General features: G+C 53.3%; 50 protein-coding genes and 2 tRNA genes (2 of these 52 running past the window's edge). 23 read left to right on the top strand and 29 right to left on the bottom strand.

Annotated features, from left to right (window positions below):
• The 10 genes from ACMGG3_RS03785 to tssB all read right to left on the bottom strand — a co-directional run.
• On the bottom strand, window positions 1-232 hold the beginning of the coding sequence (locus ACMGG3_RS03785; RefSeq protein WP_414149591.1) for a hypothetical protein. It extends 554 nt beyond the left edge of the window; only the first 232 of its 786 coding nucleotides appear in the window; the start codon lies at window positions 230-232; the stop codon falls past the left edge of the window.
• Window positions 229-2658 (bottom strand): glucosaminidase domain-containing protein, encoded by a 2430-nt coding sequence (locus ACMGG3_RS03780; protein WP_414149590.1) that lies wholly within the window; start codon window positions 2656-2658, stop codon window positions 229-231. Before ACMGG3_RS03780 ends, ACMGG3_RS03785 begins: the two co-directional genes overlap by 4 nt.
• A gap of 15 nt (window positions 2659-2673) precedes the next feature.
• A complete protein-coding gene (locus ACMGG3_RS03775) occupies window positions 2674-5031 on the bottom strand; it encodes a type VI secretion system Vgr family protein (protein ID WP_414149589.1) in 2358 nt (785 codons plus the stop codon).
• Window positions 5028-7697, bottom strand: a complete 2670-nt coding sequence (tssH, locus tag ACMGG3_RS03770; RefSeq protein WP_414149588.1) for a type VI secretion system ATPase TssH — start codon at window positions 7695-7697, stop codon at window positions 5028-5030. The genes ACMGG3_RS03775 and tssH overlap by 4 nt, the downstream gene beginning before the upstream one ends.
• A gap of 162 nt (window positions 7698-7859) precedes the next feature.
• Window positions 7860-8351 carry an Hcp family type VI secretion system effector gene (locus ACMGG3_RS03765; RefSeq protein WP_001007312.1) on the bottom strand — a complete coding sequence of 164 codons (492 nt, stop codon included), beginning with the start codon at window positions 8349-8351 and terminating at the stop codon, window positions 7860-7862.
• A gap of 2 nt (window positions 8352-8353) precedes the next feature.
• Window positions 8354-10033, bottom strand: a complete 1680-nt coding sequence (locus ACMGG3_RS03760) for an OmpA family protein (RefSeq protein ID WP_032681315.1) — start codon at window positions 10031-10033, stop codon at window positions 8354-8356.
• Entirely contained in the window at window positions 10033-10722 is a 690-nt protein-coding gene (gene tssL / locus ACMGG3_RS03755; protein ID WP_279259105.1) for a type VI secretion system protein TssL, short form, read from the bottom strand. Before tssL ends, ACMGG3_RS03760 begins: the two co-directional genes overlap by 1 nt.
• Window positions 10719-12068, bottom strand: a complete 1350-nt coding sequence (gene tssK / locus ACMGG3_RS03750; RefSeq protein ID WP_025204525.1) for a type VI secretion system baseplate subunit TssK — start codon at window positions 12066-12068, stop codon at window positions 10719-10721. The genes tssL and tssK overlap by 4 nt, the downstream gene beginning before the upstream one ends.
• 13 nt (window positions 12069-12081) lie before the next feature.
• A complete protein-coding gene (tssC, locus tag ACMGG3_RS03745; RefSeq protein ID WP_025204526.1) occupies window positions 12082-13629 on the bottom strand; it encodes a type VI secretion system contractile sheath large subunit in 1548 nt (515 codons plus the stop codon).
• A gap of 33 nt (window positions 13630-13662) precedes the next feature.
• Window positions 13663-14163, bottom strand: a complete 501-nt coding sequence (tssB, locus tag ACMGG3_RS03740) for a type VI secretion system contractile sheath small subunit (RefSeq protein WP_025204527.1) — start codon at window positions 14161-14163, stop codon at window positions 13663-13665.
• 728 nt (window positions 14164-14891) lie between these two features.
• Here tssB and ACMGG3_RS03735 point away from each other — a divergent pair.
• Complete coding sequence (locus ACMGG3_RS03735; RefSeq protein ID WP_305963117.1) at window positions 14892-15143, top strand: DUF4942 domain-containing protein; 252 nt, start codon at window positions 14892-14894, stop codon at window positions 15141-15143.
• A gap of 109 nt (window positions 15144-15252) precedes the next feature.
• On the opposite strand, the gene ACMGG3_RS03730 is transcribed toward ACMGG3_RS03735, so the two are convergent.
• From ACMGG3_RS03730 to ACMGG3_RS03720, 3 genes are all read right to left on the bottom strand, one after another.
• Window positions 15253-15340: transfer RNA gene (locus tag ACMGG3_RS03730), tRNA-Ser, on the bottom strand.
• Between the two features lie 133 nt (window positions 15341-15473).
• Window positions 15474-15561, bottom strand: a tRNA-Ser gene (locus tag ACMGG3_RS03725).
• 144 nt (window positions 15562-15705) lie between these two features.
• Window positions 15706-17334, bottom strand: coding sequence for an ABC transporter substrate-binding protein (locus ACMGG3_RS03720; RefSeq protein WP_020884781.1), 1629 nt, complete (start codon window positions 17332-17334; stop codon window positions 15706-15708).
• 269 nt (window positions 17335-17603) lie between these two features.
• Between ACMGG3_RS03720 and yccA the strand changes: the two genes are divergently transcribed.
• Both yccA and tusE read left to right on the top strand, forming a co-directional pair.
• Complete coding sequence (gene yccA, locus ACMGG3_RS03715; protein WP_014169445.1) at window positions 17604-18263, top strand: FtsH protease modulator YccA; 660 nt, start codon at window positions 17604-17606, stop codon at window positions 18261-18263.
• Between the two features lie 88 nt (window positions 18264-18351).
• Window positions 18352-18681, top strand: a complete 330-nt coding sequence (tusE, locus tag ACMGG3_RS03710; RefSeq protein WP_020884782.1) for a sulfurtransferase TusE — start codon at window positions 18352-18354, stop codon at window positions 18679-18681.
• Here tusE and yccX read toward each other — a convergent pair.
• The 3 genes from yccX to ACMGG3_RS03695 are packed head-to-tail and all read right to left on the bottom strand — an operon-like array spanning window position 18678 to window position 20327.
• On the bottom strand, window positions 18678-18959 hold the full coding sequence (gene yccX / locus ACMGG3_RS03705) for an acylphosphatase (RefSeq protein ID WP_020884783.1): 282 nt from the start codon (window positions 18957-18959) through the stop codon (window positions 18678-18680). The genes tusE and yccX overlap by 4 nt on opposite strands.
• Window positions 18960-18970: 11 nt before the next feature.
• Entirely contained in the window at window positions 18971-19762 is a 792-nt protein-coding gene (locus tag ACMGG3_RS03700) for a helix-turn-helix transcriptional regulator (protein ID WP_047742509.1), read from the bottom strand.
• 7 nt (window positions 19763-19769) lie between these two features.
• Window positions 19770-20327, bottom strand: a complete 558-nt coding sequence (locus tag ACMGG3_RS03695; RefSeq protein WP_414149587.1) for a kinase inhibitor — start codon at window positions 20325-20327, stop codon at window positions 19770-19772.
• A 175-nt stretch (window positions 20328-20502) separates the two neighbouring features.
• Between ACMGG3_RS03695 and rlmI the strand changes: the two genes are divergently transcribed.
• On the top strand, window positions 20503-21693 hold the full coding sequence (gene rlmI / locus ACMGG3_RS03690) for a 23S rRNA (cytosine(1962)-C(5))-methyltransferase RlmI (protein WP_032677819.1): 1191 nt from the start codon (window positions 20503-20505) through the stop codon (window positions 21691-21693).
• A gap of 60 nt (window positions 21694-21753) precedes the next feature.
• A complete protein-coding gene (gene hspQ / locus ACMGG3_RS03685; RefSeq protein WP_013097248.1) occupies window positions 21754-22071 on the top strand; it encodes a heat shock protein HspQ in 318 nt (105 codons plus the stop codon).
• A gap of 34 nt (window positions 22072-22105) precedes the next feature.
• Here hspQ and ACMGG3_RS03680 read toward each other — a convergent pair whose 3' ends face one another.
• Window positions 22106-22522 carry a CoA-binding protein gene (locus ACMGG3_RS03680; RefSeq protein ID WP_025204532.1) on the bottom strand — a complete coding sequence of 139 codons (417 nt, stop codon included), beginning with the start codon at window positions 22520-22522 and terminating at the stop codon, window positions 22106-22108.
• A gap of 172 nt (window positions 22523-22694) precedes the next feature.
• Here ACMGG3_RS03680 and csgI point away from each other — a divergent pair, with 172 nt between their 5' ends.
• Together csgI and mgsA are read left to right on the top strand one after the other, a co-directional pair.
• Complete coding sequence (gene csgI / locus ACMGG3_RS03675; protein WP_041162938.1) at window positions 22695-23357, top strand: curli synthesis inhibitor; 663 nt, start codon at window positions 22695-22697, stop codon at window positions 23355-23357.
• 80 nt (window positions 23358-23437) lie between these two features.
• The gene (gene mgsA / locus ACMGG3_RS03670) at window positions 23438-23896 is read left to right on the top strand and encodes a methylglyoxal synthase (RefSeq protein WP_020884788.1); all 459 of its coding nucleotides are present in this window, start codon (window positions 23438-23440) and stop codon (window positions 23894-23896) included.
• A gap of 59 nt (window positions 23897-23955) precedes the next feature.
• Here the strand turns inward: mgsA and helD are convergent, their stop codons facing one another.
• On the bottom strand, window positions 23956-26010 hold the full coding sequence (gene helD, locus ACMGG3_RS03665) for a DNA helicase IV (RefSeq protein WP_047955312.1): 2055 nt from the start codon (window positions 26008-26010) through the stop codon (window positions 23956-23958).
• Window positions 26011-26133: 123 nt separating this feature from the next.
• Between helD and ACMGG3_RS03660 the strand changes: the two genes are divergently transcribed.
• Window positions 26134-26580 (top strand): YccF domain-containing protein, encoded by a 447-nt coding sequence (locus ACMGG3_RS03660; protein ID WP_025204535.1) that lies wholly within the window; start codon window positions 26134-26136, stop codon window positions 26578-26580.
• 19 nt (window positions 26581-26599) lie between these two features.
• The gene (gene yccS / locus ACMGG3_RS03655) at window positions 26600-28762 is read left to right on the top strand and encodes a YccS family putative transporter (protein ID WP_020884791.1); all 2163 of its coding nucleotides are present in this window, start codon (window positions 26600-26602) and stop codon (window positions 28760-28762) included.
• Here the strand turns inward: yccS and ACMGG3_RS03650 are convergent.
• On the bottom strand, window positions 28719-29345 hold the full coding sequence (locus ACMGG3_RS03650; protein WP_020884792.1) for a TfoX/Sxy family DNA transformation protein: 627 nt from the start codon (window positions 29343-29345) through the stop codon (window positions 28719-28721). The two genes, yccS and ACMGG3_RS03650, sit on opposite strands and share 44 nt — an antisense overlap.
• 217 nt (window positions 29346-29562) lie before the next feature.
• Here ACMGG3_RS03650 and sulA point away from each other — a divergent pair, with 217 nt between their 5' ends.
• Together sulA and ompA are read left to right on the top strand one after the other, a co-directional pair.
• The gene (gene sulA / locus ACMGG3_RS03645) at window positions 29563-30072 is read left to right on the top strand and encodes an SOS-induced cell division inhibitor SulA (protein WP_078774793.1); all 510 of its coding nucleotides are present in this window, start codon (window positions 29563-29565) and stop codon (window positions 30070-30072) included.
• A gap of 354 nt (window positions 30073-30426) precedes the next feature.
• The gene (ompA, locus tag ACMGG3_RS03640; RefSeq protein ID WP_020884794.1) at window positions 30427-31482 is read left to right on the top strand and encodes a porin OmpA; all 1056 of its coding nucleotides are present in this window, start codon (window positions 30427-30429) and stop codon (window positions 31480-31482) included.
• 69 nt (window positions 31483-31551) lie between these two features.
• On the opposite strand, the gene matP is transcribed toward ompA, so the two are convergent.
• Window positions 31552-32004, bottom strand: a complete 453-nt coding sequence (gene matP / locus ACMGG3_RS03635) for a macrodomain Ter protein MatP (RefSeq protein ID WP_014169429.1) — start codon at window positions 32002-32004, stop codon at window positions 31552-31554.
• A gap of 186 nt (window positions 32005-32190) precedes the next feature.
• Here matP and ACMGG3_RS03630 point away from each other — a divergent pair, with 186 nt between their 5' ends.
• Together ACMGG3_RS03630 and fabA are read left to right on the top strand one after the other, a co-directional pair.
• The gene (locus tag ACMGG3_RS03630; RefSeq protein WP_025204537.1) at window positions 32191-33951 is read left to right on the top strand and encodes an AAA family ATPase; all 1761 of its coding nucleotides are present in this window, start codon (window positions 32191-32193) and stop codon (window positions 33949-33951) included.
• Window positions 33952-34019: 68 nt separating this feature from the next.
• Window positions 34020-34538 (top strand): bifunctional 3-hydroxydecanoyl-ACP dehydratase/trans-2-decenoyl-ACP isomerase, encoded by a 519-nt coding sequence (fabA, locus tag ACMGG3_RS03625; protein ID WP_014169427.1) that lies wholly within the window; start codon window positions 34020-34022, stop codon window positions 34536-34538.
• Between the two features lie 72 nt (window positions 34539-34610).
• Here the strand turns inward: fabA and rmf are convergent, their stop codons facing one another.
• From rmf to rlmKL, 6 genes are all read right to left on the bottom strand, one after another.
• Window positions 34611-34778 (bottom strand): ribosome modulation factor, encoded by a 168-nt coding sequence (gene rmf, locus ACMGG3_RS03620; RefSeq protein WP_013097261.1) that lies wholly within the window; start codon window positions 34776-34778, stop codon window positions 34611-34613.
• Between the two features lie 257 nt (window positions 34779-35035).
• Window positions 35036-35602, bottom strand: a complete 567-nt coding sequence (gene pqiC / locus ACMGG3_RS03615) for a membrane integrity-associated transporter subunit PqiC (protein WP_414149586.1) — start codon at window positions 35600-35602, stop codon at window positions 35036-35038.
• A complete protein-coding gene (gene pqiB, locus ACMGG3_RS03610; RefSeq protein ID WP_020884796.1) occupies window positions 35599-37239 on the bottom strand; it encodes an intermembrane transport protein PqiB in 1641 nt (546 codons plus the stop codon). The genes pqiC and pqiB overlap by 4 nt, the downstream gene beginning before the upstream one ends.
• A 4-nt stretch (window positions 37240-37243) precedes the next feature.
• A complete protein-coding gene (pqiA, locus tag ACMGG3_RS03605; RefSeq protein ID WP_279258156.1) occupies window positions 37244-38497 on the bottom strand; it encodes a membrane integrity-associated transporter subunit PqiA in 1254 nt (417 codons plus the stop codon).
• A gap of 13 nt (window positions 38498-38510) precedes the next feature.
• Window positions 38511-40418: an ABC transporter ATP-binding protein gene (locus tag ACMGG3_RS03600; protein WP_014169423.1), complete on the bottom strand. Its 1908-nt coding sequence runs from the start codon at window positions 40416-40418 to the stop codon at window positions 38511-38513.
• Between the two features lie 12 nt (window positions 40419-40430).
• A complete protein-coding gene (rlmKL, locus tag ACMGG3_RS03595; protein WP_414149585.1) occupies window positions 40431-42539 on the bottom strand; it encodes a bifunctional 23S rRNA (guanine(2069)-N(7))-methyltransferase RlmK/23S rRNA (guanine(2445)-N(2))-methyltransferase RlmL in 2109 nt (702 codons plus the stop codon).
• A gap of 98 nt (window positions 42540-42637) precedes the next feature.
• On the opposite strand from rlmKL, the gene ACMGG3_RS03590 reads away from it, so the two are divergent.
• Complete coding sequence (locus ACMGG3_RS03590) at window positions 42638-43747, top strand: YcbX family protein (protein WP_025204540.1); 1110 nt, start codon at window positions 42638-42640, stop codon at window positions 43745-43747.
• On the opposite strand, the gene zapC is transcribed toward ACMGG3_RS03590, so the two are convergent.
• Entirely contained in the window at window positions 43744-44286 is a 543-nt protein-coding gene (gene zapC / locus ACMGG3_RS03585) for a cell division protein ZapC (protein ID WP_025204541.1), read from the bottom strand. The genes ACMGG3_RS03590 and zapC overlap by 4 nt on opposite strands.
• 165 nt (window positions 44287-44451) lie before the next feature.
• Window positions 44452-45462 carry a quinone-dependent dihydroorotate dehydrogenase gene (pyrD, locus tag ACMGG3_RS03580; RefSeq protein ID WP_020884800.1) on the bottom strand — a complete coding sequence of 337 codons (1011 nt, stop codon included), beginning with the start codon at window positions 45460-45462 and terminating at the stop codon, window positions 44452-44454.
• A 249-nt stretch (window positions 45463-45711) separates the two neighbouring features.
• On the opposite strand from pyrD, the gene ssuE reads away from it, so the two are divergent.
• From ssuE to ssuB, 5 genes are read left to right on the top strand one after another with little or no spacing between them, the layout of a single operon-like run.
• Window positions 45712-46287 (top strand): NADPH-dependent FMN reductase, encoded by a 576-nt coding sequence (ssuE, locus tag ACMGG3_RS03575; protein ID WP_032681324.1) that lies wholly within the window; start codon window positions 45712-45714, stop codon window positions 46285-46287.
• Window positions 46280-47242 (top strand): sulfonate ABC transporter substrate-binding protein, encoded by a 963-nt coding sequence (locus tag ACMGG3_RS03570; protein ID WP_020884802.1) that lies wholly within the window; start codon window positions 46280-46282, stop codon window positions 47240-47242. Before ssuE ends, ACMGG3_RS03570 begins: the two co-directional genes overlap by 8 nt.
• Window positions 47239-48384 (top strand): FMNH2-dependent alkanesulfonate monooxygenase, encoded by a 1146-nt coding sequence (gene ssuD, locus ACMGG3_RS03565; RefSeq protein ID WP_063156192.1) that lies wholly within the window; start codon window positions 47239-47241, stop codon window positions 48382-48384. The genes ACMGG3_RS03570 and ssuD overlap by 4 nt, the downstream gene beginning before the upstream one ends.
• Before the next feature lie 9 nt (window positions 48385-48393).
• A complete protein-coding gene (gene ssuC / locus ACMGG3_RS03560) occupies window positions 48394-49185 on the top strand; it encodes an aliphatic sulfonate ABC transporter permease SsuC (protein WP_063156193.1) in 792 nt (263 codons plus the stop codon).
• On the top strand, window positions 49182-49952 hold the full coding sequence (ssuB, locus tag ACMGG3_RS03555; protein WP_032681326.1) for an aliphatic sulfonates ABC transporter ATP-binding protein: 771 nt from the start codon (window positions 49182-49184) through the stop codon (window positions 49950-49952). Before ssuC ends, ssuB begins: the two co-directional genes overlap by 4 nt.
• A gap of 43 nt (window positions 49953-49995) precedes the next feature.
• Here the strand turns inward: ssuB and pepN are convergent, their stop codons facing one another.
• A complete protein-coding gene (gene pepN, locus ACMGG3_RS03550; RefSeq protein ID WP_014169413.1) occupies window positions 49996-52608 on the bottom strand; it encodes an aminopeptidase N in 2613 nt (870 codons plus the stop codon).
• A 255-nt stretch (window positions 52609-52863) separates the two neighbouring features.
• Here pepN and pncB point away from each other — a divergent pair, with 255 nt between their 5' ends.
• The 4 genes from pncB to aspC form a co-directional block, all read left to right on the top strand.
• Window positions 52864-54066, top strand: a complete 1203-nt coding sequence (gene pncB, locus ACMGG3_RS03545) for a nicotinate phosphoribosyltransferase (protein ID WP_414149584.1) — start codon at window positions 52864-52866, stop codon at window positions 54064-54066.
• A gap of 169 nt (window positions 54067-54235) precedes the next feature.
• Window positions 54236-55636, top strand: a complete 1401-nt coding sequence (asnS, locus tag ACMGG3_RS03540; RefSeq protein WP_032677806.1) for an asparagine--tRNA ligase — start codon at window positions 54236-54238, stop codon at window positions 55634-55636.
• A gap of 606 nt (window positions 55637-56242) precedes the next feature.
• Entirely contained in the window at window positions 56243-57331 is a 1089-nt protein-coding gene (locus ACMGG3_RS03535; protein ID WP_020884808.1) for a porin, read from the top strand.
• Window positions 57332-57516: 185 nt separating this feature from the next.
• Window positions 57517-57671, top strand: the start of a protein-coding gene (gene aspC / locus ACMGG3_RS03530; RefSeq protein WP_414149583.1) for an aspartate transaminase. The gene runs 1036 nt beyond the window's last position; 155 of the gene's 1191 nt are visible here — the first part of the coding sequence; it begins with the start codon at window positions 57517-57519; its stop codon lies off the right edge, out of view.

Here is a 57671-nt window from a genome sequence, read left to right as displayed (position 1 = left end):
TTCCAAATGTGTAACCATTACTTTTTAAATAAGAGTTAAAATCATCCCCTTTAATCAAAAAGAGATCTGGTAACTTATGTTTTTCGGATGGCGCAGAATAATAGAAAGATTTATATTGAACGATGTTTTTATTTATGAACTGTGTCTGAGAAAATGTTTCCCAATGTTCGTCGCAATTTGCAAGTGCAGAACCTGACAATAAAAAAAGAAGCATTAAAGAATTGATTTTCACAATGAAGAGTCCTTGTAAACTGGTATGTCAAAGGTAATATTCGCATCAGGGAATAAATCAAACATTTTTTTCATGTCATTTTTTTGGGCTAGTGCCCAGTTAATATCCGTAGCATACTGTCCTGTTGCAGGTGCTGCGGGGTTCCACCTCATCTTATATAAAGTATTTTTTGAGATTCCTTTTTTGTTGATGAAATTTTCGGATATCCATCTTGCTCCGCCATCAATGGCTTCATCAACAGAAAACCAACCCTTATTGTAGGCTAATTTTACGCCATTCTGAGGGTTGCTATTGAAAACACCAATCCCATACATGTTGTATACAGTTCGTCCATTGTATTCCTTGCTGCCATTCGCAAATGGGGCTCTACCATTATTGGTTTCAAGTAAAGAATGGGATACAAGATACACTTCACTAACGTGATATTTTGCAGCTGCTTCCAAATATATGGATGCTTTTCCGGAGAGAACTCCTTTACCGTCTAAAATTTTCGCAAGGTCATTTTCAGTCAAGCCAGAAGGTGCTGAAAGGTCAACGAATTGATAAATATCAGCGCCATTTATATGTTGCTCAGGGTTCATGTAATTACGAACCTGAGCTCTGGTAACAGCCCCCGTGTTACCGTAAACCGGACGATTGCCTCCAGTCAACGCCATTTGCTTACTTAGAGCTTCATCCAATGTACAATCATAATTGGTATAAATATAAGTAAAGCGGCTAATTTGTTTCAAACACCCTAAAAATTGTAATGGATGCATATGCCACAACGAAGGTCCCATTTTCTCAGTGGTCACATCCTGCATCCAGGCCATTTTATCAAGAAAATCTTCGCTATATTTCTTCCATTCTGGGGCTTCTTTTTTCAGCGCATTGAGGAAAGGTTGCCAGATAGCATCACCTTTTTTGAAGTACCAGTCGCTTGGATGTTTTACGATTGTTTTCTGAATAACGTCACGATAGTCGGGATTGTGAAGTGCTCTCCAGTACTCCATTGGCGAATATCGGCCACTTCCGCTGTCAATTTTATCCAGCAGACGCTGATAATTATGCTTCACGAGAGCATGACTGGTTCGCGTATCATCTATCGCGGCCTGGTAGAGCGAATCGATGAGGTTACGGAAGAATCCAGTAGGCTGGTTTTTCCCATCCAGGTAATCAAAACTGGTAGGCTCTGAGGTTTCAGTTCTGAAGTCTAGTTTCGCCAGATCATACTGTGACAGAAGTTGAGGCTCCGCCTGGCCTTTGGGCACATAGGCATTTTCCAGCCGTAGCTGCCAGTATTCTTGCTTTGTTGAGTTATCAGTTTCAGTTGTGACCTTACTCAACGGTAGAATGCCTGTCCGAGTTGTCGACGCCGAGCCCTTTGCGAAGGTGCCCTTCGCAACATCTTTTGTGAAAAGAGCAAGGCCAGGAGAATACTTCAACCAGAGCGGGTTTTTCTCCCCCACTTTTTCCGGGTTGGTCAGGAACTTCTCCAGATTATCATCCATGCTCGTGCATTCGATATGTACCTGGTATCGTGCCTCATAACCACCGTCTTTTGGTGCCTGATAGTAGCCCATGTGGCCAATCGGGTCACCGGCCTTAATAGCAAATGGAGAACTGAGGCTTACTGTCTTATCGAATACCATGACTTCCTTTGCGGGAGGAAGCAAATGCCGCCACCAGCCTGGACCGGCCCCCGGCGCTGGCTTAATATTGTTGTTATCCACAACAACCCAATAGCGCTGACCAGGTGTGAGGGTACTGCTGGTTTCTTCTGGTAATCCTTTCAGTGTTACAAGGCCATATTGTCGCTTGTTATTTCCTGTGGCGTTAAGATTGCTGTCTACTGGGCCCCACTCCACTCTAGCCCCTTTAGGCATGTGCCCTGCAATTTGTGGAGAAGTTTTATCTGAAGTCAGTTTTGCCGTCAGCCAGTCCATTTCAGAATATGCTCTTAGTGTATCCTGAGTGACCCACTGATTTTCTGCGTTGGCCTCATAAGCTGAGTAAGGCGCAAGGTGCATATACAGGGTGTAGAAATGCAGCCCGCTGGATTCCTTCTCTCCCGGTTGAATAAAGTGTCTAACCAGAACAAACGAACCGGAAAAGCTAAGCGGACCTGATTCCCATGCAATCGTCAGATAATCCTTGCAGACACGGTAAGCAACCACTTCCCCGTCAGCCATGCATCGCACAGCCTGCTCACCTTTAAAGGGGACCGGGAAATCTATCGCTTCAAGTGGGGACTTACCACTATGCGCACACCATGGCGTTGTGGCTTCGGTGATATGGATCCCACCATGCCACATGCCGCTGCGGCCTATCATGTACAGACCGGTAGATTCTCCGCCCAAATGAGAGAGGATCTCTTCCTGATTTTTGAACTCACTTCCCCGGTTATTGGAGGGGATCGGCCAGACAATTTTGGGTAAAACAGACACGATTCACACTCCCTGTCAGTCGTTAAATGACTTGCTGCTGATTTTGCTTTCCTGAGTGATATCCGTCAGGCTGAAATTGGGTGTTTCGTTGGGAAGATTTGCGCCTGCACCTGGCACCAGATAGTTAGACGTTTTCATAATGAACTCACCAGAGGAGCCGTGTTCAATGCCGTTCTTACTCAGCCTCAGGTAAGACCCACCACCGTTAAGCGTCAGTGTTTCAGGCGTGCTGATAATAATTTCGTCTTCACTACTGGTCACCGTCAGCTGCTTTTCAGAAAACAGGGCCATCGTGTTGTGCTGAGCCTGAATCTCGATGTCACCCTGGTTGGCAACCAACTTCGCCCCGTTTTTATGCACAAACAGACCAAGCGCTTTTTCAACGCTCACGGACAAATTTTTCATCGCACCGACATCAAGATGCTGCCCTGCATTGATCATGGTATTGCGGGTACTGCTGAGCTGAAGGTGTTCACCTGAGGTAAATGCCACGCCCTGTGGAGCACTCCCCAGCAGGACCGCAGACTGAAGGTCTTTGATTTTGTCGGTCACGAGACTAATCTGGGTATTGATGTCGCAGACCAGTGCTCCGGCGGCTTCAGCAGCGCTGTTCAGCGCCTGCATCTGGCTGTTGGCCTGGTTAATCTGGTTAATCGCAGGCGCCATTTCCAGTACCGGTCCCTGGGCTTTGGCCTGGGCATCCGCCGTCAGGAACAGCCCTTTTGCCGCACGTACAGCGCCATGTTCATCCGTTCGCAGTTCAAAACCGGCCCCGCGCTTTTCACGCTGGCTGTTGACCAGGTATCCCATGTTCAGCTGCGTTTTGCCATATTCCGTTGCGAGCTTGATATGCTCTTCCTGGCGCTTATCCTCCATCCGCAACTTATTGTTCGCCGGAGTGCGCCAGACGTTCCGCGTATGATTGTCACTGGTGACATGGTCCGGATGTTCTGAATCATGCAGGGCATAAGCGATGTAGGGACGATCCGGGTCTCCGCCGTCAAATACGATGGCCACTTCCGTTCCGTCGATAAGCGGGGAGTGGAATCCGTAGGTATCACCGGCATAGGGTTTTGCCAGCCGAAGCCACAAATAGGCATAGCCCTGTTCCGGACTGTTGCGGTCGAAGTCCAGTTTCACCCGGTAGCGCCCTTCCGGGTCGAGCCAGGAGTAGGTATCGCCTTTCTGAGTGCTTTCCACCCGGGCCGGAAGCGAGCCGGATATGACCGGGCGATTAAGTAATGCCGGACGCCAGCAGACGGTTTCGCTATAGGGGATGCCCTCAAACGTCAGCGTAAAGCTACTTTTGCGTGAACCGCTGGTGCGTACCGTGGTGATGACGATACCGCCTTTTACGGCATCGGGTAATGAGCCGTCCGTTTCCAGTACCTGACCCGGTGCCAGATGAGGGCTGGAGGAATGACCTTTGACGTGATACTGCGCGTTCAGAATGCGTTCGTGACGCAGACGGGCGAAGTATGCCCCGGTCTCTGTACTTTCAGCGTCACCTGCTGTCAGGAAAGGCTCCGCATAATGGTACGTTTCCCCGGTGGTGATCCCCTCTTTGCTGAAAATACTTTCGGTGCTGTCCTGAGGCGTCAGTGCATCACGGTAGTTGTAGTCACGGGTGGCCACACTTCCGCTTACCACGTTATATGCAGTCTGAATATCCCAAATGCTCTCCTGCCCGCTGTCACTCATCCCGGCCTGGTTGCGTAATGGCAGCGTGACACCAAATTCATATTGCTGCTGGCTGTCCTGAAAAATCACCACGTCCTGCTCAAGACGGCTGTCCATTTCATAGCGCCAGTAAATGCCCACCTCCGCCAGCAGGCGCTGGATAAATGCCAGATCGGTTTCCCGCCACTGGGTAATGAGTTCGCGGGCCGGATAGTCACGAGACAGATGGAACTCAAAATCAGGACCTTCAAGTCCGTGCTTACGCAATACCCGTTCAACCACTTCTGTAACTGACTGATTGAGGTAGATTTCGCTCCCTTTCGTATAGTCCAGAAGGGCGATACGTGGAACGATCGTCAGAGCGTAACGGGTCTCATCATTCGAGGTGGACACGCGCCGAAATGACTTAACCACGCCGAATATCGTCCGGACCGGCAGCGCTGGTGTCCCGTCAAACACGGGTGTCTGGAAAGTAAATGACGCCGGTTTCAGCAGTAACGTGTCGCAGGCGATATCCGCAGAGGTGCAGGTCACCGCCACGTCATACCGCCAGGGCTGGCTGAGTGACTCCACCGCACTGAAGCACAGCACATCCAGAAACTCAGTGCAGCCATGCACGTCTACGCGATAGCGTGACTGGCCCAGCAGTTGTTGTATCTGGCTGTTTGCCTTGCTTATTAAAGAATCAGTCATGACGCCACCACTTCTGTATTTTCATCGAAGGCCAGCACAATCCCTTCATCATCCCAGGTCAGCTGTAGCGAGGACGGTTTTTGTTTTGCCGCCATATGGCTTAATAACTGCTGGCTCAGAACCGGCAGGATCTGCTGATTAAGCAGGCTGTCCACGTTGCGGGCTCCGGTGTCCGGCAGCAGACACGCTGTCGTCAGCGTGTCGATGAGGCTTTCATCAATGTGAGTGGAAATACCGTAGTGGCGTTGCAGGCGTGTGCTCACCTGTGCCAGCTTCATACCGACGATGGTACGCATGGCATCCGTTGCCAGCGGGCGGTATATCACCGTCTGGAAGCGAGCCAGCAGCGCTGGCTGGAAGTGATCGCGCAGGATCGGACGTAACAACTCGTGCAGATCGCTCTCAGTGGCTTCTGGTTGTTCTTCCAGCAACTGCATCAGCGGGTCACTGCCCAGGTTGGACGTCATCAGGATCACGGTATTGCGGAAATCAATTTCACGCCCTTCCCCGTCGCGCATAAAGCCCCGGTCAAACACCTGATAGAACAGGTTCATCACATCCCGGTGTGCTTTCTCCACTTCATCCAGCAGCACCACGCTGTAGGGCCGCTTACGCACAGCCTCGGTGAGAATGCCGCCCTGGCCGTATCCTACATACCCCGGTGGAGAGCCTTTCAGTTGCGAAACGGTGTGCGACTCCTGGTATTCCGACAGGTTGATAGTAATGAGCGATTTTTCACCGCCATACATAACGTCAGCCAGCGCCAGTGCGGTTTCTGTTTTACCCACTCCGCTTGGACCCACCAGTAAAAACACACCCTGCGGACCGTTTTCCGGCGTCAGTCCGGTTTTTGACGCTCTCAGGCGCTGGGCAATGGCATTCAGTGCAGGACTCTGGCCAACTACACGGGTTGCCAGCTGTTCTTCAAGCGTCAGTAATTCGGTTTGCTCGTCCTTCATCAGCGACGAGAGAGGAACCCCTGTCCAGTCGGCGATCACGATCGCGACGGTGCGGACATCAACATCCAGACCCAGCAGTGGACTGTTATTCTGAATCTGAGAAAGCTCGTGCTGAAGGGCGGAGAGTTCCTCCTGGCGGCTAATGTCTTCACGGCAGGCTTTCAGCGAGTCGGTGAGCTGCTTCTCGGTCTCATACTGTGACTGAAGGGCCATTTTTTGCTGACTGAGCGCCTGGGTCCGTTGTTCAATCTGCGGCAGACGACTGGCATCAACACTGTTACCCAGCGAAATATCTTCCAGTAACTCCTGCTGCTCCATGCCAAGCGCAGTCAGTTCAGCCTGCAACCGGGTAAGCTGTTCCGGCAGCGTGTCCAGGCTCATCCGCACCCGGGCCGCTGCGGTATCCAGCAGGTCCACTGCTTTATCTGGCAACTGGCGTCCGGTCAGATAACGACGGGACAACGTCACCGCTGCGCGGACGGCATCGCCGGTAATATGTACACCGTGGTGTTCGGCATAGCGTGATTTCAGGCCACGCAGCATCAGGCAGGCGGTGTCATCATCGGGCTCATCAACCTTGACCATCTGGAAGCGGCGCTCCAGGGCTGCGTCACGTTCGAAATACTGCTTGTACTCACTCCAGGTGGTGGCCGCAATGGTTCGCAGTTCGCCGCGAGCCAGAGCCGGTTTCAGCAGGTTGGCTGCATCTGCCCCGCCCGCCTGATTACCGGCACCAATGATGGTGTGTGCTTCATCGATAAAGAGCAGCACCGGCACCGGGGAGTGCTGGACGGCGTCGATGATATTCTTCAGTCGCTGCTCAAATTCACCCTTTACACCTGCTCCCGCCTGAAGCAAGCCCAGATCCAGGGTCCTGACGATGACAGGCTTAAGACTTTCGGGCACATTACCTTCAGCGATACGCAGCGCCAGTCCTTCAACCAGGGCCGTTTTACCCACGCCGGGTTCACCGACCAGGATCGGGTTGTTCTTACGGCGTCTGGAGAGAATGTCCACCATCTGACGGATTTCGTTATCGCGTCCAAAGACCGGGTCAATCTTTCCTTCCCGGGCACGGGCGGTCACATCGACCGTAAAGCGATTAAGAACGGACTCTTCCTGTGAAACGGCAGGCTGCGCACTTCCTCCTTCAGCCTGGTGTTGTGCTTCATGCTGTAACGGTGCGGCCCGCCCAATAATGCTGACATTGCAAAGCTTCTCACTGAGCGCAACGTCATGCCGCTCATCCGACTGGGCTTCCAGCAAGGGACGTAACCTTTCCAGCTGGCTGGTGGTCAGCGTCATCAAAGGCCAGAGGCCATCACAGCGTATCAGCCCGGACGTTTCAACCATGGCCGTAAGCAAATGAATGCTGCGGATCTGCTCATCTCCGGCAAGCGTGGCGGCAAGCCAGGCCTGTTTCAGCAGGGTCTGGAGAGACGCTGAGAGCTCCGGTCGGGTGCGGACAGAACGTGGCTGTGCATCCAGCCAGCTCAGGAGTGACTGCCAGACGGTATCCATATCCCATTCATAACGGCGGGCGAGAACGGTCAGATCACCTTCGCCCTGCTCCAGTAATTTTAACAACCAGTGCTCAGGTGTGATTTCTGCATGCGCACGGGTCTGGCATAAAGAGGCTGCACCTTCCAGCGCTCTGGCGCAGTAAGGGTTAAGTCGTCGTAACAGGACTGCTGAATGATGTTCCATGTCGTTCCCTCGTGTTCAGGCACGCTACCGCCCCTGGCCGTCAACCGATGCCCATAAGGTTCATGCCGATAAATGGTGAAACTGCTCTGTAAAGCGTCCGTCTGGCAGGCGCTGTGCGGAACAAAATAAAAGGCGGACAGAGGGAAACTGTCCGCCTGGTTTTTACGCGGTGGTTCGTTCGTTCCAGGAATCGGAATGAATGATGTTGCCGTCTTTGTAGGTCCAGGTGATTTTTTCGTAGCGCAGCTCGATCTGCTCAAGGTGGTTATGCTTCTCGAAGGAAGCATCCTTGATGTCGTGCATTTTTGGTGCAACTTTCACCAGCTTGACGTTTTCCAGTTTGGTGTTGAAATACTCAACTTCCTGACCGGCATCGTTGATCTTGTACCACTTGAACTCAGCAGACTTCAGGGTCTGGCCCGTGGTCACGGCTTTGTACAGATACGGGCTGGAAGAGTCGATTTCCTTGGTAAACAGGAACGGCGTGTGAATGCGGGTTCCAGTCAGCTTTCCAGTGTTGTTATCAGTCGGGATATACAGTGTGTGTTCCTGAGCAACAACTTCGATGCTTCCTTCGCGATCTTTCACATCTACAGAGCCCTTGATGTCAGCGCCGCCATCGTCTTTCAGCCACAGATAAACTGGGATTGCCATGTTTACTTCTCCATTTCTTGAGTTGAAACGTCACGTACATCCTGTGACGCATGTTTTGAGCCTGGCAGACGACAGGCGTCAGCCTGCGGTACCAGACTGATCTCGACACGCCGGTTATGCGCACGGCCATCAGGCGTATCGTTTGAAGCAATCGGTCGGCTGTTGCCGTAGCCCTGAACGGCAAAGCAACTCTCCGGGACGTCCCCGGTATCACGCATCCAGTTACGGACGGCTTCAGCGCGTTGTAAAGACAAGGTCTGATTGAGCTGTATGCTACCGGTATTGTCTGTGTGGCCGCTGACCACGATCAGCCAGCCCGGTTTGGCTTTGATCCCCACCAGCGCGTTGACGAGTATTTTGGTTGACCCCTCTTTGAGCGCTGATTTGCCGGAATCGAAAAGCGACATGCTATCGAGACGAACTATTTTCGGGACCGGTTTTGGTTCAGGGGCAGGTGGAGGTGTCCAGGTATCTATGGCCTGCTGCAAGGCCAGCCACAGGCGTTGTCCCGGGTAATAGCCCAGGCTGTAACGTAAAGGCTCTCCCTGCCGTTGCCAGCGTTCAAGCAGGAGTGCATCCTGTTTCAGAGCAGCCAGCGAGTCCGCTTTAGGACGGTAGTGATTCATCGGGATCGCGTTCCAGCGCTGTAAATCGGCACTCACCTGACGGATGAGGTCACGATTATTGAGCGCGGAAATACCCAATGCGGTCAGCGCGCACAGCCACATCAGCAGCACCAGGCGGCGGGTACGCTGCCCCCCCTGAACGGTTGATGCAAAAGGTGCCAGAAGTGGCAGAACGGCATCCGGGAAAAGGGTTGCCAGAACTGACTGACCGGGCTGGAGGGAAAACTGCAAGCAGGTCCGGGCACAAAGCCAGGTGGACCAGACTGACTGAGCCTCAGGATTGACCACGCCGAGGCGCATGGCCACGGAAAAAACACGTACAGGCGGCGTTAGCCGGTCCGGTTTCTCCAGCTCATCAGTCAGCGTATTACGGATAAAGGAAAATGCCTGGCTGACAGTTGGCAGTAGCAGGATATTGTCTTCCGCCTGCTGCCAGTCAATAAACGCCTGAGGCGAATCATTAACCGGACAGACTATCGGCTTGTCACCGCGAACGATGATCCACGGCGTTTCGGGCCCGGAAAATTCGGCATTCACCACCACCGGCAGTGTGAAACCCGTCAGGGATTTAATTTGTTTACACTGCTGGCGGAGCGTTTTCAGTGTGGAGCGCAGTACCGCTTCATCCTGATGTTCATCTGGCAGGCAGCGATACATCACCGAAAGCTGACCAACCTGCCGAGGGAATTGTTTCTGTATGCTGCGGACAACGTCAGTTAACCGGCTGACGTCACCGGCCCGAAGCCACCATCCCTGGGCTGTTTTACGCAGAGGGCCTCCCTGGAACAACGCTTCCAGCATGTCACCACACACCAGTACAACGGGGCTCTGGGTGTCGAGTAATGGCAGTTCAGCAGCCGGGAGGGTAACGTCAGATGTGTGCTCTTCACTCAGACAGTTTTTAAAAACAGTCCAGCCTGCCAGAAGGAGGATCAGCAGAGTGGCCAGGCCTTTAAAAACGGTGCCTGTCGGGATGAAATACCACAGCAACCACAGCAACGTGGCAACGGCTACCAGGGCGTGGAGGACGACCGGAATGATGACTGTTCTACGCATTAGCCATGCAGCTCCGGTATTTGTGCCGACAACAGTGACTGGAGCCAGAGGTGACCACCCCACCAGATAACGCCGGTAAGAATGACGGCGAGCGCTATCCAGAACCAGACTGAGCGCATCAGACTCCAACGATGTTTCCCCATCCGGTTAACAATCAGAGACAGGTCTGCATCAGGCGGAGAAACCCGTTCAGAAAGGGCTTTCACTACCTCATCACGCTCCGACTGGCTGACCGTTTTCAGGCTGTATAACCCCTGAAAACCCAGCGCTATCACCCGGTGATAGCAGGTTAAAACGGCCGGGTTAGGTGAGGGCTGACGCAGAACCTCTGCAATCCGATCCCACAACGCTTCGCCTGCCCGGAATGAGCCAAAAAAACGGGCCTGAAGCGGCGCTTTACGCCAGGCCACCTGGCCTTCATCAACTTTCGGCTCCTCTCCTTCCTCGCCTTTTTCAGACTTACGGCTCATCACCGTTTCGTCCAGCAAGGCACATTGTGCGTAGGAAATATGCTCCACACTGGCTTCGTCATAGCCGGCACGCTCCAGCGCTTCCCGCACACTTTGAACCTGTTTAACGCATTTGTTGTAAAGCGCAGTGCCATTAAGCGTAACGGCACCTTTTTTAAGCATAGTGACGGTAAGCCAGGTCTCCGCCATCAGTTGGTCGATGTCGATATCCTGTCTCATGAGCGCAATACCGCGAACAGTTCAAGTTCAAGAGCACCAAGCAACTCAGGCACATAGAACATGCATACGCCCTGCTCCTGCATTTCATGCGCAGCGGGGCTTTCCATATCGAGTGCGAAGTACTGGTTTTCCATGCGTACAGGCAACGCTGCCGGGACCCTGCTCACCGGGATCAACGGGATACCCTTAAGTGCCGCACCATAGATCTCGCTAACATCATCAGGTGAACCTGCCTGACAGAGTGCAGGGAATTTCTCGGCGACCTGCCAGGCCGGGATATCGGAGCGCACAGAGAGCCAGAGGTCGGCCTCTTCACGCAGGCGGATATCGTGGAGGTTGGCTTTCCATGTCTGTCCGTCCGGGCGGGACATTTCCAGGGCAATGACCCGGGATGGCAGACTGGCCTCCAGCAAACCCGTGATCAGGTCAAACAGCGGAGGAAACGCATTGGCCGGTTCCTCGTGGTCATAACCCGGAATGGCGTCAAGATCATGATTCAGGGAAAAGGTCAGCATACTGCCTGCCAGACGTGCAAGCTCCGCCCACACCTGTTCAGGTGGCCGGGAAGGAAAACGTTCGTATTCTGTCAGCACTCTGGCGTGAGAATTCAGTGCATTCAGCAACCAGAAAAGGGAAACATCGGCGACGGCAAAATCGGCGAGCCTTTCGTTGCTTTCACGACGCATCGTCATCAGACGCTGGCGCCGGGAGCGTAACTGACGATTGAGTAGCACCAGACGTTCGCGAAGGACAGGGCTTGCGGCAAAAGACGCAACGGGCGGAATAAAGGACGGATCCAGTCGCCATGCATTTTGTCCATCACGGATCAGTCTGGCCACCGGGCACACTTTCCAGGAATCATTGCTTTCATGGGCAAACCGGATGGTGAAATTATACCGGGCAACGGCTATGGATTCTTCTTCGGACCCGAAGGCATCCTGCAACGTCACCCATTCCTCGCGATAGCGGAGCGGGCGGTCTGCGGTAACACCTTCCTGTTCTACGTTGGCAATACCCGGCTGCATGTGAGGCAGTGCGATGACAACGGTTACGGAATCGAGACCTGCCAGCTGGCTGGCATCTAACTCCCGTGGACGTGGAGGCAGATCGCTCCTTTGAGCATCAATCAGCGATCCATCGTCCAGCCAGAGGCGTAGCTGCGTAATCTGGATCAGACCAGACGGAAGAAGGCTGTCATTAAACTCAATCTTTTCTACCCCCCAGGGGAATGGGGATGCTAGCGCAGATGCACCGGCACCGCGAAAAGACTCCCATTCAGCCTGCTGCTGGAACTGTTGAGGGGACAGTAAAGCCCCCTCGTTCCACAGTGGACGATATATTTTCATCCCTGCTCCTGCCCTATGCTTTAGCTTTCGGCATCTGGGATACCAGTGACAGATTGACGTCCATCCCTTCCACCTGGAAGTGCGGTACGGCGTACAGCTTCACGCGGAAGAAACCCGGGTTGTCCTCAATATCTTCTACCACCACTTTCGCATCACGCAGCGGGTGAGACGCCTGTAATTCATCACCCGGATCGGTCATTTCCGTCACCAGACTGCGAACCCAAGTGTTCAGCTCCAGCTCCAGAAGACGACGATCCTTAGTGGTGCCGATGTTTTCGCGCTGAATGAGCTTCAGGTAGTGCGCGATACGCGACAGCAGGAAGATGTAAGGCAGACGGGCGTTGATGCGGCTGTTGGCAGTAGCATCAGCGGTGTCATACGTGGCCGGCTTCTGCGTGGAGTTCGCCGAGAAGAAACAGCTGTAATCGCGATTCTTGTAGTAGGAAAGTGGAATGAAGCCCAGATTCGCGAACTCAAATTCGCGGGTTTCCGGGATCATCACTTCAGACGGGATTTTTACCTGATTGCCGGTACCGAGGTCGTACAGATGAATAGGCAGGTCCTGAACGGCGCCACCGGCCTGCGGGCCACGAATTTGTACACACCAGCCGTTGTTAATGAAGCTGCGTACCATGTTGGATGCAAAGGCAAACGAGGCGTTGGTCCACAGGTATTTGTCATGATCCGGACCTTTCACTTCTTCGACGTAGTTGAAGCTACGCACAGGTACGGTATCCGGACCATAAGGCAGGCGCCCCAGTACACGCGGCATAACCAGACCGATATAGCGGGAATCATCCGTCTCGCGGAAGGATTTCCACTTGATGTACTCAGCGCGGTCAAAGTAATTACCGATATCTTTAATGGCCGCCACGTCCTCCATATTGTCTTTCAGGAAGAATTTCGGGCCGGCAGAACCGATAAACGGCATATGTGCAGCAGCAGACACTTTAGAGATGTTGCGCAGCAGGGCTACATCCTGCGCAGACGCATCAAATTCGTAAGCAGAAATCAGCGCAGCAATCGGCTCGCCACCCGGGGTATCATACTCATCAATATATGTATGTTTATACAGCCCACTTTGGACGATTTCCGGGCAGTCTTCAAAGTCCTGACGCAGGTCTTCTTTAGACATATCCAGGAGTTCAACTTTCACGTTCTGGCGAAAATCGGTTTTGTCGACAAGAGATTTCACACCGCGCCACAGACTTTCTACCGCCTGAAAGTCTTCATGATGCATAACAGCATCAAGCTGACGGCTGATCTGGTAATCCAGTTCCGCGATATGGTGGTCAATCAGGTTTTTGTCGAGTTTCTCAACTTTTGAGCCCGCTTTTGTCAGACATTCCAGGAACACCTTCATGCCGGCAGTTAAACGTTCGTCTGCTGTTGCATCCGACATCGCCTGTGCATCCTGCCAGATATCAAGCGCACTTAGCTCAGAGACAGGGTTAAGATTGATTTTTTCAAACAGGGACGCATATACCCCGCCTGCTGCAGGACGTTCAAGCACTACACTCTCGTTACCCGCGGCATTCTCATTTTTTACAGACATCAACATATTCCTTATTAATCCGTTAAAAGCATATGGCCGTTATGGCTGTTTCGGAGCCAGGGCTGAGAGTTCGGCTCTGAGTTCTGCACTTAATGCAGGGTCGAGAAGAATTTTTTCCAGCTCTTTTCGGAAAGCCTGGTTATCAAGCAGGTTTGCTTTTAAATCGCGAAGCAAATTGCGCATGGAGAGCATGGCCTTCAGCTGAGGTATTTGCCGCGAAACCTGCTCCGGAGAGAAATCATTAATACTCTGGAATGTCAGATTGATGTTGTCTTCACTGCCATCACCAGCAAGCGTGTTTTTAACGGTAATATTTACGATTGGGGAATATTCGGAAAGTACAGAGTCAAAGTTGTTTTTATTCAGATTAACTTTTTTGCGCTCCGATAGTGGTGCAGTCTCCTGACCATTACTGAAGTCTCCCGCCACCAGTAATTTCAGGGGGAGCTCAGTTTTCTTGCTCGCTCCGCCCGTATGCAAATCAAGCTTTAAATTAATACGTGCCTTGGGTATTTCGGACTGAAAAGAAGAGTTAGACATGGCTATCCCTGTTTTATGGAGTTATAAAAACGGTCAATGCCAGTGAGAAATTAATAAGAAAGGCAAACCCAGCCAGAACAACTTCCAGGTTCACGTCATCGGACGAAAATCAAAACCCCGGAATTAAAAGCGGGCACATTCCATTCACCAGCATATCGACATTGTGTTTTTGAGTATTTGTCTGAAATGAAAAAATTTCGGATAAGACCCAATGGCCGGAGTGTAGGAACGTTCCCCATCCGATCGGAAACCAAAAAATGTAACAAAATGCTTCCAATAGAAATCCTGACAGCCAAAGATCATCTTTCTGATTTATAAGAATTTTCTTGCATACCCCTTTAACCCTTATGAAATAAGGGTGTACAGTAAGTGATCAATTTAATTTAGGGACAACTTTGTATAAAATCTCATCAATAACATGAAATATCTGATTTTGTACTTTTATCAAAAAATGAAAGGCAGAACGTGCCTGCCTGTATGAAAAATTGGCGACATTTACTGGCCTTCACCATTTTTATTATTTATTTAAATGGGTCTTATTATTTTCATCAGAAAAACAAATATCACAGGGGATTTTTGCATGCCTCGCCCCAGTACTCGTGATATGTACATCTCAGGTATCGTTCGAGGTCTGGGTACGACCTTGAACAACAACCTGTTCTGTGTAGTTTGAAAAAATTCGGAAGGGTGTCCATCATTCCGTAAGTTATATGCATAAGGGCGTACCTGTGAAGCTGATTCCCTTAGATCGTGTGGCTACATCCGATAACCATGAAAATGTAACCAGACGACTGAATGCTCTCATTGATGAAAACAGGCACTGCAATCGTGATGAAGATGAGATGTTTGCTATTAACTATTTTGAGAAGGGAACGACTCACGTCATTAAACGACCAGAACGGGTGGATAACCCCAATGACATCATCGCTGGCATTATCCTGGAACACCAGGAGCAAGATGTAACAGATGCCGGTTACTAATCCGTCCGATGAATTCTTAGCCCCACCGATACAAGCCAGACGACAATGGCATACTGAAAACCGACAAAAACAAAAAACCCAGGTCGCATAACGACCTGGGTTTCAAATTTGGCGGAAGCGTAGAGATTCGAACTCTAGAACCCTTTCGGGTCGCCGGTTTTCAAGACCGGTGCCTTCAACCGCTCGGCCACGCTTCCAAAGTGAGGCGCACTATAAACATCTATTAGCGCCTTGTAAAGCAGGAATTTTTCTATTTTTTTCTGCGGGTGCTATCCATGCCCCTTAAAAGCAAAAAGCCCCGCGATATGACTATCGCAGGGCTTTTATGTCTGGCGGAAGCGCAGAGATTCGAACTCTGGAACCCTTTCGGGTCGCCGGTTTTCAAGACCGGTGCCTTCAACCGCTCGGCCACACTTCCTAAGTGAGGCGAACTATAAACACCTCTCCGCATACTGTAAAGAGTGACTGCATTCGTTCGCTTTAAAAATAGCCAAAACGCGTTTAATCGGTTGAATAGACAACGTATCGGCCATTTTATCAGCACAAAATTCAGCGTTCATGCTCAGTGTTTTTTGATATACATGTCCCTGGTGAAATAGTACCCCAGCTTGTCCGGCGTGAATCCTCCCACCCACGGTTTGACCAGGTGCGTGCGGACATAGTGATAAACCGGAATGGCAGGCACATCGCGCGCCAGCAAATCTTCCGCCTGCTGATAGAACTTACCGCGCTCTGCCGGTGTTTTGGCTTTCGCGGCGTTCACCAGCGCCTGGTCATACTCCGGATTGCTGTACTGGCTGGTGTTTTCGCTGTCACCGGTACGGAAGTTGTTCAGGAAAGTGGCAGCATCGTCGTAATCGGCAATCCAGGCGTAGCGCACTGCGTCGAAGTCGTGGGTATGCATCGTATCGAGCATCGTTTTCCACTCCTGATTTTGCAGCTTCGCCTCCACCCCAAGGTTTTTCTTCCACATCGAACTGGCGGCAATTGCGATGCGCTGGTGCGATTCAGAGGTGTTATAGAGCAGGTTAAAACGCAGCGGATGGCTGGCGTTAAAGCCGGCTTCGGCCAGCAGCTTTTTCGCTTCTTCGATACGTTTATCCATCGGCCAGCTGGCATAGTCCGGGTTCTGGAGCGTCACACCGCCAATATCTGGCTGGCTGATAAGCCACGCCGGACGCTGCCCCTGCCCTAAGACCTTCCCGGCAATGATCTCTTTATCCAGCGCCATGTTCAGCGCCTTACGTACACGCGCGTCGTTGAATGGCGGCCGGGTGGTGTTGAATTCATAGTAATAAGTGGCAAGCTGCGGGGAGACATCCAGCTGGCTACCCAGGGTTTTCTTGAGCTGGGCAAACTGGTTGATCGGCACCGTATAAACAATATCGATTTCACCTGCTTTAAAACGGTTTACATCCGAGGCCTCGGAGGTGATCGGCAGATAGGTCACCTTATTGATAACGGTATGTGCGTTATCCCAGTAGCGCGCGTTACGCTCCGCCACGATGCGCTCGTTAACCACCCACTGCGACAGTTTATACGCTCCGCTGGTGACGATATGCTCCGGTTTGGTCCACTTATCACCAAACCGACCAATGAGCACCTTATCCACCGGCACCAGCGACGGGTGGGCCAGCATGGCAAGGAATGCGGCGTTAGGTTGAGTCAGCGTGACCTCAAGCGTGGTATCGTTAATGGCTTTTACACCCAGCGTATCCGGTGCTTTTTTCCCCTGAGCGATATCAGCGGCGTTAACAATATGCATGTTGCCCGGATAGCTGGCATACGGCGAGGCGGTTTTGGGGTCTGTCAGACGTTGCCAGCTCCAGACCACATCCTGCGCGGTAATCGCGGTGCCGTCACTCCATGTGATGCCTGGACGCAGATGAAAAGTCCAGACGGTGTTGTCTTTGTTCTCCCATTTTTCTGCCAGCCGTGGCTGTATTTCACCAGTTGGAGAAACGCTAACCAGCCCTTCGAAGATATCGCTGATAATATTGAATTCGACATCGCTTTCGACTTTATGCGGGTCGAGTGAGGCCGGTTCATTACCGTTGTTTCTGACCAGTTCCTGTTTATCGGCCAGCTGTGTTCCTGCTGGCACGTTAGCCGCCCAGGTCGCCGTGCTGGCGCACAGGATCCCTGCCGTTAACAAAGAGAGTGTAAAGCGCGTGCGTGCTTGTGGTTTCATTTCCTTCGCCTTATTGTCTGTTTTTTGACGATCCGGAAATAACACTTAGCGCTCAACGTGTAATAACGCAATATTTTTCAGTAACCTATAAGAGCTTGATCTGAATAAATGAAGCAAACCGTTGTTCATTCTGCTGAAAAGGTTTTCTGAAGAATAAACAACCAGCAGTAACGCTAACGTCCTGAGTAAAGATGGGTAAAACCACTTTGAGACTGGCGCGCCGTTTCCTATTCTTTCCGCTAATTACATCTGTCATAAGAGAGTGACTCATGGATCGTATAATTACTTCTTCACGCGACCGCACATCGCTACTCAGTACCCACAAGGTGCTGCGCAATACCTATTTCATGCTCAGCCTGACGCTGGCATTCTCGGCGATGACCGCAACGGCCAGCACCGTGCTGATGCTGCCGTCACCGGGTCTGATCCTGACGCTGGTGGGGATGTATGGTCTGATGTTCCTGACCTACAAAACTGCTGATAAACCGGTGGGTATTCTGTCCGCGTTCGCCTTTACGGGTTTCCTGGGCTATATCCTGGGGCCCATCCTTAACGCCTATCTGTCCGCCGGTATGGGCGACGTGATTGGCATGGCGCTGGGCGGTACCGCGCTGGTGTTCTTCTGCTGTTCGGCCTACGTGCTGACCACCCGTAAGGATATGTCCTTCCTCGGCGGTATGCTGATGGCCGGTATCGTGGTGGTGCTGGTAGGTATGGTGGCAAACATCTTCCTGCAGCTGCCTGCCCTGCACCTGGCGATCAGCGCCGTGTTTATTCTGATTTCATCTGGCGCAATCCTGTATGAAACCAGCAACATCATTCACGGCGGTGAGACGAACTACATCCGCGCCACCGTGAGCCTGTATGTATCGCTGTACAACATCTTCGTCAGCCTGTTGAGCATCCTGGGCTTCGCCAGCCGCGATTAATCAACAATGCTGTGAACCAGAGCCCCGCTTATGCGGGGCTTTGTTTTTTGGTACACTGCTGCGGTTTTTGACTGACGCGTGAATGACTATGTTGAGTTTTGAAGGTAAAGAGATTGAAACTGATAACGACGGTTATCTGAAAGAGAGCAGCCAGTGGAGCGAGCCGCTGGCGGAAAAAATCGCCGAAAACGAAGGTATCGCCCTCTCCCCGGAACACTGGGAAGTGGTGCGTTTTGTGCGCGAATTCTATCTCGAATTCAACACCTCCCCGGCGATCCGCATGCTGGTCAAGGCAATGGCCAATAAATTCGGTGAAGAGAAAGGCAACAGCCGTTACCTGTATCGCCTGTTCCCGAAAGGCCCGGCAAAACAGGCCACCAAAATTGCCGGCCTGCCAAAACCGGTGAAATGCATTTAGTAGCGAATACCGAAGTTAACGTATTCCCGGCCGGGTTGATGGGGTTCGGTTAAAACCTTATCAACCCGCGCGCTGCGCGGCCCACCTGCTTTCAGCCACGCCACCAGCTTTTCAACCTGCTCCGCATCACCACAGGCAACCACCTCAACACTGCCATCATCCCTGTTTCGCGCGTATCCCGTGAGCCCCAGTTGCATAGCTTCGCGCTGCGTGCTGTAACGGAATCCGACGCCCTGAACCATGCCGTGTACCCAGGCAATTGTGCAGATTTTTGACATTTTTCTACTCCTTAACGTAGCGTTTTCGGCAAACAGCCATAATGTTGCCGGAAACGAGCAGTAAAACGAGAGCTGGAAAGATAACCACATTGTAATGCGATTTCGCCAATAGGTAACCGGGTTGACTGTAAGTGTGACAGCGCAACGGCCATCCTCACCTCCTCAACAATCTGACGAAAACTCTGCGACTCTTCGCGTAACCGTCTGCGTAGCGTCGGCACGCTCAATGCCAGGCGGCTGGCAACGTCCTGTGCAGTCCAGGCCCTGGCAGGCGATAGCATGATGAACTGCCGCACCTGCTCGGACAGGTGGCTATTACGCGCTATAAGCAACGGCCCTGCGACGCCGTCATGAAGCAATGCCAGCAAAAGGCCGAAAGCCTGATGCTTTTGTAACGCCTCCGGTAAATCCTGACGCACGGCATGCAGCAGGTTACTCCACATAAATGCCAGCCCCTCACTCAGGGGAGCACAGAGGGAATGTAATTCTGTGCGCGGCCAGGATTTCAGGTAATGCGTTTTAAACTCCGCCAGAAGCTCCGGTGACAACATCAATAAATCAGAGCGAAAGAGACCATTCGCGGGTTGATTTATGATCTCCAGCGGCGTATTGGCGGGAATAATGATCAGCGACGCTTTCGTCGCCACCAGGCGGTTATCGTCCTGAACAATCACTTTACTGCCGTGAGTGATATGGCAAATGGCAGGAAGAAAGAGTTTAACCTGGTGCAGGTGATGCATTTTACTGGCACTCACTTCACCAGCCGTCAAATGTTTATGTTGAAACTGGACTCCCTGCACCATGCCATCCTTATCTGCTGTAGGTAACGGTTAAGCTGGCCTTTGCCAGGACGTGACTGTTAAGCATAAAACCCACCAGCGCGCCGCTGGCATTCCTGTCGACAGGCAATTTATCCACATCCAGCGCCCAGACGGTAAACTGATAACGGTGCGGCTTATCCCCTTTGGGCGGACATGCGCCGCCGAAACCAGAATAACCGAAATCATTACGCCCCTGCACAACCCCGGCCGGTAATGTCTCCCCCTTCGGGTTTCCGGCATCGGCAGGAAGCGTCAGCGTCTGGAGGGGAATATTGACCACCGTCCAGTGCCACCATCCACTTCCGGTAGGGGCATCAGGGTCAAATACCGTGACTGCGAAACTTTTCGTCCCGACAGGCGGATTTTTCCACGCCAGTTGTGGAGAGTGATTCCCACCTTGACACCCAAACCCGTCAAACACCTGCTGTTGCGACAACGGGCGTTCACTGGCCAGATCCTGACTGCTGATGGTGAAAGACGATGCCGCTAAAACATGAAAACTGACCACCGCCAGGGTGGTTACTGCTATCGCACGGTGCTTTTTCATTTGTGTTTCCCTTTGCTATACCGGAAACCCTACTGTAAAGCCCACTGCAGCGCAGTACTGTGCCTAAGCGATTTGATTTTGTGCCGAAACGCTCAAAGGCATCCGCAGATGATTGCGACTTGCTGAATGTGCTACTCTACGCGCCATTTCCCTGGAATCGACAGAATAGCAAATTATGAGTGTACGTTTAGTGTTAGCCAAAGGGCGCGAGAAGTCATTATTGCGCCGCCATCCCTGGGTCTTTTCCGGTGCAGTAGCCCGTATGGAAGGCAAAGCCAGCCTCGGAGAGACCATCGATATCGTTGACCATCAGGGGAAATGGTTAGCGCGAGGCGCATATTCGCCAGCGTCCCAAATCCGCGCTCGCGTCTGGACCTTTGATAAAGATGAAACGATCGATATTGATTTCTTCGTTCGTCGTTTACAGCAGGCGCAGCAGTGGCGTGAGTGGCTGGCAAAGCGTGACGGTCTGGACAGCTACCGTGTGATTGCCGGTGAGTCCGATGGTCTGCCTGGCGTGACTATCGACCGCTTCGGTAACTTCCTGGTACTGCAACTGTTAAGCGCAGGGGCTGAATATCAACGTGCTGCGCTGATCAGCGCGTTGCAATCGGTTTTCCCGGAATGCGCCATTTATGACCGCAGCGATGTGGCAGTGCGCAAAAAAGAGGGCATGGAGCTGACGCAAGGTCCGGTCACCGGTGAACTGCCGCCTGCCCTGTTGCCAATCGAAGAGCACGGTATGAAGCTGCTGGTGGATATCCAGGGCGGCCATAAAACGGGTTACTACCTGGACCAGCGTGACAGCCGCCTGGCCACTCGCCAGTATGTTGCCGACAAACGCGTGCTGAACTGCTTCTCCTATACCGGCGGTTTCGCCGTCTCGGCGCTGATGGGCGGCTGTGCCCAGGTTGTCAGCGTTGATACCTCTCAGGAAGCGCTGGACGTGGCGAAACAAAACGTCGAGCTGAACAAGCTGGATCTGAGCAAAGCCGAGTTTGTTCGCGATGACGTCTTCAAGCTGCTGCGTAAGTATCGCGATCAGGGCGAGAAATTCGACGTCATCGTGATGGATCCACCGAAGTTTGTGGAGAATAAAAGTCAGCTGATGGGTGCCTGCCGCGGCTATAAGGATATCAACATGCTGGCCATCCAGCTGCTGAACCCGGGTGGAGTGCTTCTCACCTTCTCCTGCTCCGGCCTGATGACCACAGATTTATTTCAGAAAATCATCGCTGATGCCGCAATAGATGCTGGTCGTGATGTACAATTTATAGAACAGTTCCGTCAGGCAGCCGATCACCCGGTGATCGCTACCTACCCGGAAGGGCTGTATCTGAAAGGGTTTGCCTGTCGCGTCATGTAACTTGAAAAGAGAAATATTGCCCGCACATAACGTGTAAGTAGTGTTTCCCGGGAGGTGACTATGATTGCCAGCAAATTCGGTATCGGCCAGCAGGTCCGCCACACTTTGCTAGGGTATTTGGGTGTGGTCGTGGATATCGACCCGGAGTATTCCCTTGATGAACCGTCAGCGGATGAGCTGGCGGTTAACGCAGAGCTTCGCGCCGCGCCCTGGTATCATGTGGTGATGGAGGGGGATGATGGACAACCCGTTCACACCTACCTTGCTGAAGCGCAGCTGAGTAGCGAACTGCAGGATGAGCATCCAGAGCAACCCACGATGGATGAACTTGCTCAGACTATCCGCAAACAGTTACAGGCTCCGCGCCTGCGGAACTAAGCGTGTAAAAAAAGCCCGGTAAACGGGCTTTTTTTTATGACTTCGCCAGCCCCAGACGGGGAATCTCAATCGCCGGACATCGGTCCATTACCACCGTCAGACCGGCTTCTCGCGCCAGCACCGCCGCCTGCTCGTTAATGACACCCAACTGCATCCACAGCGTTTTCGCGCCGATGGCGATGGCCTCTTGTGCCACTCCCCACGCTGCCTCGGAATTGCGGAAAACATCCACCATGTCGACTTTTTCAGGTACCTCGTTCAGCGTGGCGTATCCCTGCTGACCGAGTAAGGTTTTACCGGCCACTTTCGGCGACACAGGGATGACGTGATAGCCCTGATCGAGAAGGTACTTCATCACCCGGTAGCTTGGGCGATCCGGTTTATCGCTTGCCCCGACCAGTGCAATCGTGCGCGTCGATGTCAGAATCTCGGCAATTTCGTTCTCTTTCATGGTTTTCCTCCAGGCTTTTTTATGAGTGTACGTCAAAGCGCACATCTCAACCATGCATCCCATGCAGATGCATGAGGGCAAAACGGCAGAATATGTCTATATGTTAGTAAACGTGATTATCGAAATATTTGGATACATTACCGCGGCCGAGTCATTTCAACAGGAGCCCTCTATGAAAACCGGCATTGCCACTGCTGTGATTGCGTTAGTGATGCCAGTTTGCGTCTTTGCGACCACGCTACGGCTTTCAACGGATATTGATCTGCTGGTGCTGGACGGAAAAAAAGTGTCCAGTTCCTTGTTGCGCGGTGCGGACAGCATCGAACTTGATAATGGGCCACACCAGCTGGTATTGCGGGTAGAAAAAACCATCGGCCTCGCTAATCATGAACAACGCATGTATATCTCTGCGCCGCTGATTGTCAGTTTTAATACCCAGCGGGTCAGTCAGGTGAACATTACCCTCCCGCGTCTTGAAACCGAAAAAGAGTCGGCGGCCTTTGACGCCTCTCCGCGCCTTGAACTGCTGGACGGGGATTCAATGCCGATTCCGGTAAAACTCGATATTCTGGCGTTAACCTCGTCCCCGAAAGGCACCGATTACGAGGCCGCGACCGAAATCTATAACAAGGCAGGCAAACGCGCGTCCCTTCCACAGTTTGCCACCAGGATGGCCGACGACAGTACGCTGCTGTCCGGTGTCTCAGAGCTGGATGTTATTCCGCCACAGTCCCAGACGCTGACGGAACAGCGTCTTAAATTCTGGTTCCAGCAGGCCGATCCTGAGACCCGGGCCCGTTTTTTACAGTGGGTAAAGCAACAACCTTCATCATAAGCCACATTTTTTTCGCCTTTCTCTTGCAGCGTCAGGCGGTTCCCGTCATCGTGTAGTCAGTTAACCTGATGGATAAGATTATGGAACTGACAACACGCACGCTACCGGAACGCAAACACATTGCTCTGGTTGCGCACGATCACTGTAAACAAATGCTGCTTAACTGGGTTCGCCGCCATCAGCCATTGCTGGAAAAGCATGCTCTCTCAGCGACCGGGACAACCGGTAACCTGATCCACCGCGAAACGGGTCTGGAGGTCAATGCCATGCTGAGTGGCCCGATGGGCGGCGACCAGCAGGTCGGCGCTCAGATCTCTGAAGGGAAAATTGATGTACTGATTTTCTTCTGGGATCCGCTGAATGCGGTTCCGCACGACCCGGATGTCAAAGCCCTGCTGCGTCTGGCAACGGTATGGAATATTCCGGTGGCGACGAACCTGTCGACGGCAGATTTCATCATTGAATCCCCGCACTTCAACTCACCGGTTGAGATCCTGATCCCGGATTATCAGCGCTATCTTTCCGAAAGACTGAAGTAGTTTTTTGCCCGGTGGCGACACGCTTACCGGGCCTGCAATATTACCGCTCCGCTATCCCGTTAAGGCTTCCTCGCCACTGGGACATCAATACTCTTCAGAATATCGACAAACACCGACGGCTCCTCTTTGTTGAACAGCAGCCACACGCGATGACGCGCGCGGGTCATCGCCACGTACAGCAAACGCCGCTCTTCGGCGTCCGGAAAATCTTCCGGGACCGGCAGTAATGCCTGTTCCATTACCGACTCTCGTGCCGGAGCCGGGAAACCATCGCTCCCCTCTTTAAGCCCCATCACTATCACATAGTCGGCCTGCTGTCCTTTGCTGGCGTGGATGGTCATAAAATCGAGCTGCAGCTTCGGCCAGCGGGTCGCGGCTTTTTCCAGCTCCGCAGGCTTAAGATGGTGATAGCGTGCCAGCACCAGAATACGTTCATCCGGCTTCGCATAGCCGCTCAGTTTGTCCAGCAGCGGCTCCAGCTGATCGTCCGCCAGCAGGGTAACGGCTTTTTTGTCCCCGGCCCGGAGGCTATTTAGCGGTTTTGCCAGCTGATGCGGGTTCTGCTGGATAAAGCGGTTAGCAACTTCACCAATCCGGGAATTGAAGCGGTAGGTGGTATCCAGATCGCTGCGATCGCCTTCGCCAAAATAGTGATGGAATGCAGTCGTCAGGGAGAGCTGTGCCCCGCTGAAGCGATAGATAGCCTGCCAGTCATCGCCCACCGCAAACAGCGAGGTATGTTTATTTTGCGCCCTTAACGCCGAGAGCAGCGCGGCACGTTGCGGCGAGATATCCTGGAATTCATCCACCAGGATATGCTTCCACGGGCTGACAAAACGGCCCTTCTCAAGAATGATAATGGCCTGATGGATCAAACCGGAGAAATCGACGGCATTTTCCTCTTTCAGCGCGGTTTTCCAGGCTTTCAGCATCGGGGCCATCAGCTTGACCCGCTTCGAAAACAGGGCGCGGATCGTCTCCGGCGCGCTTTCAATCATCTCGGCCTGCGATCCGCCGTGCATCCGCATCAGGCTAACCCAGCGGTCGAGGCGAGAGCCCAGGCGACGAGCCAGTTTTTCATCCTGCCAGAAATTGCCTTCCGGTACGTCCCAGTTGAGTTCTTCTTCCAGCCACTGACGCCACCCTTTAGCCTGCGCCTTTTTCTCACTGCACTGCTGACGCCACGTTTTAATGAACAACGCCTGACGCGCCTGCGTGTCGTTTTCCAGCTTGCTGATGGCAGGCACTTTTTTACTGCCCTGCTGAATGATATGCAGCGCCAGGGCATGGAAGGTTCTGGCGGTAATATCCCGGGTATGCAGGCGTTCCTGTATGCGTTCGTCCATCTCCTCGGCTGCCTTACGGCCAAACGCCAGCAACAGTATCTGGTCGGCAACAGCCTCACCCGTTGTCAGTAGCCAACCCGCACGGGCCACCAGCACCGACGTTTTGCCGCTTCCGGCACCCGCCAGCACCAGCAGGGAGTGCTCGCCGTTAACCACGGCGCGCGCCTGTGCAGGGTTAAGCGGTGAAGATTCAACCGTGCTGAAAAAGTCGGCATAACGGGTCAGCATGGCATCTGTCCACGCCTGGTTGTGCGCCAGCCGGCTCTTGTCTGTATCGCCAAGCCAGGCCTGACACTGACGCCAGGCGTCACGGCAATTGTCGAACTCGTCAAGACGCGTCACGGATAACGGCAGTGCCGCCAGCGCCTGCCTAATCTTTTGCTGCAACCCGGCCGTCTGCTGGCGGGTGAGCCACGTTTGTTGCTCGTTACTTTGTGCAATATCGTTCAGTACCTGCTGCAGTACCTGAGCGGCAATCACGCTCATATCCTGGCTCCACTGCTGCCAGAGCATATTCAGGTGATGATGGAAGCGCTGGGTCTCAGCCCACTCGGTACCGTGAAGGCGCACGACTTTATCGTCAGGCAGGACAAACTCCAGTTCGCCCCAGACCAACCCGCGTTTACAGTGGATAGCCAGCAGTTGATTAAACGGAATGAGGTATTCGTGGCGTTCTCCGGAGACTTTCACTCCGGCATTAAGGAGGACAACCCTGTCGTAGGGGTGTTGCGCCAGGCGTTTGCCTAATGATGTTGCTTTCAGTTCCATGTCCAGCCGAATCCACGAAGAGATAATTTACCTGACAGTTTAACTGCCAGTTTTAAGGTGCTCCAGCCTAAAAAAACGTTACAATCACTGGGCGTTAATCATATCGAAAGGAACTGAGGGTTTATGCGTACTGTTCTGAATGTTTTGAATTTTGTGTTAGGCGGTTTTGCCACCACTCTTGCCTGGCTTTTTGCCACGCTGGTGAGCATCGTCCTTATTTTTACGCTCCCCCTGACCCGCTCCTGCTGGGAAATCACCAAACTCTCTTTCATCCCGTACGGGAATGAAGCCGTCCACGTTGACGAACTGAACCCGGAGAGCAAAAACGCACTGCTGAACACGGGAGGCACGGTCCTCAATATTCTGTGGCTGGTTTTCTTCGGCTGGTGGCTATGTGTGATGCATATTTTTGCCGGTATTGCCCAGTGCATATCCATTATTGGTATTCCGGTGGGGATCGCGAACTTTAAGATTGCCGCCATCGCGCTTTGGCCAGTCGGGCGCAGGGTCGTTCCGGTAGAAGTGGCACAGGCGGCACGTGAAGCAAACGCGCGTCGTCGTTTTCAGTAAATAAGGACTGGCCGTGCTTATGCTAAGCCCACTGCTTCGCCGTTATACCTGGAACAGCATCTGGCTTTATAACGTCAGAATATTTATCGCACTTTGCGGCACTGTTGCCCTGCCGTGGTGGCTGAATGACGTAAAACTCACCATCCCGCTCACGCTGGGAGTGGTTGCGGGGGCGCTGGCGGATCTGGACGATCGCCTTGCCGGGCGCCTGCGTAATCTTGTGATTACGCTGGTCTGTTTTTTTATCGCGTCAGCCTCCGTGGAGCTGCTCTTCCCCTGGCCCTGGCTGTTTGCCATTGGTCTTACGCTCTCTACCAGCGGGTTTATTTTGCTTGGCGGCCTTGGGCAGCGCTATGCCACTATCGCCTTTGGTGCCCTGCTGATCGCCATTTACACCATGCTGGGTGTTTCCCTTTACGATCAATGGTACCAGCAACCCATACTGCTGTTGCTGGGGGCCATCTGGTATAACCTGCTGACGTTAACCGGGCATCTTATTTTTCCGGTTCGCCCTCTTCAGGACAACCTTGCCCGCAGCTTTGAGCAACTGGCCCACTATCTTGAGCTAAAATCCCGGCTCTTCGATCCGGATATCGAGGAGGAGAGCCAGTCTCCGCTCTACGATTTGGCTCTGGCCAACGGTCAACTGGTCGCCACGCTTAACCAGACGAAAGCCTCACTGCTTACCCGTCTGCGGGGCGATCGTGGTCAGCGCGGAACGCGAAGAACCTTGCACTACTATTTCGCGGCGCAGGATATACATGAGCGTGCCAGCTCCTCGCACGTTCAGTATGCTGCCCTGCGCGAGAAGTTCCGCTACAGCGACGTGATGTTCCGCTTCCAGCGCCTGCTGTCGATGCAGTCTCAGGCGTGCCAGCAGCTGGCACGCTCCATTTTGCTGCGTACGCCCTATCAACATGACCCGCGCTTCGAACGCGTATTTAGCCATCTTGATGCGGCGCTCGATCGCGTTCAGGCCAGTGGAACATCGCCGGAACATATTAAAGCACTGGGATTTTTGCTGAATAACCTACGGGCGATAGATGCTCAGCTGGCTACCATTGAATCCGAGCAGGCGATGGCGCTCCCCGATAAAGATGTGGAGAATCAGCTTGCTGATGACAGCGTGCATAGCTTCAGCGATATGTGGCTGCGACTGAGCCGCAACTTTACGCCGGAATCGGCACTGTTTCGCCATGCGGTGAGGATGTCACTGGTGCTGTGCGTGGGTTATGCCATCATTCAGATAACCGGGTTACATCACGGTTACTGGATCCTGCTGACCAGCCTGTTTGTTTGCCAGCCAAACTATAACGCCACCCGCCACCGCCTTGCGCTACGTATTATCGGTACGCTGGTGGGCGTCGCTATTGGGCTGCCGGTGCTCTATTTCGTGCCCTCTGTCGAAGGCCAGCTGATCCTGATCGTGATCACCGGTGTGTTGTTCTTCGCCTTTCGTAATGTGCAGTATGCGCATGCCACAATGTTCATCACGCTGCTGGTGCTACTCTGCTTTAACCTGCTGGGTGAAGGATTTGAAGTGGCCCTGCCCCGCGTGATAGATACGCTGATTGGCTGCGCAATCGCCTGGGCGGCGGTCAGTTTTATCTGGCCGGACTGGCGGTTCCGTAATTTACCACGTGTGGTAGACAGGGCGATGAACGCGAACTGTCGATACCTTGATGCCATCCTTGAGCAGTATCATCAGGGTCGCGATAACCGTCTGGCTTATCGTATCGCACGCCGCGATGCGCATAACTGTGATGCTGAACTGGCTTCGGTGGTCTCTAACATGTCCACGGAGCCTCGCGCCACGGCAGAAATTCGGGAAACGGCTTTCCGCCTGCTCTGCCTGAACCATACCTTCACCAGCTATATTTCGACGCTGGGTGCCCACCGTGAGAAATTGACTCACCCGGCCATCCTCGCCCTGCTGGATGATGCCGTATGCTATGTCGATGACGCGCTTCATCACCGACCAGCCGATGAGCCTCGCGTTCAACACGCGCTGGATGAACTGGCTCAGCGTATAACGCATATTGACCCGGGAAGCGACAGCAAAGCACCGCTGGTTCTTCAGCAGATTGGCCTCCTTATCGCTCTGCTGCCAGAAATTTGCCGACTGCAACTGCAGATCGCTACCTGGAGGAGTGATTCTCCTGTGGCTCAGGCAGCGCATTAAACCACTCCGTTAACTCCCGGCGAATTCCCGCCGGGAGTGCCGCCTCATGAAGTCCGGCGATGGCCCCTTCCAGTGCGAAGAGCACTTTAATGCTGAGCGCTTTATTTTTCGCCCGCATCTTTAGCCAGCTCGCACGGGCACCCAGCTCCCGCAGCGTCTCTTCATCAGTGATTCCGGCTTCAAAGAGCAGCACTTCAAGCTGAAAGGTGAGATTGGGCAAGTCCTTGAGGCGGTTTCGCCGATCACGCTGCGAACGCTCTTTTCGTGCCGCATTGAGCGCGAACGAGGAGAGCTGAAGCAGCCGTTCTCTGTCCTGCCACAGTCCGTCATCGACACGATAATAATTGAGCAGCACCGGACGACCCCGTTTCATGAGGGTTAAGAATGACGAGGCATTTTTTACACAGTATTTTGCACTTTCCTCACAGGCCCGGAGATACAGTTCCCCGTCGGAGACCATAGCGAAGACGGCATCATCTACGGCCAGGGTATACCCCCCAAACAGCGCACGATGGTGGATTTCACCTAAGGGTGAAAGGTATTCCTGGGATTTATAAATCCGTTCATAAGATATCTTTTTCATGATATTTCCCTTCAAAATCATAAAGTAACAACGAAATTTCTTACTAGCGGATCCGTTAGCAGGAAAATAGGCAACTTATCGTCGTTGAGCAAGATGATTTTTCCAGGCGCATCAATAATGAATGAATTTTGCGAGTCGCTTTCCGAAAATGAGGTTGATCTTTATGCATACAGGGGTTACTGTATATCCATACAGTAACTACAGGGCTGGAATGAATATGTACACTTCAGGCTATGCAAATCGCTCAACCTCTCTCTCTTCTTCCGCTGGCAATGTCACGCAGAATTCCACCGGGCGTGTTTCGACAGGGCTTATCAGTGAAGTGGTTTATCGTGAAGACCAGCCCCTGCTCACTCAACTTCTGCTGTTGCCGTTATTACAACAGCTTGGTCAGCAGTCGCGCTGGCAGCTTTGGCTGACGCCTCAACAAAAACTGAGCCGTGAATGGGTGCAGTCCGCGGGCCTCCCGCTGACAAAGGTCATGCAAATTAATCAACTCTCTCCCTGCGATACCGTGGAATCGATGATCCGGGCGTTACGTACGGGGAATTACAGCGTGGTGATTGGATGGTTATCAGACGAATTGACCGATGAGGAACATTTTCGACTGACTAAAGCGGCTGAAGAAGGTAGTGCGATCGGGTTGATCATGCGTCCGGTTCGACCAGATTCTTATCGCAGAGGACAACTTTCTGGCCTAAAAATTCACTCAAATTTGTATCATTGAGGAAAATTAAGATTATTCCTGGAATTTTTTTTGACCACAAGATGCGATTTTAGTTCCAGGCGCCAAAACTGCGGCAAGGCTTGTCTGGTGCGGTTCTCCTTAATTTTATTGCACAAAACTCGTTCGAAAAATGTTAAATAATCGGTATACGGAACTTTTTTTTTCATATGCCTGACGGACTTCACACTTGTAAGTTTTCAGCTACGTTGTAGACTTTACATCGCCAGGGGTGCTCGGCCTAAGCCGAAGATATCGGTAGATTTATATTTGACCACGACCCCCGGTGAAGGATTTAACCGTGAATCTCTATTGAGACCTTCATGGCGAATTTTGGATGATAACGAGGCGCAAAAAATGAAAAAGACAGCTATCGCGATTGCAGTGGCACTGGCTGGCTTCGCTACCGTAGCGCAGGCCGCTCCGAAAGATAATACCTGGTATGCAGGTGGTAAACTGGGCTGGTCTCAGTTCCATGACACCGGCTGGTACAACAGCAGCCTGAACAACGATGGCCCTACTCACGAGAGCCAGCTTGGTGCAGGTGCGTTCGGTGGCTATCAGGTTAACCCGTATGTTGGTTTTGAAATGGGTTACGACTGGTTAGGTCGTATGCCATACAAAGGCGACAACGTAAACGGCGCTTTTAAAGCTCAGGGCGTACAGCTGACCGCTAAACTGGGTTACCCAGTAACTGACGATCTGGACGTGTACACTCGTCTGGGCGGCATGGTATGGCGCGCTGACTCCAGCAACAGCATCGCTGGCGACGACCATGACACCGGTGTTTCCCCAGTATTCGCTGGTGGCGTTGAGTGGGCTATGACCCGTGATATCGCTACCCGTCTGGAATACCAGTGGGTTAACAACATCGGCGACGGCAACACCGTTGGTGTTCGTCCTGACAACGGCATGCTGAGCGTAGGTGTTTCCTACCGTTTCGGCCAGCAGGAAGATGCAGCGCCAATCGTTGCTCCAGCGCCGGCTCCAGCTCCAGAAGTACAGACCAAGCACTTCACTCTGAAGTCTGACGTTCTGTTCAACTTCAACAAAGCTACCCTGAAACCAGAAGGTCAGCAGGCACTGGATCAGCTGTACACCCAGCTGAGCAACCTGGATCCTAAAGACGGTTCTGTAGTGGTTCTGGGCTTCACCGACCGTATCGGTTCTGACGCTTACAACCAGAAACTGTCTGAGAAACGTGCTCAGTCTGTTGTTGATTACCTGATCTCTAAAGGTATCCCAGCTAACAAGATCTCCCCACGTGGTATGGGCGAAGCTAACCCAGTTACTGGCAACACCTGTGACAACGTTAAAGCTCGCGCTGCACTGATCGACTGCCTGGCTCCAGATCGTCGCGTAGAGATCGAAGTTAAAGGCATCAAAGACGTTGTAACTCAGCCAGCGGCATAAGTTATCGTCTTATAAAAAAACCCCGCACTGCGGGGTTTTTTATTATCTGAATCTGAAGAAAACAAAAATCTATTTCTTACCCAACAGAGCCTGAAGATCATTCTTCAGCGTCGACATCTGGTTGGCGTACTTCTCTTTATGCTCGGCATCTTCAATCAACTGCACTATCGTTTCTGACAGCGTTTTCCCACGCCGTTGCGCAAGCCCTGCCAGACGCTGCCAGACCATAAACTCCAGGTCGATGGATTTTTTGCGAGTATGCTGATGCTCCGCATTAAAATGCCGCTTGCGACGCGCACGAATAGTTTGCTTCATCCGGTTTAACAACGCAGGATTAATGTGTTTCTCAATCCAGCCGTTAACTTGTACCGGTTCATTTTCGAGGGTCAGCAAAATATCCACGGCTTCTTGCGCTGCGCTGGCTTCGATGTAGCAGGTGATCAGCTCCCCTTCACGGTGCTTTTTGACCAGGTACTTCCATTTCCAGCCGCTTTCGAGATTTTCCAGTTGTTGATATTTCATTGCGATCTCAGTGTTACCACGTAACTCTGTTCAGAATATCAGTTTTTTGGCAATCTGCTGAAAAGAAATCATATCCTGTGAGTGAATGCAGCCAATCACCCTGCCGAAATGCCCAATCCTGCTTGGGTAGAGCCCCCCGCTTACGGTATACTCCACGCTTTTACATCTAACTAAAAAACATCAACTTTGACCATTACGAAACTTGCATGGCGTGACCTCGTTCCGGATACCGAGAGCTATCAGGAACTGTTTGCACGACCCGATCTCGCAAAAGAACACGAATTCATCCTTAGCGATACGCAACCCCGTTTGCATTATGCGCTGGAGCAGGTGTTAAGCCCCTGGGCAACATCACCCTTCATGATGCTCAAGGCCCCGGAAGAAGCGGAATATCTGACGCTTCTGGGTGATGCCATGCGCCAGTTGCGACCGCAAGCGAACGCCGTCTTTGGCGGCCAATATCGTATCGCGGGACATGATGTCACATTCGAACCGGCAGAGCAGCCCGACGACCGCTTTGCTGCCAGGGGTGAAGTGATTACCGCTAACTGGGTCGAGGCTGAACAACTCTTTGGTTGTCTGCGCCAGTTTAACGGTGAGCTCTCGCTGCAACCTGGGCTGGTGCACCGCGCGAATGGCGGCGTACTGATCATCTCGTTGCGCACTCTCCTCTCACAACCTCTGCTGTGGATGCGCCTGAAAACGGTGGTTAGCCAGCAGCGTTTTGACTGGGTTGGCTACGACGAGTCTCGTCCCCTGCCCGTCTCAGTTCCTTCAATGCCGCTGTCGCTGACCGTGGTGCTGACGGGTGACCGTGAATCGCTGGCTGACTTCCAGGAGATGGAGCCCGAACTGGCTGAGCAGGCGGTCTATAGCGAATACGAAGATAACATCCAGATTACCGATGCCGATGACATGGCACAGTGGTGCCAGTGGGTGTTGAGCGTTGCGGAACGTTTCGCACTGCCAACGCCGGCCGCCGACGCCTGGCCTGGTTTGATCCGCGAAGCGGTTCGCTATACCGGTGACCAGGAGACGCTGCCGCTCTGCCCGCTCTGGATAGGCAAGCAATTACGTGAAGTGGGTGTCGTCAGCGGTAACGGCGTATTCACCGGTGAGCAGCTTACCCAGATGCTGGCGCAGCGTGAGTGGCGTGAAGGCTATCTTGCTGACCGTATGCAGGATGAAATTCTGCTGGAACAAATTCTGGTTGAGACCGAAGGCGAACGTATCGGGCAGATCAATGCCCTGTCGGTGATTGAATTCCCCGGCCACCCGCGCGCCTTCGGAGAGCCTTCCCGTATCAGCTGCGTTGTGCATGTCGGTGACGGTGAGTTCACTGATATCGAACGCAAAGCCGAGTTGGGCGGCAACATTCACGCTAAAGGCATGATGATCATGCAGGCGTTCCTGATGTCAGAGCTGCAGCTTGAGCAGCAAATCCCCTTCTCCGCCTCGCTGACGTTTGAGCAATCATACAGTGAAGTCGATGGTGATAGCGCCTCTATGGCGGAGCTGTGCGCCTTAATCAGCGCCCTGGCAGAAGTGCCAGTTAATCAGAACATCGCGATCACCGGCTCGGTCGATCAGTTTGGTCGTGCGCAGCCAGTGGGTGGTCTGAACGAAAAGATTGAAGGCTTCTTCTCGATTTGTCAGCAGCGTGGGTTAAACGGCAAACAGGGGGTGATTATTCCTGCCCCTAACGCGCGCCATTTGAGCCTCAGCCAGGACATTCTTGATGCCGTGGAACAGGAACAATTCACCATCTGGGCCATCGAAGGCATTGATGATGCACTACCCTTACTGACAAACCTGGTATGGGACGGCGAAGGGCAAACAACCCTGATGCAGACTATCCAGGAGCGCATTGCTCAGGCGACGCAGCAGGATGCTCGTCATCGTTATCCCTGGCCGTTACGCTGGTTAGGCTGGTTTAGTTCAAACTGATCGGACTTGTTCAGCGTACACGTGTTAGCTATCCTGCGTCCTTCACTAAAATAAGGCTTACTGAGAACATGGTAGATAAACGCGAATCCTATACAAAAGAAGACCTTCTTGCCTCTGGTCGCGGTGAACTGTTTGGCGCTAACGGCCCACAGTTACCGGCCCCGAACATGCTGATGATGGACCGTGTCGTGAAAATGACCGAAACCGGCGGCAACTTCGATAAGGGTTACGTAGAAGCAGAACTCGATATCAATCCGGACCTGTGGTTCTTCGGTTGCCACTTTATTGGCGATCCGGTAATGCCTGGGTGTCTGGGTCTGGATGCAATGTGGCAGCTGGTTGGCTTCTATCTGGGCTGGCTGGGTGGTGAAGGTAAAGGCCGTGCGCTGGGTGTGGGCGAAGTGAAATTCACCGGACAGGTTCTGCCTACTGCGAAGAAAGTGACCTATCGTATTCACTTCAAACGCATCGTTAACCGCCGCCTGATTATGGGCCTGGCAGATGGCGAAGTGCTGGTAGACGGTCGTCAGATTTATACCGCAAACGACCTGAAAGTGGGTCTGTTCCAGGACACTTCCGCGTTCTGATTTCTCGTTGAGCGACCCCATAAAGGCGAAACCTCCGCAGTGCGGAGGTTTCTTTTTTTGAAAGAGACGTTATCAGGCTATGAGTGCCCTGTCGCCGATGGCTTCTCGCCAGCCTCCAAGCCATTGTGACCTTTGATTTATCGTCTGATAAGGACACATTTCTTTAGATCGTCCAGCGATGCCGGCCTGATAACCACGTTGATGAGCCCGTTCCAGGCGATCTCGTTTCTGTCTCTTCATGCCTCGTTTCCCTCATTCTTTTGTCTGGTGGAAAGAAAACAGTGTCTGCACAAACTTGCGCAGGCACAGATAACGAATACCCCGAATTAGTCGCAGCGTCAATGTTCAAAATTCATACGGGTGTCATATTTGTGAGCTACCTGGAAGATCATTTGTACAAAAATTGTGACCCGGCACAAGTAACGGTCTGAAGTGAAACTGAAAAAAAAACCGCAATCAGCAACAGGCCGACTGCGGTTTTTACCGATGAATTTTACTTATGGCAGCCGGGAAATCTCCCTGGCGATGCTGGCCGACTCTTGCGCCCACCCCTGGGCCAGCACTTTCACCATTTCATCGTAGCCATCTTTCTGCTGTTTCAGCTCAAGATGGAAAGGACGCTTAATCATCTGGCCCTGATGGTTCAGCAACCACTCTCCGCTAATCACCACCGTACCGTCATAACGGCCATGGAAACCCGTAACCGTGACGTTCAGCGTATCATGGTCGTTACCCAGCGGCTGCGACGCGACAACCCAACCCGGAAGCTGGCTGCCCAGATTGGCCACCAGCGTGTTGCGCAGCTGCTGATCCAGCGGGCTGGCCCACAGGTTGTTTGTCGCAATCACGTATTTTACGTCGCTGGTCTGGTAGACCACGCCGTTGCCTGCCAGATAATCCGGCACGGCAACCTGCTCAACCCACAGCAGACGGTTTCCCTGACTGGCGGTACTTTGTACCCCGTTTTGCGCTGCAAGAGGCAACTGATAGTAGCTCTTGTTCTCCACGCCTGAACTGCACGCCGTTAACAGCAGAGCGCCAACCATTAATAGCCATTTATTCATTCTTTTGCCCTCTTAGGCTCAGGATCCTTTTTATCTTTCGCTTCGAACACCAGCGCGTTGCTCTTCTCATTGAGCGTTTTCAGAACCGGCTGCAGTTCACGCAAGACCTGATCAAGACGTTGCATATCTGCCACCATCTTGTTGTACGCCGCCGAGCCAGGCTGGAAGCCCTGCATACTGCGGTTAAGCTCACGCAGCGTTTTCTGCATATCCTGCGGCAGCTGCTGCATACTCTGGCTTGCGGTGATCTTGTTGATGTTATCCAGCGTGGTTTGCAGGCGACGCATTGTTGCCTGACTTTCGCTGAGCGAACTAGTCGCGGCTTCAATCATCGGATTCAGTGGCAGATTGTTAATCTTATCCAGTGTCTCCATCAGACGCTGCTGGATCTGTGCCAGGCCGCTGCTCACCGTCGGGATGATCTTATAACCACCGAACTCCCGGATACCGGTAATCGGCGGGGCTTTTGGATAGAAGTCCATATCCACATACAGCGCACCGGTCACCAGGTTGCCCGTCTTCAGCGACCCACGCAGACCCCGGTTCATCAGTTCGGTAATATGCGTACCAATATCCTGATTCTCGCCAATCTGGTTGAGCAGACGTTCCGGCTCAATGCGAATCAGCACCGGAATGCGGTAATCGTCATCCAGTACCTGCTGCAGACCCGGTACAAAGAACGGAACTTGCCCCACCGTACCCAGGCGAATGCCGCGGAATTCGACAGGCGCGCCCGGCTGAAGGCCACGGACGGAATCTTTAAAGAACATCAGGAAGTCGATGTGATCGGTATAGAGTGCGTCCTGAATGCTGCGTTGATCGTCAAAGAGCCTGAACGCCGTTTTCTCTGCAACCGGCTGCCCCAAATCTTGCCCTTCCGGCACATCAAAGCTTACACCGCCACCAAACAGCGTGGTCAGGGAGCCCATCTCCACGCGCATTCCCGCTGACGTTAGATCAACCGCGATCCCGCTGTCCTTCCAGAAACGGACGTTGCTGGTGACCAGCCGATCGTTTGGCGCATTGATGAACAGCTGATAGCTGATGGTGCGCTTTTGCGGATCAAAGGTACTTGTTTCAACCGATCCCACGCGATAACCGCGGAACAGCACGGGATCGCCCGCCGTTAACTGGCCCGCTTTTTTACTGTCCAGGATCACGCGGATGCCTTTCGCATCTGGCGGCGCAAGCGGTGGTGAGTCAAGCAGTTGGTATTGCGCCGGCTGGCTTCCTTTTTTACCCGGCTGCAGTTCAATGTAGGCACCGGAGAGCAGCGTACCTAAGCCGCTGATCCCTTCACGTCCTACCTGCGGCTTGACCACCCAGAAAGCTGAATCACCGTGCAGCAGTTTTTCCATGCCCGCGTTCAGGCGTGCCTTGATTTCCACATGGGTTAAATCGTCGGTCAGGGTTGCGCTTTCAACCACGCCCACATCGACGCTACGGCTTTTGATGGTCGTTTTACCGCCCTCAATCCCCTCGGCATTGGTGGTGATGAGCGTCACTTCCGGTCCCTGATGGCTGTAATGATAAAACAGGATCCATGCACCGATCAGCGCGGTCACGATGGGGAAAATCCACACCGGCGACCAGTTTTTGACCTTCTGCACTTTCGCCTCTCCACTCTTATTTTCCATGCTCTTACTGTTCCTCATGGCTTGATTCAGGCTCACGATCCCACGATAAACGAGGGTCGAAGGTCATGGCCGCGAACATGGTCATAATAACGACCAGCGCAAACATTAATGCCCCCATCGCGGGATAAATACTCATCAATCCGCCCATCCGCACCAGTGCAGAGAGAACGGCAATAACAAACACATCAATCATTGACCAGCGTCCAACAAACTCGACGACTTCATAAATCAGGTGCATGCGTTCGCTGTCGCGTTTGCCATGGCCTTTCGCATCCCAGCAGAGCCAGGCAATGGCGATCATTTTTAACGTGGGTACCATAATACTGGCAATAAAGATCACCCCCGCAACGGGATAGGAGCCTTCACCCCACAGCAGTATTACCCCGGCAAGGATTGTCGAGGGCATTTTGTCACCGAGCAAATCGGTGATCATAATCGGCAGGATATTGGCCGGCAGGTACAACATGATGGAAGTCACCAGCAGCGCCATTGTCCACTGCAGGCTATTTTTACGTCGCACGTATCCTTTTGTTTCGCAGCGCGGGCACACATCCAGATCGGCTGGCAGCACAGCGGTGCAGCATGGACAAGAACGAAGCCCCTGACGGATGCCTGGCACCCCCACCTTTACCGTCTGTACCAGCGTCGGTGCCGGCGCGATATCGTCCCACGCCCAACGTCTGTCCACACACTGGAAGGCGCGCAGTTGCAGCACGCAGTACAGACACCAGGGTACAAAGCTGCTGCCGATACCCACATCGCCATACGCCATCAGTTTGACGAAACTGACCAGGATTCCCGCCAGAAAGATTTCGGCCATGCCCCAGCTTTTTAACTGGAACAGGATACGCGCGAGCCAGATTTTAAGCACGAGGGGCATCGCGACGCGATTCACCAGCAACAGAATGACGACCAGACAAAAAGCCGGGACGATCTGTACGAACAGGAGGAAAAAGGTGCCGAGGCTGGCGTAGTCTTCCGAGAACATAACCCCCGGAATTTCAAGCAAATCGACCTGGCTGGTCATCCCTCCCACCTTCATATAAATGAAGGGGAAGAGATTGGAAAGCAGCAGCATGAACAACGCTGCCAGCGCATAAGCAGTGGGACGCTGCCTTGGTGCGTCCCACTCGGTTGTCAACGTCGTACCGCAACGGGGACACAGGGCTTTATGTCCGTGACCAAGCTCTGGCAACGCCACGAGCATATCGCATTGAGAGCATAATATATGCCTGTCGGCATGGTGCTGGTCACACATATTGTATCCCTGTTTATGCGCCGTTCTTCAGAGACTCAAGGTACTCCCAGCGCTCAAATGCTTCTTCCAGGGCTTTTTCAGCCGCGGACAGTTCTGCCAGTACTTTTTGAGTATAGTCATGCGATTGGGTAAAGAATGACGCATCAGCGACCTGCGCCTGCAGATCTTCAAGTGCGGCTTCCAGCTCTTCAAGACGCTGAGGGAGTCCTTCCAGTTCGCGCTGCAGGTTATAGCTTAGTTTAACCGAGGTTTTCTTGACAGTTTCTGCTTTTGTTACAGCAGGTTCGGAACTGGTTCTGGATTTAGCCTGTTTTAGCGCCTGAGACTGCGACTGCTGTCCTTTCGCATCGTGATAGCCGCCCACATACTGTCCGATTCGCCCTTCACCTTCGAAGATCCAGCACTCGGTCACGGTGTTATCGACGAACTGACGGTCGTGGCTTACCAGCATCACGGTTCCCTGATAGCCGTCGATCAGCTCTTCCAGCAGTTCGAGCGTTTCCACGTCCAGGTCGTTTGTTGGTTCATCGAGGATCAGCAGGTTACTTGGCTTCAGGAACAGACGTGCCAGCAGCAGACGATTTCGCTCACCGCCTGACAACGCGCGTACCGGCGTCAGCGCGCGTTTCGGATGGAACAGGAAGTCCTGCAGGTAGCCCAGCACATGACGCGGCTTACCGTTAACCATCACCTCTTGTTTACCTTCCGCCAGGTTATCCATCACCGTTCTGTCCGGATCCAACTCCGCACGGTGCTGGTCGAAGTAAGCCACTTCGAGCTTAGTACCGCAGTGAATGCGGCCGCTGTCAGGCTTCAGCTGATCCAGCATCAGCTTCAACAGCGTGGTTTTACCACAGCCATTCGGCCCGATCAGCGCGATTTTATCCCCACGCTGAACCTGTGCGGAGAAGTCTTTCACCAGCACTTTGCCATCAACCTGATAGTTGACGTTTTCCATTTCGAAGACAATTTTGCCGGAACGGGAAGCCTCTTCAACCTGCATTCTGGCGCTGCCCATCACTTCGCGGCGCTCGCTGCGTTCACGACGCATCGCTTTCAGCGCGCGAACGCGGCCTTCGTTACGGGTACGACGGGCTTTGATGCCCTGACGGATCCAGACCTCTTCCTGCGCCAGCTTGCGGTCGAATTCAGCGTTCTGCAACTCTTCCACACGCAGGTTTTCTTCTTTCTCCAGCAGATAGGTATCGTAATCGCCAGGGTAGGTCACCAGCTTGCCGCGATCGAGATCGACAATACGCGTGGCCATATTGCGGATAAACGAACGGTCGTGGGAGATAAAGATAATGGTCCCGTTGAAGGTTTTGAGGAACCCTTCCAGCCAGTCTATCGCTTCGATGTCCAGGTGGTTCGTCGGTTCATCCAGCAGCAGCACTTTCGGCCCGCTGACCAGCGCGCGGCCAAGCGCGGCCTTACGCAGCCAGCCGCCTGAAAGCGCCGACAGCTCCATGTCCGGTTCCAGTCCGAGCTGCGCCAGCACTTCATTGATGCGGTTTTCGAGCTGCCACAGGCCGTGGTGATCGAGCATCTCCTGCACTTTCGCCAGTTCGTTAAGATTCTTGTCGCTCGGGTCGGTCATCACCAGGTGTGAAATCTCGTGATAACGCTTCAGGTATTCGGCCTGCTCAGAGATACCTTCGGCAACAAAATCGTAAACGCTGCCGGTCACGTGACGCGGCGGATCCTGCTGCAGGCGAGAGACGATAAGATCCTGCTCGTAAACAATACGCCCGTCGTCCAGACCCTGTTCGCGGTTGAGGATTTTCATCAGCGTGGATTTACCCGCGCCATTACGGCCGACCAGACAGACGCGCTCGTTGTCCTCGATGTGCAGTTCTGCATTGTCGAGAAGCGGCGAGTCGCTGAAAGAGAGCCACGCGCCGTGCATACTAATTAAAGACATGTATTATTCCTTTCAGACCGCGGAGATCAACCAGCAGTTATGGATCTGACGATTACGGGCAAAGTCCTGGGACAGCGTTTTTTGGCTAATTTCTTGTGCTTTCAGCCCCAGAGCAGCCAGTCCCTCATGATCCATGCGGAAGCCGCGTTTGTTATTCGAGAACATAATGGTACCGCCCTTACGCAGCAGGCGTTTCATGTCGGTCATCAGGCGCAGGTGATCGCGTTGAACGTCAAAGCTATCTTCCATACGCTTGGAGTTAGAGAACGTTGGGGGATCGATGAAGATCAGATCAAATTGTTCGTCCGTTTCGCGTAGCCAGCCCAGCACGTCAGCCTGCATCAGACGATGCTGACGCCCGGTGAGACCGTTCAGGCGCAGGTTACGTTCTGCCCATTCCAGGTAAGTACGGGACATATCCACCGTGGTGGTACTGCGCGCGCCGCCAAGGCCAGCATGCACACTGGCGCTGCCGGTATAGGAGAACAGGTTCAGGAAGTCTTTACCCTTGCTCATCTGGCCCAGCATGCGGCGGGCGATACGGTGGTCAAGGAACAGACCGGTATCCAGATAATCGGTCAGGTTAACCCACAGGCGCGCGTTGTATTCGCCCACCTCGATAAAGTCACCCTTCTCACCCATTTTCTGATACTGATTTTTCCCTTTCTGACGCTCACGGGTTTTCAGCACCAGTTTGTTAGGCGCAATGCCCAGCACCGAAATCGTTGCCGCAATCACGTCCAGCATACGCTGACGCGCTTTTTGTGCATCAATCGTTTTTGGCGGCGCATATTCCTGCACCACAACCCAGTCAGCGTAACGGTCAACCGCCACGTTGTACTCCGGCAGATCGGCATCATACAGGCGATAACATTCGATACCTTCCTGTTTCGCCCATTTTTCGAATTTCTTCAGATTCTTACGCAGGCGGTTAGCGTAATCTTCCGCCACACCCGATGGTTTACTGTCCGCCGCTTTCTCGGCCAGATGGTAGTTTTTCTGCACGCAGTCCAGCGGGCCGTTTTTCGCCTTAAACTGGCGTTCGGCACGCAGTTGCAGACAGCTCAGCAGTTCTGGCGAGGCGCTAAACAGCGACAGGTTCCAGCCGCCAAAGTCATTTTTCATATTACGGCCCAGCAGGCTGTGCAGGGCAATCAGCGCCGGTTCGCTATCAAGACGCTCGCCGTAAGGCGGGTTGCTGATAACGGTACCGTATGGGCCTTTTGGCAGCGGATTGGTCAGGTTCGCCACGTCTTTCACCTCGAAGGTGACCAGCTCGCCGATACCGGCACGGCGGGCGTTGCTGCGCGCACGCTCAATGACGCGTGAGTCGCTGTCAGAGCCGTAGAAATGGGAGGTGTACTCCGCCAGACCTTTACGTGCACGGGTCTGCGCTTCGTCTTTGACCTCTTTCCACAGCGCCTCATCGTGCTGCGCCCAGCCGCTGAAGCCCCAATGGCCGCGGTGCAGGCCCGGTGCGCGGTCGGTGGCCAGCATAGCGGCCTCAATCAGCAGCGTACCGGAGCCACACATCGGGTCGAGCAGCGGTGTGCCTGGCTGCCAGCCGGAACGCATCACGATGGCGGCGGCGAGAGTCTCTTTGATGGGCGCCATACCGGTACGATCGCGATAACCACGCAGGTGCAGACCCGCGCCGCTCAGATCCAGAGAGATACTGGCGGTGTCGCCGTTGAGCCAGACGTTGATCCGCAGATCGGGATTTTCACGATCGACGTTTGGGCGTTCCTTATTTTTACGCGTGAAGCAGTCCACAATGGCGTCTTTGACGCGCAGGGCACCGTACTGGCTGTTGCGGATCTCATCGTTCACGCCATTAAAGTGCACGGCAAAGGTGGCATTCGGGGAGAAGATCTCTGTCCAGTCGATCATCTGTACGCCGGTATAGAGGTCAAGGTCGCTGTAAACCTTGCACTCTTTCATCGGCAGCATGATGCGTGATGCCAGACGGCTCCACATCAGGCTCTGGTAAATAAGCCGTGTGTCGCCCTCAAAATGGACACCACCCTGAACCACCTGGCACTCTTGCGCGCCCAGGGTTTCCAGTTCAGTTTTTAACAGCTCTTCCAGCCCACGGGCCGTACTGGCAAACAGAGAATTCATATCGTCACTTTTACTCTTAGAAAATTGTCGCGCATTATAGCTAATATGGCGTGTATGTCATAAAGTTGAAGGCTTATTTTCATTCGAGGGGCTGTGCAGTGGCGACGTTATCCAGGCTTTTTATTCATCCGGTGAAATCCATGCGCGGGATCGGCGTTTCACACGCGCTGGCCGACATGAGCGGATTTGCCTTCGATCGTATCTTTATGGTCACCGAACCTGACGGTACGTTCATTACCGCACGCCAGTTCCCACAAATGGTTCGCTTTACCCCTTCCCCGCTTTATGACGGTTTGCATCTCACCGCGCCGGATGGCTCCAGCGTGGTGATCCGCTTTGCTGATTTTGCGCCTGTCGAAGCGCCAACGGAAGTGTGGGGCAATCATTTTACCGCGCGCATCGCCCCGGATGACATTAACCGCTGGCTGAGCGGCTTCTTCTCCCGGGATGTGCAGCTGCGCTGGGTCGGCCCGGCGCTGACGCGGCGCGTTAAGCGCCACGAGGCGGTCCCGCTCTCATTCGCGGACGGCTTCCCCTTCCTGTTGACTAACGACGCCTCCCTGCGCGACCTGCAGCGTCGCTGTAAAGCCAGCGTTCAGATGGAGCAGTTTCGTCCCAACCTGGTTGTTACAGGCGCTGACGCCTGGGAAGAGGATACCTGGAAAGTGATCCGTATCGGCAGCGTGGTATTTGATGTCGTGAAGCCCTGCAGCCGCTGTATCTTTACCACCGTCAGTCCCGAAAAAGGCCAGAAACACCCTTCCGGCGAGCCGTTAAAAACCCTGCAGTCATTCCGCACAGCGCAGGACAATGGCGATGTGGATTTCGGCCAGAACCTCATTCCGCGCTCAAGCGGCGTCATCCGCGTGGGCGACGAAGTCGAAATTCTCGCCCGTGGACCCGCAAGAGTGTATGGCGCAGGTCAGGAAGAAGAGTTCGTCGACGTTGAGACGCCGGCCAGCTCGCCCGTAGACATTCACTGGCAGGGCACCGTTATCCGCGGCAACAATCAGCAGGTTTTACTTGAACAGCTGGAACAAGCGGGGATCCGCGTACCTTACTCCTGCCGGGCAGGCATCTGTGGGTGCTGTCGAATCAAGCTGGTCGAAGGGGAAGTCAGCGCGCTGAAAAAATCCGCGATTGGCGATGATGGTACAATTCTGTGCTGCAGCTGTATTCCGAAAACGTCGGTACAGCTGGAAGCTTAAACGGCCTGCTCGAGGCTGAAAGCGTCTACGCGTTGCTGCGGTTTCAGCCTGTCATTCATTACCTTAATGGCATCCCCCAGTTGCATCGTCCGCCCGGCAATGGTCACACCGGGCTGGGCCAGCAGACAGAGTGCGGCATTTTCGCCAGGCTCAACCACCAGCAGGCTCACCTCTTCAGCGGTATCGCTCAGGTTTACGCTTGCCGCATCGCCGGTGGCGGGGGTCCAGTTCATGCTGTGCGGTAAAAAATGCCAGCTTTTCGGCATTTGCGGTTTCAGGAATCGAATAGCCACTAACGCGTTTAATACCAGTTCGGCACGCTGCTCTTTAGAAAGCACCAGGTCGCGGCATTTTTCTTCAAAGGAGAAATAAAGCGCAGCGTCGTCAACACAAAAGCCTGACGGGGAGAAGGCGTCCGGGGTTAACATTCGGCGAGCAAAACGGGAACGAAACAACATACCATTAGCTAAATCGAGCATCATGCGATCATGCTCGTCACAAAAATACCAGCGCCAGTTATCGTCAGGTTTAATTCGCATGTTTCTCTCCCGTCCCCAAACTTCCTGTACTAAAAATGTCCTGTTCGCCGCTTCGTTTATAACACCATTAATAAAAGACTATAATGACTAAATAAGCAACAATGACGGAATATAAAACAACCAGGGCTGGAAATAAAGCCCTGGTTGTCTGATAAAGAGAAAAGATTAGATATGAGTAACGATTTCTTTAATCAGCTGCGGTCCTTTAAAAATAAAACCGGAATAGATTTGCACCAGTGAGGCACCCGCCGCCATCTTCTCGCGAGCCGCGATCACGGAGTCGATACCACCGACGCCAATAATCGGCAGTCGTCCTTTTAATTCTGCTGACAGGGCACGAATAATTTCTGTGCTTTTTAATTGTACCGGACGTCCACTTAACCCACCCGCTTCGTCACAGTTTTTCATTCCCTGAACGAGCGAGCGATCGAGTGTGGTATTGGTCGCAATCACCCCGTCAATATTATGGCGAACTAAACTGTCGGCAACCTGGATCAATTCTTCAGCAGAAAGATCCGGTGCGATCTTAACCGCGACCGGAACATATTTATGGTGGATCGCCTGGAGCTCATTTTGTTTATTTTTAATGGCACTCAGAAGATCGTCCAGTGCTTCGCCATATTGTAAAGAGCGCAGACCCGGGGTATTTGGTGAGGAAATATTCACCGCAATATACCCCGCGTAGGCATAGACTTTTTCCATACAAATCAGATAGTCATCTTTACCCTGCTCTACCGGCGTGTCTTTATTTTTGCCAATATTGATGCCTAATACACCATCAAAATGGGCTTTTTTTACGTTCTCAACAAGGTGATCAACGCCGAGGTTATTAAAGCCCATGCGGTTGATCAGCCCTTCGGCTTCGACCAGGCGGAACAGACGCGGCTTATCATTACCTGGCTGCGGACGCGGCGTGACGGTACCGATTTCGATGGAGCCAAAGCCCATCGCGCCCAGGGCATCAATGCACTCACCATTTTTATCCAGACCCGCCGCGAGACCCAGCGGATTTTTAAAGGTCAGGCCCATGCATTGCACAGGTTTTTCCGGCACGTTTTGACGCACCAGTGCGGCCAGCGGCGTTCCGGTAATACGACGTAACTGCTGGAATGTAAATTCATGAGCGCGCTCAGGATCGAGCTGGAAAAGGGCTTTACGAACGAAGGGGTAGTACATGAACTCTCCTGGATTCCCGGTGTGCAAACCGGGAGGGGATTATGTGCGATCCGGCCCGGAAAGGGAATTGACCTGTGGCAAAAAAAACACCGTTAGACGCAATCGTTTACCTCGCAGCCCCGTTCTTATGCGCTTTTTCGCATTTTAATTGCAGATAAATCATTTAGTGGAATAACCGGGCAGTGTCACACTCCTGAAAATTGTTATGAATGTTAGATAAAAGCAAACAATTAGTTATAAGGAGCATGCATGCGCGTCATAACCCTGGCCGGAAGTCCACGATTCCCCTCTCGCTCCAGCGCACTGCTGGAATATGCCCGTGAAAAGCTCAATGCTCTGGATGTGGAAGTATGCCACTGGAATCTGCATAACTTCGACCCCGAGGATCTGCTCTACGCCCGTTTTGACAGTCCGGCGCTGCAAACACTGACTGAACAGCTAAAAGGGGCTGATGGCTTAATCGTGGCGACGCCTATCTATAAAGCTTCGTTTTCCGGGGCCCTGAAAACCCTGCTCGATCTGCTGCCTGAACGTGCGCTGGACGGCAAAGTAGTCCTTCCACTGGCAACGGGCGGCACGGTGGCCCATTTACTGGCGGTAGATTATGCCCTTAAGCCGGTACTCAATGCGCTAAAAGCGCAGGAGATCCTCCACGGCGTCTTTGCCGACGACTCGCAGGTTATCGATTATCAACACAAGCCTCACTTCACGCCGAATCTGCAAACCCGCCTCGACAGCGCCCTGGAAACCTTCTGGCATGCCCTGCACCGCAGAGATATCCACGCCCCGGCGTTTAACCCGTCACAGGGAGTCGCCCATGTTTAAAAGATTAACCCGTCTCGGACTGGCCGGGCTGTTAGCGCTCACCTCGCTGGCCCACGCGGCAGAGACGGCGCCTGAACATTTACGCATCGGCTATCAGAAAGGCAGCGTCAGTATGGTGCTGGCTAAAAGCCATCAGCTTCTGGAAAAACGCTTCCCGAAGACCACATTCTCCTGGATTGAGTTCCCTGCTGGCCCGCAAATGCTGGAAGCCCTGAATGTCGGAAGCATCGACCTCGGCAGCACCGGGGATATTCCGCCAATATTCGCGCAGGCGGCGGGGGCCGACCTGGTTTATGTCGGCGTTGAGCCGGCCAAGCCGAAGGCTGAGGTCATTCTGGTCCCTGAAAATAGCACCATTAAGACGGTCGCCGATCTCAAAGGCCACAAGGTTGCATTCCAGAAAGGCTCAAGCTCGCATAACCTGCTGTTGCGGGCCCTGCAGGAGGCCGGGCTTAAATTCACCGACATTCAACCCGTTTATTTGACGCCAGCTGATGCTCGCGCCGCTTTCCAGCAGGGCAATGTCGACGCATGGGCTATCTGGGATCCCTACTACTCCGCAGCTTTACTGCAGGGTGGCGTGCGGGTATTAAAAGATGGCACCACGCTGAAACAAACCGGCTCGTTCTACCTCGCCGCGCGCCCGTATGCGGAAAAGAATGGCGCTTTTATTCAGGATGTTCTTAACACCTTTACTCAGGCGGATGCGCTAACGCAAAGCCAACGTCAGGAGAGCATTACCCTGCTGGCGAAAACCATGGGCTTACCTGAGCCGGTGATCGCGAGCTATCTCGATCACCGTCCACAGACCACCATTACCCCGGTGGACGCACACGTCGCTGCGCTGCAGCAGCAAACCGCAGATCTCTTCTATCAAAATCGCCTTGTTCCAAAACAGGTGAATATTCGCGAACGCATCTGGCAACCCGCAGGCAAAGAAGGAACCAAATCATGAGTCTGAATCTTTTCTGGTTTTTACCCACCCACGGTGATGGACACTATCTTGGCACAGAAGAGGGTTCACGCCCGGTTGACCACGGCTATCTGCAGCAGATTGCGCAGGCAGCTGACCGAATCGGTTTTACCGGCGTACTGATCCCCACCGGACGCTCGTGCGAGGATGCGTGGCTGGTAGCCGCATCGATGATCCCCGTGACCCAACGCCTGAAGTTCCTCGTGGCACTGCGTCCGAGCGTGGTCTCCCCGACCGTCGCGGCGCGCCAGGCGGCAACGCTCGACCGGCTCTCTAACGGCCGGGCCCTGTTTAACCTGGTCACCGGAAGCGATCCGCAGGAGCTGGCGGGTGACGGCGTGTTCCTCGATCACACCGAACGCTATGAAGCGTCCGCCGAGTTCACCCGCGTCTGGCGACGTCTGTTGGAGGGGGAAACCGTCACCTTCGAAGGTAAACATATTCACGTTCGCGACGCCAGGCTCTACTTCCCGCCGGTGCAGCAGCCGCGCCCTCCTCTTTACTTCGGCGGCTCATCAGATGTGGCGCAGGATCTGGCGGCAGAACAGGTTGATCTCTACCTCACCTGGGGTGAGCCGCCCGAGCTGGTCAAAGAGAAAATTGCCCAGGTGCGCGCCAAAGCGGCAGCGCATGGTCGCAAGGTACGCTTTGGTATTCGCCTGCATGTGATTGTGCGTGAAACCAATGAAGAAGCCTGGCAGGCGGCCGACCGGCTGATCGCGCATCTGGATGATGAGACTATCGCTAAAGCTCAGGCGGCGTTTGCGAAAACCGACTCCGTCGGCCAGCACAGAATGGCGTCATTGCACAACGGTAAGCGCGAGAATCTGGAGATCAGCCCGAACCTGTGGGCGGGCGTTGGCCTGGTGCGCGGCGGTGCGGGTACCGCGCTGGTCGGCGACGGTCCAACGGTGGCTGCGCGGATCAATGAATACGCGGACCTGGGTATCGACAGTTTTATCCTCTCCGGTTATCCGCACCTGGAAGAGGCCTACAAAGTGGGCGAGCTGTTATTCCCGCATCTGGATGTCGCCATCCCGGACGTACCGCAGCCCCGCCAGCTCCAGCATCAGGGTGAAGCCGTGGCTAACGAGTTTATCCCGCGAAGAGCCGCACAAAGCTAAGGAGTTGCCATGACTGCCCCCTCACAAAAATGGTTGCTACGTGCCGCCCCATGGTTTTTACCCGTTGGCATTGTGCTTGTCTGGCAACTCGCGTCCTCTGCCGGCTGGCTGTCGAGCCGTATTCTGCCCTCTCCGGAGGGCGTAATAGAGGCATTCTGGTCGCTGAGCGTCAGCGGCGAACTCTGGCAGCATCTGGCCATCAGCTCATGGCGTGCGGTAATTGGTTTTTCGATTGGTGGAAGCATCGGCCTGGTACTGGGTCTGATCAGCGGGCTTTCTCGCTGGGGCGAGCGGCTGCTCGATACCTCCATTCAGATGCTGCGTAACGTGCCGCATCTGGCGCTGATCCCGCTGGTCATTTTGTGGTTTGGTATTGATGAGAGCGCCAAAATTTTTCTCGTCGCGCTGGGCACGCTGTTCCCGATTTACATTAATACCTGGCATGGGATCCGCAACATCGATCGCGGACTGGTCGAAATGGCACGCAGTTACGGCCTGTCCGGTTTTGCCCTCTTTATGCATGTGATCCTGCCGGGCGCCCTGCCCTCCATAATGGTCGGCGTGCGCTTTGCGCTCGGCCTGATGTGGCTGACGCTGATTGTGGCAGAGACCATCTCTGCAAACTCAGGGATTGGCTATCTGGCGATGAACGCCCGCGAATTTCTGCAAACGGACGTGGTGGTGGTGGCCATTATCCTCTATGCCCTGCTCGGCAAACTTGCCGACGTCAGCGCCCAGTGGCTGGAACGCAGCTGGCTGCGCTGGAATCCAGCCTATATTTCACAGGAGGCTAAAGCATGAATACTGCCCGACTGACTCAGGGTACACCGCTGCTCCTTAACGGTGTCACGAAGCGCTATGGCGAAAACACGATTCTCAACGCGCTGGATCTGCATATTCCTGCCGGACAATTTGTCGCCATTGTGGGCCGCAGTGGTGGCGGCAAGAGTACGTTGTTACGCCTTTTAGCCGGGCTGGAATCCCCCAACGGCGGCGAAATTCTGGCAGGCGCGACACCGCTGGCCACTATTCAGGACGATACCCGCATGATGTTTCAGGACGCGCGCCTGCTGCCCTGGAAAACGGTGATTGATAATGTCGGACTGGGCCTCAACGGCAACTGGCGGGATGAAGCCCGCCAGGCGCTGGCCGCCGTAGGGCTGGAAAACCGTGCGGATGAATGGCCAGCAGCGCTCTCCGGCGGGCAGAAGCAGCGCGTGGCGCTGGCGCGGGCGCTGATACATCGTCCGGGCTTGCTGCTGCTGGATGAGCCACTCGGCGCGCTCGACGCCCTGACGCGAATCGAAATGCAGGACCTGATTGCCGCACTCTGGCAAAAGCATGGCTTTACGGTACTTCTGGTGACGCACGACGTGAGCGAAGCCGTCGCGATGGCAGACCGCGTGCTGCTAATAGAAGAAGGGAAAATCGGTCTTGATGTCACGGTCGATATTGCGCGTCCGCGCCGCGTAGGGTCGGCAAGACTGGCAGAGCTGGAGGCGGAAGTGCTGAATCGGGTGATGAAGCGCGGGGTCAGCGAGCGAGCGTTAATGACGGCTCACGGCTGACATCCTCCCTCTCCCACCGGGAGAGGGAGAGTTGGTCTTTCGATCAGGCCAGTGCCTTAGCGATCTTCTCGTACAAATCGCCAGACAAGTTTTCCAGCCCTTTCAGCTGCTCAAGCGCAGCACGCATTTTCGCCTGGCGCTGTGCATCATAGCGTTTCAGACGGATCAGCGGCTCAATCAGGCGTGACGCCACCTGTGGGTTACGGCTGTTCAGCTCGGTCAACATTTCCACCATAAACTGATAACCGCTGCCATCTTCCGCATGGAACGCCGCCGGGTTGCTGCTGGCAAACGCACCAATCAGGGAACGCACGCGGTTTGGGTTGCTCATGGTGAAGGAGCGATGCTTCAGCAGACTGCGTACATTGCTGAGGGCATCGGCCGCCGGGCTGGTGGCCTGCAGGATAAACCACTTGTCCATCACCAGACCATCCTGATGCCACTTGTCATCGTACTCCTGCATCAGCGCATCACGGCATGGCAGTTCGGCGGCAACACTTGCAGCCAGGGCTGCCAGCGCGTCGGTCATGTTGTCTGCTTCGTGATACTGCTTGCTCACCAGCGTGTTTGCCAGCTCGCGCTCACCGAAGGCCAGATAACGCAGGCAGGTGTTACGCAGGGAACGTTTACCGATGTCAGCATGTTCCACACGATAAGCGTCAAGCTTATTAGCGTTGTAGATTGCGAGGAATTCGTCTGCAAGCTCGTTCGCCAGCGTACGGGTCAGCGCTTCACGCACCGCCACAATGGCAATCGGATCGATGATGTCGAACAGTTCGGCGATTTCGCCTGCGGATGGCAACGTCAGAATTTCAGCCGCCAGCGCCGGGTCAATCTTCTCATCCAGCAGGACTGCGCGGAATGCATCCGCAACGTGAACCGGCAGCGACAGCGGCTGGCCCTGCTGATGACGATTAACGTTCAGCTTGATGTAGGTCGCCAGCAGGCTTTGCGCCGCATCCCAGCGTGAGAAGTCATTGCGCGCATGGCGCATCAGGAACGTCAGTTGCTGGTCGCTCCACTTATATTCCAGTTTCACGGGCGCAGAGAATTCACACAGCAGCGCGGGAACCGGCTGGAAATAGACGTTATCAAAGATAAAGGTCTGTTCCGCCTGGGTCACGTTCAGGACGTGGTGGACCGGATGACCACCCTTCTGCAGCGGGATCACGTTACCCTCGTTGTCATACAGTTCAATACTGAACGGAATGTGCAGCGGGTGTTTTTCTTCCTGCTCTGCCGTTGGCGGCGTGCGCTGACTGATGGTCAGGGTGTACTGTTCGGTTTCCGGGTTGTAGTCGTCTTTGACGGTGACAATTGGCGTGCCGGCCTGGCTGTACCAGCGGCGGAAATGGGAAAGATCGACATTAGACGCATCCTCCATCGCCTGCACAAAATCGTCGCAGGTGGCTGCGCTGCCGTCATGACGCTCGAAGTAGAGCTGCATCCCTTTCTGGAAGTTCTCTTCACCCAGCAGGGTATGGATCATGCGGATAATTTCCGCCCCTTTTTCGTACACCGTCAGGGTGTAGAAGTTATTCATCTCGATGACTTTATCGGGACGGATAGGGTGTGCCATTGGGCTGGCATCTTCCGCAAACTGCAGGCCACGCATGGTGCGCACGTTGTTAATGCGGTTCACCGCACGGGAACCCAGATCGGAACTGAACTCCTGGTCACGGAAGACGGTCAGGCCCTCTTTCAGGCTCAGCTGGAACCAGTCACGGCAGGTGACGCGGTTTCCGGTCCAGTTATGGAAATACTCGTGTCCGATGACGCGTTCAATATCCAGGTAATCTTTATCGGTCGCGGTATCGGTACGTGCCAGCACGTATTTGGAGTTAAAGACGTTAAGACCTTTATTCTCCATCGCGCCCATGTTGAAGAAGTCGACAGCAACGATCATATAGATGTCGAGGTCATACTCGAGGCCAAAGCGCTCTTCATCCCACTTCATGGAGTTGATAAGCGAGGTCATCGCCCATGGCGCGCGGTCCAGGTTGCCGCGGTCGACGAACAACTCCAGCGCGACGTCGCGGCCTGAACGGGTTTTGAACGTATCACGCAGCACGTCGAAATCACCCGCCACCAGCGCAAACAGGTAACACGGTTTCGGGAACGGATCCTGCCACTGTACCCAGTGGCGACCGTTTTCCAGCTCGCCTTCACCTACGCGGTTGCCGTTGGAAAGCAGGAACGGATAGAGGGTTTTATCGGCGATGATTTTCGTTGTAAAGCGTGCCAGCACGTCCGGGCGGTCAAGATACCAGGTAATGTGGCGGAAACCTTCGGCCTCACACTGGGTGCACAGGGCCACGCCAGACTGGTAAAGCCCTTCCAGCGCCGTGTTGGCAGCCGGGCTGATTTCATTCACGATGCGCAGCGTAAAGCGTTCCGGCAGGTTGTCGATAACCAGCTGGTTGCCTTCTATTTTATAGTCAGACCATGCTTGATCATTGATTTGCACGGAGACCAGCGTCAGGTCTTCACCATCCAGACGCAGCGGCACAGCCGTCGCGCTCTGGCGCGTGAGCTGGCTTACCGCCGTGACAACGGTTTTAGTGGCATCCAGGTCAAAAGTCAGATCGATATCGCTAATCAGGTAATCCGGCGCACGGTAGTCGTGGCGGTATTTGGCTTGTGGCTGTTGTGTCATAGAAAACCTTATGCATCGTTTGTCGAATAACGAATCCAGTCTATTCCTGTTGTGTAAAACGCGCTATGCAGAATGTTCATCTTTTCAGGTACAAACACCTTTTTCGCTACATTTGTATAACACGGGGCACAAAATGCCCTCGACCATAAAGAGCGCTTATGTTGTGATCGGGGTTCAATAAATCACTAAACAAGGTATACTCCGGAGTTGTTTATTGTACTAAACGCTCCTGTGAGAGGATGCTACTGCGCACCTATGACTCAATTCGCTTCTCCTGTTCTGCATACATTGCTGGATACCGACGCGTATAAACTGCATATGCAGCAAGCCGTTTTCCACCATTACTATGACGTCCATGTCGCGGCGGAATTCCGCTGCCGTGGTGACGACTTGCTCGGTATCTACGCAGACTCCATTCGTGAACAGGTCGATGCTATGCAGCATCTGACGCTGCAGGACGACGAATATCAGTGGCTCTCTGGCCTGCCCTTCTTTAAAGCTGACTACCTGAACTGGCTGCGCGACTTCCGCTATAAGCCGGAGCAGGTGACCGTGGTCAATGATAACGGCAAGCTGGATATTCGTCTTGAAGGCCCGTGGCGTGAAGTGATCATGTGGGAAGTTCCGCTTCTCGCGGTGATCAGTGAACTGGCCCACCGCTACCGTTCCCCGGAAACCGGCGTTGAGCAGGCAGTCGCGTCGCTGGAAAATAAACTGGCCGCATTCTCAACGCTGACCGAAGGGCTGGATATGTCCCGCTTCCGCCTGATGGATTTTGGCACGCGTCGCCGTTTCTCTCGCGAAGTGCAGCAGGCTATTGTGAAGCGTCTGCAGCAGGAGTCGTGGTTCGTGGGTACCAGCAACTACGATCTGGCACGTCGTCTGGATCTGACCCCGATGGGCACCCAGGCGCATGAGTGGTTCCAGGCGCATCAGCAGATAAGCCCGGACCTGGCAAACAGCCAGCGCGCCGCACTGGCCGCGTGGCTGGAAGAATATCCCAATCAACTGGGCATCGCGCTTACCGACTGTATTACGATGGACGCGTTCTTGCGTGATTTTGGCCCTGAATTTGCCGAACGTTATCAGGGATTACGCCATGATTCCGGGGATCCGGTTGAATGGGGTGAAAAGGCCATTGCCCATTACGAAAAACTGGGCATTGACCCGATGAGCAAGGTGCTGGTCTTCTCCGATAACCTCGATCTGGCGAAAGCGGTCGATCTCTATCGTCATTTCACCTCCAGAATTAACCTGAGCTTTGGGATTGGCACCCGTCTGACCTGCGACATCCCTCAGGTAAAACCTCTGAACATCGTGATAAAACTGGTGGAATGTAACGGTAAGCCGGTAGCGAAGCTCTCCGATAGCCCCGGTAAAACCATCTGCCATGACAAAGCCTTTGTGCGCGCATTACGCAAAGCATTCGATCTGCCGCAGATCAAAAAATCCAGTTAACTGCTTTCGGGAGCCTTTCAGGCTCCCCTCTCCTCAATTTATTTCTTAATTCTTCTCTTTTGACTGCGAAATCTGCTTGTCTGATGGCGGATGCCAGGTAACATAGATATCCCCCCCAGTAAGGGTGGACAAGTGTTTATTTTTTCCGACTATTAACAGAGAGAATATTATGAGCGTTGTGCCTGTAGCCGACGTACTCCAGGGCCGTGTCGCCGTTGACCAAGAAGTCACCGTGCGCGGATGGGTGCGTACTCGCCGAGATTCTAAAGCTGGCATCTCCTTCCTTGCCGTCTATGACGGTTCCTGCTTTGATCCTGTACAGGCCGTCATTAATAATTCTCTGCCCAATTACAATGATGACGTTCTGCGCCTGACAACGGGTTGTTCCGTTATCGTAACCGGTGTTGTTGTGGCATCACCTGGTCAGGGTCAGAGTTTCGAAATTCAGGCCTCAGCCATTGAAGTCACTGGCTGGGTTGAAGATCCCGACACCTACCCAATGGCGGCAAAACGTCACAGCATCGAATATCTTCGTGAAGTGGCGCACCTGCGTCCACGCACCAACCTGATTGGTGCGGTTGCCCGCGTGCGTCATACGCTGGCGCAGGCGCTGCATCGTTTCTTCGACGAGCAGGGTTATTTCTGGGTGTCTACCCCACTGATCACCGCGTCCGATACGGAAGGCGCGGGTGAAATGTTCCGCGTCTCTACGCTGGACATGGAAAACCTGCCGCGTACGCCAGAAGGTAAAGTGGACTATGACAAAGACTTCTTCGGTAAAGAGGCCTTCCTGACGGTTTCTGGCCAGCTCAACGGTGAAACTTATGCCTGCGCGCTGTCCAAAATCTACACCTTTGGTCCAACCTTCCGTGCAGAAAACTCCAACACCAGCCGTCACCTGGCGGAATTCTGGATGCTGGAGCCTGAAGTGGCGTTCGCAGATCTGGATGATGTCGCGGGTCTGGCAGAAGCGATGCTGAAATATGTCTTCAAAGCGGTGCTGGAAGAGCGTCCTGACGACATGAAATTCTTCGCAGAGCGTGTCGACAGCGATGCAGTCGCACGTCTGGAGCGTTTCGTCTCGGCAGATTTCGCGCAGGTGGACTACACCGACGCGGTGGCCATCCTCGAGAAATGCGGTGAGAAGTTTGAGAACCCGGTTTACTGGGGCGTTGACCTGGCGTCTGAGCACGAGCGTTACCTGGCCGAGAAGCACTTCAAAGCACCGGTTGTGGTGAAAAACTACCCGAAAGACATTAAGGCCTTCTATATGCGCCTTAACGAAGACGGTAAAACCGTTGCGGCGATGGACGTCCTGGCACCGGGCATTGGTGAAATCATCGGTGGTTCTCAGCGTGAAGAGCGTCTTGACGTACTGGACGCACGCATGGAAGAGATGGGCCTTAATCCTGCGGATTACAGCTGGTATCGCGATTTACGCCGTTACGGTACCGTCCCGCATGCCGGTTTTGGTCTGGGCTTTGAGCGTCTCATCGCCTATGTCACCGGTGTTCAGAACGTCCGTGACGTTATTCCATTCCCACGCACACCGCGTAACGCCAGCTTCTAATCGACTGAATAACAAATGGCCAGCAATTGCTGGCCATTATTTTATTCTGCATTGTCAGTTTTCGTCAGCGCAAAGTCAGCATTTTTAAACCACAACCCCGTTACAACCACTACCTGTTACGTTTTGTTTCCACGAAACATCTACGCACAAAAAAAAAAACCCCATTCTTATTGCGATTATTGCAATCTGAAGCAATAGCACAAAATTCAACCATTTTTACAGCCATCCAGAAGTCTTTTTCGGGTCATAAGAAAAAATGAGCCGTTTGGCTTCTGTTTATACGAATTGCCTTTATCTAAATTAATTATAAGCTTTTCATATAGATATCAAAGTATCTGCCGTTTAATTCGCCAGTGGACGCTGAAATTTGAGGTGGTTCACAAAGTTCCGAAAAATACACATTTAGTTACACATGATTTCTTTTTGTAACTTAATCTTGAGAATTGTAGCACTTTCAGGCTAGCGAAACGGTTCTATGAATGGAAAGATGCCTGTCAGATACATAAAGACACCTAACTCTCATCAATAGTTCCGGAAATATTTATTGACAGAATTTATTGACGGCAGTGGCGAGTGTCATAAAAAAACCAATGAGGGTAATAAATAATGATGAAGCGCAATATTCTGGCAGTGGTAATCCCTGCCCTGCTGGTAGCCGGTGCAGCTAACGCTGCAGAAATCTATAACAAAAGCGGCAACAAACTGGATCTGTACGGGAAAGTGGTTGGTGAGCACGACTTCGTTACCTCTGGTGACAACACTGACAGCAACGACGCTACCTATGCTCAGATCGGTTTCAAAGGCGAGACTCAAATTAACGACCAACTGACTGGTTTCGGTCAGTGGGAATACCGTGCTCTGGCAAGCCAGGCAGAAAGCAACCAGACTCAGCGTACCCGTCTGGCGTTCGCAGGTCTGAAAGCGGGTGATGCAGGTTCCATCGACTACGGCCGTAACTACGGTATCGTATACGACGTAGAATCTTACACCGATATGGCGCCATCTTTCTCAGGTATGACCTGGGCAAACTACTCTGACAACTTCATGACTGGCCGTAACTCTGGTCTCCTGACTTACCGCAACTCTGACTTCTTCGGTCTGGTTGACGGTCTGAGCCTGGGCCTGCAGTATCAGGGCAAAAACGAGCGTACTGACGTGAGAACCGCTAACGGTGACGGTTTCGGTACCTCTGTAGGTTATGAGTTCGGTGAAGGTTTCGGCCTGATCGGCGCATACAGCAACTCTGACCGTACTGACGGGCAATCCGCAGACGGCAAAGGCGAGAAAGCGGAAGCATGGGCTGTTGGTGCTAAATACGATGCGAACAACATCTACCTGGCAACCACCTATGCTGAAACGCGTAACATGACCCGTGAAGACGACGGTTCTTTCGCAAACAAAACGCAGAACTTCGAAGTTATCGCTCAGTACCAGTTCGACTTCGGTCTGCGCCCATCCGTGTCCTACGTGCAGTCTAAAGGTAAAAACCTTGCACAACGTGGCACCTTCGCTGGCGGCGATGCTGACCTGCAGAAATTCGTTGAACTGGGTGCAACTTACTACTTCAACAAAAACTTCAACATCTATGTTGATTACCAGCTGAACCTGATCGACGACACCGACTACTCTCGTAGCGTGGGTATCGTGAACGGTAAAGACGACCAGGTTGCAATGGCTGTGACCTACCAGTTCTAATCAGTACACCACGTTGTTATATGCTTAATGAACAGGGCTTCGGCCCTGTTTTTTTTATGTCTGATAGCAAAAAATGGCGACTTTTGAAAAGCCGCACGCTTTTTGTCGCAAACGGTTGGCATTTTGTAAATCTACCGTTAACCTGATAGCGGATTTCACTTCTGTAATCACAATGGAACTTCGTCATGTTTGAGAACATTACCGCCGCTCCTGCCGACCCTATTCTGGGCCTGGCCGATCTGTTTCGTGCCGACGACCGCCCTGGTAAAATCAACCTGGGTATTGGTGTATATAAAGATGAAACCGGCAAAACCCCGGTGCTGACCAGCGTTAAAAAAGC

The organism is Enterobacter sp. BNK-18 (assembly GCF_047456135.1).
Classification (GTDB): domain Bacteria; phylum Pseudomonadota; class Gammaproteobacteria; order Enterobacterales; family Enterobacteriaceae; genus Enterobacter; species Enterobacter ludwigii.
This window is presented reverse-complemented; position numbering and strand designations above follow the sequence as displayed.

Coding starts and splice junctions, on each gene's coding strand:
- ACMGG3_RS03760 (WP_032681315.1), bottom strand. CDS start 10,033: ATGCGTAGAACAGTCATCATTCCGGTCGTCCTCCACGCCCTGGTAGCC.
- pqiC (WP_414149586.1), bottom strand. CDS start 35,602: ATGAATAAATGGCTATTAATGGTTGGCGCTCTGCTGTTAACGGCGTGC.
- ACMGG3_RS03570 (WP_020884802.1), top strand. CDS start 46,280: ATGTTTAAAAGATTAACCCGTCTCGGACTGGCCGGGCTGTTAGCGCTC.
- pqiB (WP_020884796.1), bottom strand. CDS start 37,239: ATGGAAAATAAGAGTGGAGAGGCGAAAGTGCAGAAGGTCAAAAACTGG.
- fabA (WP_014169427.1), top strand. CDS start 34,020: ATGGTAGATAAACGCGAATCCTATACAAAAGAAGACCTTCTTGCCTCT.
- tssB (WP_025204527.1), bottom strand. CDS start 14,163: ATGTCTAACTCTTCTTTTCAGTCCGAAATACCCAAGGCACGTATTAAT.
- yccS (WP_020884791.1), top strand. CDS start 26,600: ATGCTAAGCCCACTGCTTCGCCGTTATACCTGGAACAGCATCTGGCTT.
- zapC (WP_025204541.1), bottom strand. CDS start 44,286: ATGCGAATTAAACCTGACGATAACTGGCGCTGGTATTTTTGTGACGAG.
- pepN (WP_014169413.1), bottom strand. CDS start 52,608: ATGACACAACAGCCACAAGCCAAATACCGCCACGACTACCGTGCGCCG.
- ACMGG3_RS03650 (WP_020884792.1), bottom strand. CDS start 29,345: ATGAAAAAGATATCTTATGAACGGATTTATAAATCCCAGGAATACCTT.
- asnS (WP_032677806.1), top strand. CDS start 54,236: ATGAGCGTTGTGCCTGTAGCCGACGTACTCCAGGGCCGTGTCGCCGTT.
- tssL (WP_279259105.1), bottom strand. CDS start 10,722: ATGAGACAGGATATCGACATCGACCAACTGATGGCGGAGACCTGGCTT.
- tssH (WP_414149588.1), bottom strand. CDS start 7,697: ATGGAACATCATTCAGCAGTCCTGTTACGACGACTTAACCCTTACTGC.
- ACMGG3_RS03700 (WP_047742509.1), bottom strand. CDS start 19,762: ATGGTGCAGGGAGTCCAGTTTCAACATAAACATTTGACGGCTGGTGAA.
- yccX (WP_020884783.1), bottom strand. CDS start 18,959: ATGTCAAAAATCTGCACAATTGCCTGGGTACACGGCATGGTTCAGGGC.
- pyrD (WP_020884800.1), bottom strand. CDS start 45,462: ATGTACTACCCCTTCGTTCGTAAAGCCCTTTTCCAGCTCGATCCTGAG.
- tssK (WP_025204525.1), bottom strand. CDS start 12,068: ATGAAAATATATCGTCCACTGTGGAACGAGGGGGCTTTACTGTCCCCT.
- ACMGG3_RS03720 (WP_020884781.1), bottom strand. CDS start 17,334: ATGAAACCACAAGCACGCACGCGCTTTACACTCTCTTTGTTAACGGCA.
- ACMGG3_RS03535 (WP_020884808.1), top strand. CDS start 56,243: ATGATGAAGCGCAATATTCTGGCAGTGGTAATCCCTGCCCTGCTGGTA.
- pqiA (WP_279258156.1), bottom strand. CDS start 38,497: ATGTGTGACCAGCACCATGCCGACAGGCATATATTATGCTCTCAATGC.
- yccA (WP_014169445.1), top strand. CDS start 17,604: ATGGATCGTATAATTACTTCTTCACGCGACCGCACATCGCTACTCAGT.
- hspQ (WP_013097248.1), top strand. CDS start 21,754: ATGATTGCCAGCAAATTCGGTATCGGCCAGCAGGTCCGCCACACTTTG.
- ACMGG3_RS03660 (WP_025204535.1), top strand. CDS start 26,134: ATGCGTACTGTTCTGAATGTTTTGAATTTTGTGTTAGGCGGTTTTGCC.
- helD (WP_047955312.1), bottom strand. CDS start 26,010: ATGGAACTGAAAGCAACATCATTAGGCAAACGCCTGGCGCAACACCCC.
- sulA (WP_078774793.1), top strand. CDS start 29,563: ATGTACACTTCAGGCTATGCAAATCGCTCAACCTCTCTCTCTTCTTCC.
- ACMGG3_RS03775 (WP_414149589.1), bottom strand. CDS start 5,031: ATGACTGATTCTTTAATAAGCAAGGCAAACAGCCAGATACAACAACTG.
- ACMGG3_RS03695 (WP_414149587.1), bottom strand. CDS start 20,327: ATGAAAAAGCACCGTGCGATAGCAGTAACCACCCTGGCGGTGGTCAGT.
- ACMGG3_RS03680 (WP_025204532.1), bottom strand. CDS start 22,522: ATGAAAGAGAACGAAATTGCCGAGATTCTGACATCGACGCGCACGATT.
- tssC (WP_025204526.1), bottom strand. CDS start 13,629: ATGTTGATGTCTGTAAAAAATGAGAATGCCGCGGGTAACGAGAGTGTA.
- rlmKL (WP_414149585.1), bottom strand. CDS start 42,539: ATGAATTCTCTGTTTGCCAGTACGGCCCGTGGGCTGGAAGAGCTGTTA.
- mgsA (WP_020884788.1), top strand. CDS start 23,438: ATGGAACTGACAACACGCACGCTACCGGAACGCAAACACATTGCTCTG.
- ssuD (WP_063156192.1), top strand. CDS start 47,239: ATGAGTCTGAATCTTTTCTGGTTTTTACCCACCCACGGTGATGGACAC.
- csgI (WP_041162938.1), top strand. CDS start 22,695: ATGAAAACCGGCATTGCCACTGCTGTGATTGCGTTAGTGATGCCAGTT.
- pncB (WP_414149584.1), top strand. CDS start 52,864: ATGACTCAATTCGCTTCTCCTGTTCTGCATACATTGCTGGATACCGAC.
- ssuB (WP_032681326.1), top strand. CDS start 49,182: ATGAATACTGCCCGACTGACTCAGGGTACACCGCTGCTCCTTAACGGT.
- matP (WP_014169429.1), bottom strand. CDS start 32,004: ATGAAATATCAACAACTGGAAAATCTCGAAAGCGGCTGGAAATGGAAG.
- ssuC (WP_063156193.1), top strand. CDS start 48,394: ATGACTGCCCCCTCACAAAAATGGTTGCTACGTGCCGCCCCATGGTTT.
- ACMGG3_RS03765 (WP_001007312.1), bottom strand. CDS start 8,351: ATGGCAATCCCAGTTTATCTGTGGCTGAAAGACGATGGCGGCGCTGAC.
- ssuE (WP_032681324.1), top strand. CDS start 45,712: ATGCGCGTCATAACCCTGGCCGGAAGTCCACGATTCCCCTCTCGCTCC.
- rlmI (WP_032677819.1), top strand. CDS start 20,503: ATGAGTGTACGTTTAGTGTTAGCCAAAGGGCGCGAGAAGTCATTATTG.
- ompA (WP_020884794.1), top strand. CDS start 30,427: ATGAAAAAGACAGCTATCGCGATTGCAGTGGCACTGGCTGGCTTCGCT.
- rmf (WP_013097261.1), bottom strand. CDS start 34,778: ATGAAGAGACAGAAACGAGATCGCCTGGAACGGGCTCATCAACGTGGT.
- tusE (WP_020884782.1), top strand. CDS start 18,352: ATGTTGAGTTTTGAAGGTAAAGAGATTGAAACTGATAACGACGGTTAT.
- ACMGG3_RS03600 (WP_014169423.1), bottom strand. CDS start 40,418: ATGTCTTTAATTAGTATGCACGGCGCGTGGCTCTCTTTCAGCGACTCG.